Here is a 57,671-nt window from a genome sequence, read left to right on the forward strand (position 1 = left end):
TGTTAGCGTTGTCGAGCCAGCCATGCAGCGCGATCACCGGCACACCGTCCTCGGGCCCGAACAAATGCGCGGCCAGTTCGATATGCGGCAGGCTCAGGCGCACTTCTTCGAAGGTCGGGCTCATGCGCAATCCTTGTCCTGGCGGTTTTCCCAGCGGTTGAACAGGTTTTTCAACAGGCGCGCGGTGTCCTGCGGACGCTCAAGCGGGAACATGTGTCCGCCGGGCATGCTCAGTGCCTCGCCTTGGGCCAGACGTGAAACGAAACGGGTGTGATGGCGCATGACCACGCGACTCTTGTGCCCGCGCACCACCGCCAACGGCACCTGCAATTGACGCGTACGGCCAGGGCTGGTGTGCGGCACGCCGCGATAGATGCTGATCTCGGTCGCCGGGTCGAAGCGCAGGCGCAGCTTGTCGCCAACCTGATGCAAACCGTGCTGCAGGTAGGCATCGAAGCATTCCGGATCGAAACCACGGAACAGTGTCTTGCCAGCAAAATAGCTGCGCGCACTGTCGAGGTCGGCGAACTCTTCCCGTCGACCAAGGGTGCGGCCTGCCGGAGTCAATTTGTCGATGAAACCAAAGCGCTTGGCGGCACGGATCACCCATTGATCGGTGCGGGTCAGCACCGGCGAGTCAAGCATCACCACGCCGCGATACAACTCAGGACAACGCAGCGCTGCGTGCAAATGCAACACACCGCCAAAGGAATGGCCGACGCCCCACACCGGTTGATCCTGCTGCTGCAAATGGTGGATCAGCTCATCAACGAGGTTGTACCAGTTGTCGTCCGCCGGAAAACGCGGGTCATGGGCATGCTGTTCCAGATGTGCAACCCGATACTCGGGCGCCAGCGCCGCGAACAACTTGCCATAGGTACCCGAGGGAAACCCGTTGGCGTGGGCGAAAAAGATCGGTTGCGACATGCTGGTAAATCCATGAGCAGGAAACGTGGCGTTGATTGTCCGTAAGACCGCGCCCGACAGCAATGACCGTAACTGCCAGTAATGATGACAGTCCGGTCAGGGCTATGGTGAGTCAGTCGGATCGCTACCCCCTCACCCCAGCCCTCTCCCCCAAGGGGGCGAGGGGGAAGGGAGCAGATTTGCATGAGTTTCAAAACCTGAGTTCGGCTCGATAACTCAGGTCGGCGCAACTCGAACATCCAGCCCGGTCAGTCCCCTCTCCCTCTGGGAGAGGGTTAGGGTGAGGGTGGCTGCTCACCCAGCGGTACCACTGCCATGGTCAGCCGCGACACACAACTGGCCTTGCCTTCATCGCTGGTCAGACGGATATCCCACACATGGGTGGTGCGACCGATGTGAATCGGCTTGGCCACCGCCGTCACCCGGCCACTGCGCAAGCCGCGCAAATGATTGGCGTTGATCTCAAGCCCCACGCAATAAAACTTGCTGGCATCGATGCACAGGTAACTGGCCATCGAACCGACGGACTCCGCCAGTACCACCGACGCGCCGCCGTGTAGCAAGCCATACGGCTGATGAGTGCGATGGTCGATGACCATGCTCGCGGTCAGCGATTCTTCGTCGAACGCTTCGAAGCGGATGTCGAGTACTTCGCCGATGGTGTTTTTCTGGATTGCGTTCAACTGCTCGATGTTCGGGGTGGTGCGCCACAAGCTCATCGCAGACTTCCTTTGTTGTTTTAGTCGTCGCTCAATCCTGCCACAGCACCGCCTCGCTGCGCTCGCTCCATTCTTCGAAACGCGCGCCATAGGTGTCTTCGATGACGTTGCGCTTGATCTTCAGGGTCGGCGTAAGGAAGCCGTTTTCCACCGCCCAACTGTCCTTGACCACCACCAACCGGCGCAGGCGCTCATGCTTGTCGAGCGCGGCGTTGACCTCCTCCAGGAGTTTTTCCAGACTCGAGTGCAGACTCGCCCGGCCCTCCTCCTGATTGACCGTCGACAGCACGCACAATCCGAGAGGTGCGCTCAAGCCGTCACCGACCACGCAGACCTGTTCGATCCGTGAATGCACCGCCAGGCGATTTTCAATCGGCGCCGGGGCGACGTATTTGCCCTTGCTGGTCTTGAAGATTTCCTTGAGCCGACCGGTCAGGCGCAGGTGCCCTTCTGCATCCTCTTCGCCCTTGTCGCCGGTGCGCAGAAAGCCATCCGCGGTAATCGTTTCTGCGGTTTTCAGCGGCTCCTTGAAATAGCCGAGCATGTTCGCCTGACTGCGTACCTGCACTTCGCCCGATTCATCGATGCGCACTTCGACATCCGGACACGGCTTGCCAATCCAGCCCTGTTTGTATTGCCCGGGCAGACAGATGTGCGAGTAACCGCAGCCCTCGGTCATGCCATAGACCTCCAGCACATCAAGGCCGAGTTTTTGATACCAGGCAAGCAAGGTCTGCGGCACTGGCGCGGCACCGGATAATGCTACCCGCAAGGCGTCCAGCCCCAGCCCCGCCAGTACTTTGTGCCCGACCCGTTTGCCAATGAATGGCAGGCCAAGGAGGAAGTCGAGGCGCTTGGCCGGGATCTTGCTGTACACGCCCATCTGGAATTTGGTCCAGATGCGCGGCACGCCGAACATCGCGGTCGGCCGCGCGCGCTGCAAGTCAGTGATAAATGTCTCAAGGCTCTCGGCGAAGAACACTGTCTGCCCGGTGTAGATCGACGCCAGTTCAACGAACATGCGCTCGGCAACGTGGCACAGCGGCAAGTACGACAGCAGTCGGTCGTTCTCGTTGAGGCCGAACAGTTGCGTGCCACGGGTCGTGGCAAAACCGAGATTGGCAAAACTGTGCATCACGCCTTTGGGCAGCCCGGTGGTGCCGGAGGTGTAGATGATCGTCGCCAGTTGCTCGGCCGCCGGGCGCGGATCGTCCTGAATCGGTGAGCTGCGCTGCAGGTCGGCCCAGCTGAAATCGAAATCCCCGGGCGGATGCAGCGGCAGGCTGATGGTCGGCAGATCCGCCGGCACGCCTTTGGACATGCCCGGCCAATCGTCGAGTTTGCCAATGAAGGCCAGGACGCTTTCCGAGTGATTGAGTACTTGCGCGACGGAGTCGGCGGTGAGGTTGGGATACAACGGAACGGAGACGTGCCCGGCCATCCAGATCGCCAGGTCGGCGATGATCCAGTGTGCACAGTTTTTCGAGATCAGGGCGATGTGACTGCCTTGCGGCAACTCGCGGGCGCGCAACCAGTGCGCGGCGCAGCGAGCCTGATGGCCGACATCCGCCCAGCTCAGCGTTTCGACCTGGCCGCCACCGACGGGCTGCACCAGAAAGCGCTGGCGCGGGTGCCGGGCTTCACGCTCGTAGAACACGTCCAGCGGCAAACGGAAGGCAGCAGACATGCGACTCGCTCCTGTTTTTGGGTCTGGAGCAAGCGTAGTCAACCAAGCAAGTGCTTGGTTGGAAAATTCAAACAAATAATTTCAGGATGTACGCAGAAACCAATGTGGGAGCGAGCCTGCTCGCGAATGCAGTGTGTCAGACCCATAAAGGGTGAATGACACGCCGCTTTCGCGAGCAGGCTCGCTCCCACAAGGGATCAGCGTTACGGGTGTTTGAGGCTGTTGAGGGTCATCGAGCCAATCAGCAACTCAGGGCTTTCCAGCTCGGCCAAGCCAGCAGTACTGACCTTCTCCGGCGGATACCCGGCGCCATGCTGCAGGTAGCTCAGCAGATTGCCCACCAACGGGTTATGGCTGACCAACAGCACATTGCTCACCGACACCAGTTGATCGGTGACCTTGTCCGGATCAACCTCCGGCGTCAGCCACTCGACCGTGCGAATCTCCGGCTCGAAACCCAGCGCCTCACGAACAATCTGCGCGGTTTGCTGCGCGCGCAGATAGGGGCTGGCGTAAATCGCCGTCAGCGGCTGGCCAATCAAACGCGCAGCGCTGCTCAAAGCTTCTTTACGACCGTGCTCGGTCAGTTCCCGTTCGGAATCGGGGCACGAGCCGTAAGGCACGGCCTCACCGTGACGCAACACCCAGAGTTTCATAGCTTGGGTTCCTCATCTCGAACCGGATGCGGCGCCGGCGCGACGGCGTGTGGCGCCTCACCTTCCGGAGTACGCGGCGTTGGCCAGTCGGCGAACGGCCACGGTTTCTGGTCGCTGTGGAAGCTGCCGAAGCGGCCGATCTGCGCCAGAAACTGGCTCAGGCTGTCGCCGAAGTTCATCAGGCTGGCGCTCGGCGCGCCATAGATCAAACGATAGATCAGTTGCACCAGCACCACTGCGCCGAGGATGAACTGCGCCACTTGCCAGACCAGCACGTAGACGATCATCCACAACACGCGCAGGAGGATGGATTCGTACTTGGCTTCGGTTTTCGGATCGTTCATGGCTTGCTACTCCCGGCTCACTCAGTTGAAACCACTGGTGGAAATAAAGTCGACGTCGGTTTTCGGCTCGGCCCGCATCAATAGACCGATCACCTGCTCCAGCGTGCGTCCTTCAAAGAGGATCGCATGCAGCCCGGCGACCAGCGGCATGTACACGCCGACTTCCTGGGACTTGGCCTTGAGCACTTTGAGCGTGTTGACGCCTTCGGCGACTTCGCCAAGACGCGACACCGCTTCGTCGAGGCTCAGGCCCTGGCCAAGGGCGAAACCGACTTGATAGTTACGGCTCTTCGGCGAGGAACAGGTGACGATCAGATCGCCGACACCGGCCAGACCGAGAAAGGTCATCGGGTTGGCGCCCTGATTCACCGCAAAGCGGGTCATCTCGGCGAGAGCGCGAGTGATCAGCATGCTCTTGGTGTTCTCGCCCATTTCCAGCGCCACCGCCATGCCGGCGATGATCGCGTAGACGTTTTTCAACGCCCCGCCCAACTCGACACCGAAACGGTCAGCGCTGGCGTAAACGCGGAACGTACGACCGTGCAGCGCGGCTTGCACGGCTTTGCACAGCTCTTCGTCTTCGCTGGCGACCACCGTGGCGGTCAGCGCATGTTCGGCGATTTCCCGCGCCAGGTTCGGTCCGGACAGCACGCCAATGCGCGCTTGCGGGGCGATCTCTTCAAGAATCTGGCTCATCAGTTTGAAGGTCTGGGCTTCGATGCCTTTGGTCAGGCTGACCAGCATCTTGCCGCTCAACCGCTCGACGTGGGCGGCGAGTACCGTGCGCAATGCGCTGGACGGCAGCGCGACGAAGCACAAATCACAGGCGTCGAGGGTTTCCTGCAGGTCGGTGACGGCGGTCACCCCCGGCAGAATCTTGATGCCTTTGAGGTAACGCGGGTTTTCGCGATTGACCCGGATGGCCTCGGCCTGCTCGGGGTCACGCATCCACTGCCGGACTTGATGGCCATTCTCGGCCAAAAGATTGGCCACGGCGGTACCAAAACTTCCGCCTCCCAGGACCGCAATCGGGCGCTGTTCAGTCATATGCAATCCGTTAATCCATACCAGTGGCGATGGCGGCATTATACGGGGCAGCCCGGTCGCGGCCAGCCCCAGCAACAATTACCGACATTTGTAGGAAGAAGACCAATAAAACCTAGGAAAATGCTACTAACGTGAATGGAAAAGTCACGGTGCTCGGTTAACATGCGCGCCAAATCTTTACGATCAAGGCTGCGTCGTGTTTTTCGCTCCTCCCCCTCCCCGTTCGTCCCTTTTGCTGGCGCTGCTGTTCAGCCCGCTAGTGCTGGCGGACGACCTGTTCATGGACAACGAAGCACTGCCGCAGGTGCTGACGGCCACGCGCCTGAAACAGACACCGGCGGAAGTGCCGGGGAGCATGACCGTACTCGACAGCGAATTGATCAACGCCAGCGGCGCCCGCGACATCAGTGAGCTGCTGCGCCTGGTGCCAGGGATGATGGTCGGCAACATCAGCGGCAATCAGGCGGCCGTCAATTATCACGGCACCAACGCCAGCGAAGCACGGCGCATGCAAGTGTTGATCGACGGCCGCTCGGTGTACCGCGCCGGTTTGTCCACGGTGGACTGGAGCGATATTCCGGTGGCCATGGAGGACATCGAGCGCATCGAAGTGTTTCGCGGCCCGAACACCGTCAGTTATGGCGCCAACGCGCTGATGGCGGTGGTCAACATCATTACCCGTCACCCGGCAGACAGCCACGGCACTCGCCTGAAGTACACCCGTGGCCAGCATGGCATCAATGATTTTTACGCCAGCCAGGGCACCGGCTGGAATGGTGGTGATCTGCGTTTGTCGCTGTCCGGTCAGGAAGATGACGGCTTCGACAGCGATCGCAGCGGTGCCGACTACCGTGACAGCCGCCGCTTGAATCGCTTCAGTCTCGCGGTCAGTCACACCCTCAGCGATAACCAGAGCCTCGACTGGCAGGTCAACGCCAAGGACGGCACCAACCAGCGGCCCTACACCTACCGCCCGGTGTTCTCCGGGATTACCGCCGCCGGGAACAATTCCGACGTAGTCGCCAAGGATTACGCCGGCTCGGTGCGCTGGAATCTCGATATCAACCCGGAGCACAGCCTTTATATACAAGGCTCGGCGCAACACTGGGATCGTCAGCAAACCTGGCGCGCCTGCGATGCCGAGGTATCGTTCAGCCCCGAACTGACGCAACTGTGGCAGCTCAACCCGAATTACACCGAACGTCTGGCGCGCAACATCACCCGGTTCACCGGCCCCGGAGCGGCGCCCGGCACGCCACAGGAAATGGCCCTGGCCAATCAGGTGCTTGATCAATGGCGCAACGGCGCCAGCCGAACCCTGTGCGGCGACATCGATCAGAGCGCCCGCGAATCGCGCTACGACCTCGAATTGCAGGACACCCTCAGCCTGTCCGACAGCCTGCGTCTGGTCAGCGGCATGAACTATCGTTACGACCGCGCCGACTCCGAGACTTACTTCAATGGCACGCTGGACGACACCACTTGGCGCGCGTTCGGCCAACTGGAATGGCGCGCCACGGAACACTGGCTGTTGCAGGGCGGTGCGATGTTCGAAAACACGCAACTGATCGGCAGTTCGCTGACCCCGCGCTTCGCCGTCAATTACCTGATCAACCCGCGCCACGGCCTGCGTGCGGTGTATTCGGAGGCGATCCGCTCGCCGGACATGTTCGAGAACAATGTGAACTGGAGCTATCAGGTCAGCAACCTGCGCCCCTCGGCCTATGGCCAGTCTTCGGCGCGCTACTTCGTCAAGACTCGCGGCCCCGGCGATCTCGATCAGGAACACATGCGCTCGCGCGAGCTGGGCTACAACGGCTATTTCGCCGAACTGGGCCTGGCCCTGGATGTGAAGCTGTTCTACGACGAGATCACCGGGATGATCAGTGAGCCGCTACGCAACAACCAGTACATCGCCAGCAATGCCAACAGCTCACGTTTTCGGGGCACGGAAACCCAGCTCGACTGGCGCGTGAGCCTGGCCGACCGTTTGCGCTTCACCTACGCCTTTGTCGATGCCGAGGCGAGTAACCCACTGGATCAGCAGTTCACTTCACGCAACAGCGGTTCGGCCGGCTGGCTGCGCGACTGGGGCGATGGCTGGAACAGCGCCCTCTTCTATTACGGCGACAACGCACTCAACGGCTACCGTTTCGAGCGCGTCGACACGCGCATCGCCAAACGCATCGCGCTGGGCAAAGCACAATTGCAACTGGCTGGCGTACTGCAACAGCGTCTCGACCACGAGCCGACCACTTTCGTCGACAACAATTACGACGAACGCCGGGTGATGTACTTCAGCGCCGAGCTGGAGTTCTAGGATGCGCTACCGGCAGTCACGGAAGATGCCAACCCTGGGCCACTGGCTGGCCGGGGTTTGTCTGTTTATGACCGCATGGCTGCATGGTGTGGCGGTGCAGGCCGCCGATATCCTGTTGACCGGCGCCGAAGAAAGTCCAGGCGTACAAGCGTTCGTCCAGGCGCTCAGTGAACTGCGACCGACCGACAACGTGCGTTTCCAGCCACTGGCCAGCCTGCCGGCGCCGGGCAAACTGCCCGCCGGCCTGCGCCTGATTCTGCTCGACCTGCCGAGCCTCGACTGGCGTCTGCAAGAACCCCAAGGCCCGGCGACGCTGGTGCTGCGCATCAGTCGCCTGCAAGCCCGGCAGCGCCTCGGCAGCGCGCAACCGGCGCATCTGAGTTTGCTGTGGAGTGATCCGCCGCTGAGCCGACAGTTGCAGTTGATCCGACGCATTTTGCCCCAGGCCCGGCGGATCGGCGTGCTGTTCGATGAGCACAGCGAATTCCTCCTCAAGGAGCTGAATCTCGCCGCCGCGCCGCTGAACCTGCAAGTCGTCAGCCAGCGCTGGGACAACACCCACGACAGCCGCCCGCTGCAAACCGTGCTGAAAAACAGCGACGTGCTGCTCGGGCTCGACGACCCCGATCTGTACAACCCGAAAACCGCGAAAAACCTGCTGCTCAGCAGTTACTCACGGCAAGTCGCACTGGTCGGCCCCAACGTCGCGTTCGTCCGCGCCGGCAGCCTGGCCAGCAGTTACAGCGACCAGAACGACTGGCTGGCAATCCTCGATCAATTGCTCGACCAACCGCCGGCCACTTGGCCGCGGACGCTCTACCCCGCACGTTTTAAAGTCTCAAGTAATGCGCAGGTCGCTCGTTCACTGGGTATCGAACCGCTCAATGACGCATCTGTTGCCAGCGCACTGGCTGAAGGAGAACGCCGCCCATGAGTTTCCGTCGCCGTTGGGACATCAACACCCGCACCCAGCTGATCAGCCTGGGCCCGGCGTTGTTGCTGACCTTGCTGTTGATCAGCTTCTTCACCTTCGTGCGCATTCAGGATTTGCGTCAGGAACTGAACCACACCGGTCAACTGATCGCCAACCAACTGGCGCCCGCCACCGAATACGGGGTGATTTCCGGCAACAACGAAGTGCTGGAAAGCCTGCTCAAAGCCACACTGGCCACGCCCAACGTGCGTTTTCTCGAAGTACAGGACAGCGCCAACCGGATTCTGGTGTACGTCGAACAACCCGCGGCGGCGCACGGTCGGCCGCATCAGGTCGAAGTGTTTCAGGCACCAGTACGGTTGCAGCGCATCGCCCTGCACAATGATTTCTTCCAGGACGGCAAGGTCAGCAATAGCGGGGCCGGCGAAGATTATCTGGGCCGGGTGATCGTCGGCTTGTCCAACGACGCGTTCAGCCAGCGCCAGCAGGAGATTCTGCTCAAGGCCGGGATTCTCGCGCTGTTCGCCCTGCTCTTCACCTTTGTATTGGCACGGCGCCTGGCCGGCAGCCTGTCGCAGCCGATCCGCGATATCGGTGACGCGGTGAAGGCGATTCAGGACGGCGATTACAAAACCCCGTTGCCGATCGTCGATGACACCGAACTGGGCGCGCTGTCGCAACACATCAACAACCTTGCCCAGGCGCTGGAACAGGCCAGCCGCGAGCAGCATCAAGCCATGGCCCAACTGATCCAGACCCGTGAAGAAGCGGAAAAGGCCAACAACGCCAAGTCCGACTTTCTGGCGATGATGAGCCATGAACTGCGCACGCCCATGAACGGCGTGCTGGGCATGCTGCAATTGCTGGAAACCACCGAGATGACCGAGGAGCAGGTTGAATATGCCGCCCTCGCCTCGGAGTCCACCGAGCACTTGCTGAAAGTCATCAACGATATTCTCGACTTCTCACGCATCGAACGCTCGGAGCTGGAACTGGAGCACATCCCGTTCAACCTGGCCGAACTGATTGGCGCCTGCGCCCAGTCGTTCCAGCACAGCGCGGTACAGCGAGGGCTGGCGCTGAACCTGCGCATCCCGGACGACATGCGCGGTTTGCAGGTGCAAGGCGATCCAACGCGGATCCGGCAGATTCTGGTCAATCTGGTTGGCAACGCACTGAAATTCACCGAACAGGGTCGCGTCAGCATCGAGGCGCAGTGGCAGTCGCTGGATCATGAATTGCTGTGGTTCACCTGCTCGGTGCGTGACAGCGGCATCGGTATTTCTTCCGAAAGTCTGGAATTGATGTTCAACGCTTTCCAGCAGGCCGACAGTTCAATCTCGCGGCGTTACGGTGGCACCGGTCTCGGCTTGCCGATCGCCCGTACGCTGGCCGAACGCATGGGCGGCACCTTGCGCGCGCAGAGCGAGGAAGGCCGTGGTTCGGTGTTCACCCTGGAAATTCCGCTGGCACTCTATAAGCAGGCGCTGCCGACTCTGGCTGCGCCGCGTGCACTGAACGGCAAAGAGCATGGTGAAGGGCGCAATGTCTTGCTGGTCGAAGACAATCCGGTAAACCAGACGGTTATTGAAGCGATGCTGCGCAGTCTGGGCTTTACTGTCAGTGTCGCCACTGATGGCGCACAAGCCGTGCGCAACGCCGAGGGCAGCGACTTCGAAGTGATTCTGATGGATTGCCGTTTGCCGATCATCGATGGCTATGAGGCCACGCGGCAGATCCGGCTGCTGCCCGGACGCAGTGAGGTGCCGATCATCGCGCTGACCGCCAACGCCTTGCAGGGCGACCGCGAAACCTGTCTGGCGGCGGGCATGAACGATTATCTGGCAAAGCCGTTCAAACGTAATGACCTGCAGCAGATTCTGCAGCGCTGGGTGTCGTAGTGTGGGCCTTTCGACCATCTGCGACTGGCGTGAAAAGCGAAAGTGCGGCAGTCTTAGGCACCCGAACGAGCCTCAAAAGGGGCTTGAATAAAAATTTCAGTGCACAAGTGTACATTCATGTCCTTGGTGCTGTGACTTTCACCACAACGCAATAGTCTATGAGTAGGCTGCCGGTTCGAGGCATGAACGCTTCGAACGGTCGGGAAGATTTGCCCCACCTGCCGCATGGGATTATTGAGGAGCTCGCATGACCAAACAAAACGCCTTTACTCGGGAAGATCTGCTGCGCTGCAGTCGCGGTGAGCTGTTCGGCCCAGGTAACGCGCAACTGCCCGCCCCGAACATGCTGATGGTCGATCGCATCACCCTGATCAGCGAAGAAGGCGGCAAGTACGGCAAAGGTGAATTGGTCGCCGAGCTGGATATCAACCCTGATCTGTGGTTCTTCGCGTGCCACTTCGAAGGCGATCCGGTGATGCCGGGCTGCCTGGGTCTGGACGCCATGTGGCAACTGGTCGGTTTCTTCCTGGGCTGGCAAGGCCTGCCGGGCCGTGGCCGTGCGCTGGGTTCGGGCGAAGTGAAATTCTTCGGTCAAGTGCTGCCGACCGCCAAAAAAGTCACCTACAACATTCATATCAAACGCGTCCTCAAGGGCAAACTGAACCTGGCCATTGCCGATGGTTCGGTGACTGTCGACGGTCGCGAAATCTACACCGCCGAAGGCCTTCGCGTCGGCGTGTTCACCTCCACTGACAACTTCTAAGGGTTATTCGCATGCGCCGCGTCGTTATCACTGGTCTGGGCATTGTTTCGTGCCTGGGCAATGACAAAGAGACCGTCTCCGCTAACCTGCGTGCAAGCCGCCCTGGCATCCGGTTCAACCCGGAATATGCCGAAATGGGTCTGCGTAGCCAGGTTTCCGGCTCCATCGACCTCAACCTTGAAGAGCTGATCGATCGCAAGATCTATCGCTTCGTTGGCCACGCAGCGGCTTACGCCTACCTGGCCATGAAAGACGCTATTGCTGACTCCGGCCTGACCGAAGAGCAAGTGTCCAACCCGCGTACCGGCCTGATCGCTGGTTCCGGCGGTGCTTCCACACTGAACCAGATGGAAGCGCTGGACATCCTGCGCGAGAAAGGCGTGAAGCGCGTTGGCCCGTACCGCGTAACGCGGACCATGAGCAGCACCGTTTCCGCTTGCCTGGCCACACCGTTCAAGATCAAGGGCCTGAACTACTCCATCGCTTCTGCCTGCGCCACCAGTGCTCACTGCATCGGTACCGCCATGGAACAGATCCAGATGGGCAAGCAGGACATCGTTTTCGCCGGTGGCGGTGAAGAAGAGCACTGGAGCCAGTCGTTCCTGTTCGACGCCATGGGCGCTCTGTCCAGCAAGCGTAACGACACCCCGGAACAAGCTTCCCGTGCCTACGACGCCGACCGTGACGGTTTCGTCATCGCTGGCGGTGGCGGCATGGTCGTGGTTGAAGAGCTGGAACACGCTCTGGCCCGTGGCGCGAAAATCTACGCGGAAATCGTTGGCTACGGCGCGACCTCCGACGGTTACGACATGGTTGCCCCGAGTGGCGAAGGCGCGATCCGCTGCATGCAGATGGCTATGTCCACCGTTGATACGCCGATCGACTACCTGAACACCCACGGCACCTCGACTCCGGTCGGCGACGTCGCGGAAATGAAAGGTGTGCGTGAAGTGTTCGGCGACAAGGCACCCGCGATCAGCTCGACCAAGAGCCTGTCCGGTCACTCCCTGGGCGCCGCCGGCGTTCACGAAGCGATCTACTGCATGCTGATGATGGAAGGCAACTTCATTGCCGGTTCCGCCAACATCGACGAGCTGGACCCAGAAGTGGCCGACCTGCCGGTGCTGACCAAGACCCGCGAAAACGCCACGATCAACACCGTGATGAGCAACAGCTTCGGCTTCGGCGGCACCAACGCCACGCTGGTACTGAAGCGCTGGGAAGGCAAGTAATTCCCCAGGCTTGAGCCACACATGAAAACGCCCCGACTGGTTCGGGGCGTTTTTTTTGCCTGAAGAAATTAGCCGGGACACTACCGGTCCGTGTTGTTGATCGTTCCCACGCTCTGCGTGGGAATGCAGCCCGTGACGCTCCGCGTCACTGGACGCGGAGCGTCCCCAGAGGCATTCCCACGCGGAGCGTGGGAACGATCAAACAATGGGTTTCGGCGCTTCTGAAAATGAAACTTCTGTCATGAAACTTACCGCCCTGCGACCGAATGTCGCGGATTACGCGGGCTGCAGCACTGTTGCAAAATACGCAATAACACCTTGCACAAATCAGCCGTTTACTTAGCAAGCTAACAAATCATATAACAGAGTCCTGCACACGCCTTGCTGCAGATAACTTGAGATTTGGAGCTAGCAGATGACTGTAAAAGTAACTGAACGCGACGATTCACACATGTCCCACGAAGGCGTAGCCGCCGGTATCCGCATCTGGGATGTGCATCAACAAGACTTGCTGGTGGGCATGTTCCACAACGAGATCGATGCCCACAACTACAAGGCCGAACTGGAAGTACAAGAACAGCAGCGGGATCTGAAATCCGCCTGATTCAACCACAGCATTGAAAACGACAAACCCCGCCATGAGCGGGGTTTGTCGTTGTTACAGCTTTATCGATTTACCACATCAGATCATCAGGAATCTGATACGCCGCGTACGGATCGTCCTCAGTGCTGACCTCTTCGGTCTGCACGTTGAGCTGGACGATACGCTGTGGATCGCGCTCCTGGATCTTCAGGGCCGCTTCACGCGGGATCACTTCGTAGCCGCCGGCATGGTGGACGATCGCCAGCGAACCGCTGCTGAGCTTGTTGCGCATCAGCGTGTTGACCGAGATGCGCTTGACCTTCTTGTCGTCGACGAAGTTGTAGTAGTCCTCGGTTGTCAGCTTCGGCAGACGCGAGACTTCAATCAGTTGCTTGACCTGAGCTGCACGCGCCTTGGCCTCGGCTTTCTCTTTCTGCTGACGGTTCAGCTCCTGGTCACGCTTGACCTTCTCGGCCATGGCTTCCTGGGCGGCGCGCTGCTGCGAGTCATCCAGCTCGATCTGGCCTTTGTGGGCCAGACGCTGCTGCTTCTGCTTGTCCTTGCTGACCTGCTTGGCCTGCTTTTGGTTGACCAGGCCTGCTTTGAGCAACTGGTCGCGAAGGGAAATACTCATGGGACTTACTCACTTGGGCAGTTGCTCAGCCGCAGCTGGGCGCATTCTTTTCCTGACGTTTGGCTTCACCCCACAGGGCGTCCAACTCTTCGAGGGTGCAATCTTCTATGGGACGGTGGGTGTCGCGCAATGCCTGTTCGATAAATCGGAAACGTCTTTCAAACTTGCCGTTGGCGCCACGCAGTGCAGTTTCCGGATCGACCTTCAGATGCCGGGCCAGATTGACCACGGAAAACAGCAGATCGCCGATCTCGTCAGCCACGGCCACCGGATCGTTTTCGGACATGGCTTCGAGGACTTCATCGAGTTCTTCACGCACCTTGTCGAGCACCGGCAAGGCGTCTGGCCAGTCGAAACCGACCTGGCCTGCGCGCTTCTGCAGCTTGGCCGAACGCGACAAGGCCGGCAACGTCGCCGGCACGTCATCAAGCAGTGACAGTTGCTCGGGCGCGGCGGATTTCTCGGCGCGCTCTTCGGCCTTGATCTCTTCCCAGCGCTGCTTGACCTGTTCTTCGCTCAAGCGCGGCACATCCAGCGGTGCGTAGAGATCACCGGTGGGGAACACGTGGGGATGACGGCGGATCAGTTTGCGGGTGATGCTGTCGATCACCCCGGCTAATTCGAAGCGCCCTTCTTCCTTGGCCAACTGGCTGTAATACACCACCTGGAACAACAAATCGCCGAGCTCACCCTGCAAATGATCGAAGTCGCCGCGTTCGATGGCGTCGGCCACTTCGTAGGCTTCTTCGAGCGTGTGCGGGACGATGGTCGCGTAGGTTTGCTTGATGTCCCACGGGCAACCGTACTGCGGATCGCGCAGACGGCTCATCAGGTGGAGCAGGTCTTCAAGGCTGTACATCATTTCTCTGTCTCACCACAAAACCACTGTGGGAGCGAGCCTGCTCGCGAAAGCGGTGTGTCTGCAACTATGTTGTCGACTGACACGCCCTCTTCGCGAGCAGGCTCGCTCCCACAGAGAAGCCACATCACGGGGTGCGGTTACGCCGCGTTTCGATGATGTTCGGCAACTGCGAAATCCGCCCGAGCAACCGCCCCAGTGCATCCAGCCCCGGGATCTCGATGGTCAGGGACATCAGCGCGGTGTTGTCCTCTTTGTTCGAGCGGGTGTTGACCGCGAGCACGTTGATACGCTCGTTGAGCAATACCTGCGAGACGTCACGCAGCAGCCCGGAACGGTCGTAGGCACGAATGACAATGTCCACCGGATAGGTGAGCACCGGCACCGGGCCCCAACTGACCTGAATGATCCGCTCTGGCTCGCGCCCGCCCAGTTGCAACACCGAGGCACAGTCCTGACGGTGAATGCTCACGCCACGACCCTGAGTGATATAGCCGACGATCGCATCGCCCGGCAGCGGCTGGCAGCAGCCGGCCATCTGCGTCATCAGGTTGCCGACACCCTGGATCTGAATGTCGCCGCGCTTGCCCGGTTTGTAGCCGGTGGCTTTGCGCGGAATCAGCTCCAACTGTTCGTTGCCGCGTTCCGGCTCGACCAGTTGCTGCGCGAGGTTGACCAGTTGCGCCAAACGCAGATCGCCGGCACCGAGGGCGGCGAACATGTCTTCGGCGGTTTTCATGTTGGCCTTGTCGGCCAGCTTGTCGAAGTCCACCGCGGGCAGACCGAGGCGCGTCAGCTCGCGCTCGATCAGGGTTTTACCGGCGGCCACGTTCTGGTCGCGCGCCTGCAATTTGAACCAGTGGACGATCTTCGCCCGCGCCCGCGAGGTGGTGACGTAACCGAGGTTGGAGTTCAACCAGTCGCGGCTCGGTGTGCCGTGTTTGCTGGTGATGATCTCGACCTGCTCACCGGTCTGCAGGCTGTAGTTGAGCGGCACGATGCGCCCGTTGATCTTCGCGCCACGGCAGTTGTGGCCGATTTCGGTGTGCACGCGATAGGCGAAGTCCAGCGGCGTCGCGCCTTTCGGCAAGTCGATGGCGTGACCGTCGGGAGTGAAGATGTAGACCCGATCCGGCTCGATATCGACACGCAACTGTTCCGCCAGACCACCGATATCGCCCAGTTCTTCGTGCCACTCGAGCACCTGACGCAGCCAGGAGATTTTCTCTTCGTAGTGATTCGAACCGGATTTGACGTCGGTGCCCTTGTAGCGCCAGTGCGCGCAGACGCCGAGTTCGGCTTCTTCGTGCATCGAATGCGTACGGATCTGCACTTCAAGGACTTTGCCTTCCGGGCCAATTACCGCCGTATGCAACGAGCGGTAGCCGTTCTCTTTCGGGTTGGCGATGTAGTCGTCGAACTCTTTCGGGATGTGCCGCCACAAGGTGTGGACGATACCCAGCGCGGTGTAGCAGTCGCGCATTTCCGGCACCAGCACACGCACCGCGCGCACGTCGTAGATCTGGCTGAATTCCAGACCCTTGCGCTGCATTTTGCGCCAGATCGAATAGATGTGTTTGGCGCGGCCGCTGATGTCGGCATCGACGCCGGTGGCCTGCAGTTCATCCTTGAGCTGGGTCATCACGTCGGCGATGAAGCGCTCACGGTCCAGCCGTCGCTCGTGGAGCAACTTGGCGATCTGCTTGTATTGATCAGGCTCGAGATAACGGAAGGACAGATCCTCCAGTTCCCATTTGATATGACCGATGCCGAGCCGGTGCGCGAGCGGCGCATAGATGTCGAAGACTTCCCGGGCGACACGGTTACGCTTTTCGTCGTCGGCGGTTTTCACCGCACGAATGGCGCAGGTACGTTCGGCCAGTTTGATCAGCGCGACACGCACATCGTCGACCATCGCCACGAGCATCTTGCGCAGGTTTTCCACCTGCCCTTGCGTGCCCATGACCATCGACTGGCGCGGACTGAGGCTGGCACTGATGGCCGCCATGCGCTGCACGCCGTCGATCAGCTTGGCGACCACCGGACCGAAGCGCTGGCCGACGGCCGCGAGTTCGATCTGGCCTTCGCGTACGCCGCGATACAGGACCGCCGCGACCAGCGAATCCTGATCGAGCTTGAGGTCGGCGAGAATCTCGGCGATTTCCAGGCCAGTACTGAAACTGCCGGAGCCTTCGGCCCACAGATTCTTCTTGGCATTGGACTGTTGTTCGGCCTCGCGAGCGAACTCGCAGGCTTCTTTCAAGGCTTCGCGATCCAGTGCCAGATCGACACTGACCGCGTGATCGAGCCAAGCCTCGAGATTGATACTGCCGTCAGTGTTGATCGGCTGGTGTGCTCTCACCTGTACCATCTTGCTTTACCTTCCCTACGACGCAGATTCAATGCGTCAAATCGCTGATCCTTATTGCCCGTTTGCGCTCGCGGGGCTAAAGCGAGCGCTGCGCGGACAGATCAGACGGATTCAGACGAGCCATCCTGGCTCGCTTCAAATAACGCCATGGCCTCGACATGTGCCGTCTGAGGAAACATATCGAGAATCCCGGCACGTTTTAACCGGTAGCCCTGCTTGATCAATTCGACCGTATCGCGCGCCAGAGTTGCAGGGTTGCACGATACGTACACCAACCGTTTGGCACCCAGGGTCGCCAGCTTGCGAACCACCTCGAAAGCACCGTCACGCGGTGGGTCCAAGAGTACCGCAGAAAAGCCGTTTCCGATCCACTGGGCATCGGTCAAAGGCTGGGATAAATCGGCTTGAAAAAACTTTGTGTTATGCAAATTGTTACTGGCGGCGTTCGCTTCAGCGCGATCGACCATGGTTTGCACACCCTCGACCGCGACGACTTCGCGCACGGCTTTGGCCAACGGCAAGGCGAAGTTGCCCAAGCCGCAGAACAGATCGAGCACGCGCTCGTCGCGACCCGGCTTCAGCCAGTCCAGCGCCTGTGCAACCATCGCTTCGTTGACACCGGCATTGACCTGAATGAAGTCACCCGGTCGGTACGCCAGATCCAGATCCCACTGCTCCAGGCGATAGCCCAGCGACTGGGTGGCATCGACCGGTTGCGGCTCACCTTCGCCATGCAACCACAATTGCGCTTCATGGAACTGGCAGAAGTCCTTGAGGATGGTCAGATCCGCTTCGGACAACGGCGCCATGTGCCGCAGCAGCACCGCCAGTGACGAGCCGCTGAACAACTCGACATGCCCCAGCGCCTGCGGTTTGCTCAAACGACGAAGCATCTCCGGCAAACGGGTCATGATCGGTTGCAAGGGCTGTACCAGCACCGGGCATTCGCTGATGGCGACGATGTCCTGACTGCCGGCGGCGCGGAAACCCACTTCGAGCTTCTTCGCTTTCATGTCCCAGCGCACCGCGATACGGGCACGACGTCGATAGCCGAACTCGGGACCGGTCAGCGGCGCTGCCCACTCTTGAGGTTCGACACCGGCGACGCGCGACAATTGCTCGGCGAGCATGCGCTGTTTCAGGGCAAGCTGTTCGCTGTGGGGCAAATGCTGCACGCTGCAACCGCCGCAACGACCGGCGTGTTGACACGGTGCCGGGCGGCGCAATTCGCTGGCCTTGAACACGCGCTCGGTGCGCGCTTCGACCACTTTGCCGTGGGCGCCGAGCACCCGCGCTTCGACCTCTTCACCGGCGAGGGCGCCGAGGACGAACCAGGTTTTGCCTTCGAAAAACGCGATACCGCGACCGTCATTGGCCAGGCGCTCGATGCTCAAGCGCTGCTTTTTACCGGTCGGAATTTGCGCAGCCTTGCTGCCGCCGGTGGGCTGGAAGCGCAGGCCTCTCTCGTGCTTGGCCATCAGTTGGGCGCGTCGAAAATGCCGGTCGACAGGTAACGGTCGCCACGGTCGCAGATGATCGCGACGATCACCGCGTTTTCAACTTCTTTGGACAGGCGCAGCATCGCTGCCACCGCCCCCCCCGAGGACACGCCGCAGAAGATGCCTTCTTCGCGGGCCAGACGCCGGGTGACGTCTTCGGCTTCGCTTTGCGCCATGTCGACGATACGGTCAACACGATCAGCCTGATAAATCTTCGGCAGGTATTCCTGCGGCCAGCGGCGAATACCGGGAATGGCCGAGCCTTCCATCGGTTGCAGGCCGACGATCTGCACGCTGTCGCTCTGCTCTTTCAAGTAGCGCGACACGCCCATGATGGTGCCGGTGGTGCCCATCGAACTGACGAAATGAGTGATGGTGCCCTGGGTCTGACGCCAGATTTCCGGACCTGTGGTGGTGTAGTGCGCTTCAGGATTGTCGCCGTTGGCGAACTGATCGAGCACTTTGCCACGGCCTTCGGCTTCCATACGCTGCGCAAGATCGCGCGCGCCTTCCATGCCCTCTTCCTGGCTGACCAGAATCAGCTCGGCGCCATAGGCGGTCATCGCCGCTTTACGTTCAGCGCTGGAGTTGTCCGGCATGATCAGGATCATTTTGTAACCCTTGATCGCTGCCGCCATGGCCAGCGCGATCCCGGTGTTACCAGAGGTCGCTTCGATCAGCGTATCGCCGGCGTGGATCTGCCCGCGCAACTCGGCGCGAGTGATCATCGACAGCGCCGGACGGTCCTTGACCGAACCCGCCGGGTTATTCCCTTCGAGCTTGAGCAATAGGGTGTTGCTGGTGGCACCGGGCAGGCGCTGCAAACGCACCAGCGGAGTGTTGCCGACGCAATCGGCGATGGTTGGGTACTGCAGGGTCATGGCGTATTCGCAATCCAGACGTGCGGGGGCGCCTATCATACCGGCAAACCCGCGCAGGCCATATCACGCAAAGTGCGGTGCTTATGGTTTATGGGAATAAGCAGCAATAGTCTCACCACTGGTGAGACTTTTACGCTGGGTCATCTTTGTTTGCGGTGATGCAAATGGCCTCATCGCTGGCAAGCCAGCTCCCACAGTGACCCGTGTTGCTCTATTAATAATGTCAGCAGTGCTGACACTGTCTTGTATTGCTCAAACAATCTGCGAGTAAAACACACTCCCTATGGGATGGGAGTAAGCGATAAAAGTCGCACCAGTGGCGCGACTTTTGTGTTGAGCCATTTTCATTGGTGGTGATGCTCAGAGACTCTTCGCGAGCAGGCTCGCTCCCACAGGGAGTAGTGTCATTCGCAGAATAGTGTCAGCAGTGATGACACTATTAACTGTTGATCACACAATCTGCGGCGAACCGAGATCCAATGTGGGAGCGAGCCTGCTCGCGAATGCGTCAGGCGGCGCGAAATCACCCTCAGCGACCAAGCGCAAATTCAACCGCAACCCCACCCCGCTGTTCTCCGCCCAAATACTTCCGCCCTGACGCTGCACGGCATTGCGCGCGATGCTCAGCCCCAAGCCAAAACCGCCATCACCGGGCCGCGAGCCGTCGAGCCGGGTGAACGGTGAGAAGATCCGATCCAGATCCCCTTCCGCTACGCCGCCGCCCTGATCTTCCAGCCACAGATGCCAGAAGTCGCCATCGCGCCGTCCATCCAGTCGCACGATCCCGCCCGGTGGCGAATGCCGAATGGCGTTGCGCAAAATGTTCTCCAGTGCCTGGGCCAGCGTATTCAGGTTGCCGCGCACCCAGCATGAGGACTCGACCGCGCACTGCAATTGCAGACTCGGCCAGCCGCTTTCATAACAGGCATTGTCGGTGAGCATTTCCCACAGCGCCTGAATCTGGATCGCCTCGTCGGGCAGCGGCGTACGGTCGGTATCGAGCCAGGCCAATTGCAGAGTGTCTTCGACCAGTCTTTGCATACCGTCGACTTCGCGACCGATGCGCTCGCGCAACTGCAGCAGACTTTGTTCGCTTTCACTGGCGACCCGCAAGCGGCTCAGCGGTGTGCGCAATTCGTGGGACAGGTCGCGCAGCAATTGCTGTTGCAGGGCGACGGTCGATTGCAAGCGTTCGGACATCGAGTCGAATGCCCGCGCAAGCTCACCGAGTTCATCCGGCCGTTGGGTGATGCCGCTCGACAGCCGCACATTCAATTGATCGGCGCGCCAGGCGTTGGCCTGTTCGCGCAGGTTGTTCAGGGGCACGACCAGCAAGCGGTACAGACCGACGCACAGCAACAAGGTGAACAGGCCCGGAATCACGCCGTTAGTGATAACGCGCCAGAACACACGATACTTGCCCGGCAGGAAACGTTCGGGTAGCTCGATCACCAGGCTGCCGGCAGACGGCTCTTTGGGAAACGGCACACGCAACCACGGCCGGTTCTTTTTGTGAATCGGCCAGTCGAGGCCACGCAAGAACGTCAGGTGCTGGATTTCCTGTTCATTCAGCGGATCGCTGCTCAGCGACTGCAAGTTGCCGCCGATGACGCCGACCCAACTGGCTTCACGCAACTCCATACTCTGCAACCAGTCATCGACCCCGCTGCGGCCGCCGTGCTGCCACGCTTGCTCGGCTTGCATCGCATAACGTGAAAGGGTGCCGCGTGCTTCGTCGGAGAGGAACTGGTTGCGCTCCTCCATATAACGTCCCCACGACCAGCTCAGCCAGATCATCAGCAGACAGAATGCGACCAGCAGACAGGCCAGTTTCCAGAACAGCGAATGCCGGCCCGGCAGTTCAGAGATTTTCATCGGCGGCGCTCAAGACGTAACCCTTGCCCCAGACGGTGCGCACTTCACGCTCGGTGTAACCGATGGCTTTGAGCTTGCGGCGGATCTGGCTGATATGCATGTCGAGACTGCGGTCATGGGCCGCGTATCCACGCTGCAGAACGTGCTGATAAAGGAAGGCTTTGCTCAGCACTTCTTCGTCATTGCGATTGAGGGTTTCCAGCAGACGGTATTCGCTGCGGGTCAGCCCGGCGGCGTGTTCGCGAAAAAAAACATCGCATTGCTCATCGTCAAAACGCAGCGTACCGGCCGCCACTGGCGCCGCCAGCGATGCCGGGCGCCGATCCAGCGCAACCCGACGCAGGATCGCTTCAATGCGCACATGCAACTCGGCCATGCTGAACGGCTTGGGCAAATAATCGTCGGCGCCCAGACGGAAACCGCTGATGCGATCCGCCTCGGCGCCGAGGGCCGACATCAGCAGCACCGGGGTCGAATGGCTTTGACGCAACTGCGTCAATACATTCAAACCATCCATTCCGGGCAACAGAATATCCATCAGCACCACGTCGAATGGCTGACGCCTGGCGATGCTCAGGCCTTCCTGACCATTCTGGCACCAGGTCACCTGAAAGCCGCTGCGGCCCAGATGTTCGTGAACATAGGCGCCGAGAACCGGATCGTCCTCGATGGAAAGAATGCGTGGCTGGCCGACGGAAACAGGAGTCATGAGTATCTGCAAGTAATTCTCAGTTGAGCGCGATTATTCAAGATTGCCCGGCAGCGGGCAACACAAGGCTGCCCTTTCTGACAAACGAGCACCGGTGCCCTGACCCACCCTGAGCGCATTTTTCCGGAGATTGCCTGCGAGCAAATCGCTACACTGCGCCCATGTCGCGTGCCGGATGCACGCATGAGTCAACAGATCAGCGGGATGCAGGAGATAGGCGTGCTCAAGAAACTGGGAATCAAAGGTCGCGTGTTGTTGCTGACCTTGTTGCCGACCAGCCTGATGGCGCTGGTACTGGGTGGTTACTTCACCTGGACGCAGCAGTCCGACTTGCAGAGCCAATTGATGCAGCGCGGCGAGATGATCGCCGAGCAACTGGCGCCGCTGGTGGCACCCGCCATGGGTCACGGCAACAGCGATCTGCTCGAACGCATTGCCACTCAGTCCCTTGAGCAACCGGATGTGCGCGCGGTGACCTTCCTCGCCCCGGATCGCTCACCGCTGGCCCATGCCGGCCCGACCATGCTCAATCAGGCGCCGAGCGGCGACAGCGCGCATTTGCAACGGCGCAGCGGCAATGACGCGACGCGTTACCTGATGCCGGTATTCGGCAAGCATCGCAACCTCGCCGGCGAACTGATCCCGGAAGAGTCTGACCGCTTGCTCGGCTGGGTCGAGCTGGAACTGTCGCACAACGGCATGCTGCTGCGCGGTTATCGCAGCCTGTTTGCCAGCCTGCTGCTGATTGCCGCCGGTCTGGCGGGCGCGGCATTGCTGGCGTTGCGCATGGGCCGCACCATCAATCGTCCGCTGAGCCAGATCAAACAAGCCGTCGCGCAACTCAAGGACGGCCATCTGGAAACGCGTCTGCCGCCGCTCGGCAGTCAGGAGCTGGATGAACTGGCGTCGGGCATCAACCGCATGGCCGGCACCCTGCAAAACGCCCGCGAAGAACTCCAGCACAGCGTCGATCAGGCCACCGAAGACGTCCGGCAGAATCTGGAAACCATCGAGATCCAGAACATCGAACTGGACCTGGCGCGCAAAGAAGCGCTGGAAGCCAGCCGGATCAAATCCGAATTCCTCGCCAACATGAGTCACGAGATCCGCACGCCGCTCAACGGCATTCTCGGCTTCACCCATCTGTTGCAGAAAAGCGAACTGACCCCACGCCAGCTCGACTATCTGGGCACCATCGAAAAATCCGCCGACAGCTTGTTGGGGATCATCAACGAGATCCTCGACTTCTCGAAAATCGAGGCTGGCAAACTGGTGCTAGACCATATTCCGTTCAACCTGCGCGACCTGTTGCAGGACACCCTGACCATCCTCGCCCCCGCTGCGCACGCCAAGCAGCTTGAGCTGGTCAGCCTGGTCTATCGCGACACACCGCTGTCGCTGGTCGGTGACCCGCTGCGTCTGAAGCAGATTCTCACCAACCTTGTGAGCAACGCGATCAAGTTCACCCGCGAAGGCACCATCGTTGCCCGGGCGATGCTTGAAGATGAACACGAAGACAGCGTGCAACTGCGCATCAGCATTCAGGACACCGGAATCGGCCTGTCGAATCAGGACGTGCGCGCGTTGTTCCAGGCGTTCAGTCAGGCCGACAACTCGCTGTCGCGCCAGCCGGGCGGCACCGGTCTGGGGCTGGTGATTTCCAAACGCCTGATCGAACAGATGGGCGGCGAAATCGGCGTCGACAGCACACCGGGCGAAGGCTCGGAATTCTGGATCAGCCTGAGCTTGCCGAAAACCCGTGACGACGCCGAAGACCTGCCGGCCGCGCCGTTGCTCGGCCGCCGCGTGGCGGTGCTGGAGAATCACGAACTGGCGCGCCAGGCCTTGCAGCATCAACTGGAAGACTGTGGCCTCGATGTCACCCCGTTCAACACCCTCGAGACCTTGACCAACGGCGTCACCGGCGCCCACCAGACCGATCAGGCGATTGATCTGGCGGTCATCGGCATCACCAGCAACGACATGCTGCCAGAGCGATTGAACCAGCACATCTGGGACCTCGAACACCTTGGCTGCAAAGTGCTGGTGCTGTGCCCGACCACCGAACAGACACTGTTCCATTTGTCGGTGCCGAACCCGCACAGCCAGTTGCAAGCGAAACCGGCCTGCACACGCAAACTGCGCCGAGCCTTGGCCGATCTGGTCAACCCGCGCCAGCCGCGCAATGAGCCGGGCGAACCGCTGTCGAGCCGGGCGCCGAAAGTGCTGTGCGTCGACGACAATCCGGCCAACCTGCTGCTGGTGCAAACCCTGCTCGAAGACATGGGCGCCAAGGTGCTTGCCGTGGAAAGCGGTTACGCCGCGGTCAAAGCCGTGCAGAACGAATCTTTCGATCTGGTGCTGATGGACGTGCAGATGCCGGGCATGGACGGCCGTCAGAGCACCGAAACCATTCGCCAGTGGGAAAGCGAGCGGCACTGCACGCCGCTGCCGATCGTCGCCCTCACCGCCCACGCCATGGCCAACGAAAAACGCGCGCTGCTGCAAAGCGGCATGGATGATTACCTGACTAAACCCATCAGTGAGCGGCAACTGGCGCAGGTGGTGCTGAAATGGACCGGCCTGGCTTTGCGTAATCAAGCGCCGGAGCGGATCAGCGACAGTGCGGCGGGCAACAATGAACTGCCAGTGCTTGATCACGAGGAAGGCTTGCGCCTGGCTGCCGGCAAGGCTGACTTGGCGGCGGACATGCTGGCCATGTTGCTCGCTTCACTGGAAGCCGACCGCGAAGCCATTCGCGCGGCGTGCGAGAACCGCGACCAGAACGCATTGATCGAGCGCGTCCATCGCCTGCACGGTGCCACCCGTTATTGCGGCGTACCGCAATTGCGCGCGGCCTGTCAGCGCAGCGAAACCCTGCTCAAGCAAGATGACCCCAAGGCCGTGGCAGCACTGGAGGAACTGGAGCGCGCGATCAACCGCCTCGCGGCGCAAGCGAAGATCAGTGCCTGATCCACGGCAATGCCGATCAACGCCAGCACCGCTAAAGTGAGCTTGGGTGATTCAATCCGCGTCGATGTTCCAGGAGGTTTTCATGCGCACGCTCGTTTTCAGTAGCCAGACCTACGATCGCGACAGCTTCCTCGCCGCCGATTGCCCGGCAGGTGTCGAGCTGCAGTTTCAACCGGCGCGGCTCAGCCTCGATACGGCGGCGCTGGCTGAAGCGCATGAAGTGGTCTGTGCGTTTATCAACGACGACCTTAGCGCACCGGTACTCGAGCGACTGGCCGCTGGCGGCACACGCCTGATTGCCCTGCGCTCGGCGGGTTACAACCATGTCGATCTGGCCGCGGCGAAACGTCTCGGACTGGCCGTAGTGCGCGTGCCGGCCTACTCACCGCATGCGGTGGCCGAACACGCCGTGGCGCTGATCCTCGCCCTCAACCGCCGTCTGCACCGCGCCTATAACCGCACCCGTGAGGGCGATTTCAGCCTGCATGGCCTGACCGGTTTCGACCTGGTCGGCAAAACCGTCGGGATTGTCGGCACCGGTCAGATCGGTGCGACCTTCGCGAAAATCATGCACGGTTTCGGCTGTGAGTTGCTGGCCTACGATCCGTTCCCGAACCCGGATGTACTGGCGTTGGGCGCGCGCTATCTGAGCCTGCCGGAACTGCTCGCGCAGTCGCGGATCATCAGCCTGCACTGCCCGCTCAACGAGCAGAGCAAACACCTGATCAACCGCGATTCACTGGCGCACATGCAGGCCGGCGCCATGCTCATCAATACCGGTCGCGGCGGCCTGGTCGACACCCCGGCCCTGATTGACGCCTTGAAGGACGGCCAGCTCGGCTATCTGGGTCTGGATGTCTATGAAGAAGAGGCGCAACTGTTTTTCGAGGATCGCTCCGACCTGCCCTTGCAGGATGATGTGCTGGCGCGATTGCTGACTTTTCCCAACGTGATCATCACCGCGCATCAGGCCTTTTTGACGCGTGAAGCACTGGGGGCGATTGCCGCAACCACACTGCACAACATCGCGACCTGGGCGGCGGGCATGCCACAGAACCAGGTCGAAGGCTGAGCGCTTTTCAGCTTATTTCGGTGAAAGCGAGGACGCCAGAATCAACAGCGCCAGCCAGCCGAAGCCGAAGAAGCGCTGTTTCATCGAGTGGCCGTAGCGCAGCAGGAACCAGACGAAAAACATCGGCAGCAGGAAGATCATGATCTTCAGCCAGCCTTCCACCGGCCGACTGCCGTCGGCATTGGCCTGCTCGGTAACCGGTTGCTCGGTGGGCTGCTGGCGCCGGCGCCGCGCGGCGGCCGGCATGACTTTCGGCAAAGGTTGCGGTGCGGGTGCCGGGGCGATGGCCTCGGGCACAGACTTGTTGCGCGGCAAGCTGCCGAACGAGATTGTCGCGGCCTGAGCGGGCGCAACTGCGCCGTGCGCTTGTGTCACATGCTCCGCCATCGGAGCCCCACAATGAATGCACGCGTTGGCTTCGGAGCTGATGCTCTTCTTGCATTCATAACATTCGATCAGCGCCATGTTCCGTTCCTTCAGAGTCGAGGCCGGCAGTTTGCCATGAGCGTCGCCTCAATTGAACCTGATCGAAGGTCACACGCGCACATCATTCTGCAATCAAGCCCGTGCTAGCATGTCGCGCATATTTGGAGGACCCATGGTCGAACACGATTTCCGCTACAACCTGATGAACCCGCAACACACCCTCACCGAATGCCGCGCCCTTGTTCCGGGCCGCTATCAGGTCACCGGCAATGGTGGCTCGATTCGCATTGGTGACGCCTTGTTGGTCACCCTCAAAGGCAGCAAGGACTTGTCCATGCGCCTGACCGTTGAAACCGTCCGCCACCTGATCAATCCGCCGGGCCAATGGACCGCGATGACCACAGGTCCGGTATTTGGTGAACTGGCGATCCACACCTGGCAGGTCAACTGCGACAGCTGCGCCAAAGAGCTGAGCTTCGAATTCGCCGTGGACGCCAAACTCGGCAAAGCCGCCGAGAAACCGGCGGCCACCGCGCGCATCGCCGAGCTGGGCTGGAAAGCCGTTGGCGACAAGCACCTGTGCCCGAAATGCCAGGAGCCGGCATGATGAAACGCTTTGCCCTGACCGCGCTGGTCGGTGCCGGCCTGGTGGGATGCGCTGCGGAGCCGGTGCAACTGCAACAGAACCGCAGCTACATTCTGGAATGGATCGGTGAGCGACCACTGATGGATTACAGCCATCTGACGGTGACCCTGGGCGATGATGGCCGCGCCTATGGCAACGGTGGCTGCAACCATTGGTTCGCGCCGTACACGCTGGACGGTGACAAGCTGACTTTCGGCAAGATCGGCAAGACCCGCAAACTGTGCGCCCCGGCGCTGATGGAGCAGGAGCAGCGCTTCCTGCAGGCGCTGGAGCATGTCCAGCGCTGGGACATCTCGCCGATCGAACAGATGCGCTTCTGGCCGGCAGAAGGCAAGCCGTTGCGCTGGTGGCTGGAAGAGGGTTAAGCCTCAGGATCGCCAAAGCCCTCACCCTAGCCCTCTCCCAGGGGAGAGGGGACTGATTGGGGGATATTGGGGAGCTACGCCGACCTGAAAGGTCTTCACCGAATCCATCATCGACTGGACCTTGCTTTGGCGAATCCATAATCGACTCGATCCTGCTTTGGCGAATCTACAATCAACTCGACTCTGTTTTGGCGAATCTACAATCGACTCGATCTCTCAGGTCGCTGTAACTCGCCAGACACCTCGGTCGGCCCCCTCTCCCCCCGGGAGAGGGCTGGGGTGAGGGGCTTTTGACGTTACTTGGTCGCTTGCAACGCCTCAAGCTTCGCCATCACCCCCGCCGCCGTCTGTTCGCCCATCAACTGCTCACGCACCTTGCCTTTGTTGTCGATGATGTACGTCACCGGCAATGCCTCACTGCGCGGCAACTCGAACAGCTCCGCCGGATCCTGCGCCAGCACGGTGAACTTGATGCCCAGTTTTTCGCTGGCGTCTTTCAGTTCCACACCCTGCACGTTGTCGAAGTTGACCCCGAACACGCCTACGTTCTTGCTCTTGAGCTCAACAGCCAAATGGTTGAGCTCCGGGATCTCGGTCCGGCACGGACCACACCATTCGGCCCAGTAGTTCAGCACCACCCATTGCTTGTCCAAACGCTCGGACGCCACTTTCTGGCCGTTCTGGTCGATACCGTAATCATTGCCGCAGCCCCCCAGCATCAACGCCCCGATTATCGTCAATGCCGCTGCCAATCGCCGTGTCATGTCGTGTTCCTTGTGAAAATTTGAAGGCGCCTGCGACCCATTGCCTCCGAAGGTTCTGGATTGCGCGCTGCACAGTTAGAATAGCCGCCACTTTACGCCAGAAGCGACCCGACATGACCGATCTGACGCTTTATCACAATCCGCGCTGCTCGAAATCCCGCGGCGCGCTGGAACTTCTTGAAGCCCGCGGCCTGACCCCGAACGTCGTGCGTTACCTCGAAACCCCGCTGACTGCAGCGCAAATCAAGGCCCTGCTCGGCAAGCTCGGGATCAGCGCACGCCAGTTGCTGCGCACTGGGGAAGATGAATACAAAATGCTTCAACTGGCTGACGAAAGCCTCAGCGAAGCGCAATTGATCGACGCCATCGCTCAGCACCCGAAACTGATGGAGCGACCGATTTTCGAAGTCGGCGACAAAGCCGTGATCGGTCGCCCACCGGAAAATATCCTGGAGTTGTTGCCGTGAGCGCGCCGTACATTCTGGTGCTGTATTACAGCCGCAACGGCTCGACCAACGAGATGGCCCGGCAGATTGCCCGTGGTGTCGAGCAGGCCGGTCTCGAAGCGCGTTTGCGCACCGTGCCGGCAATCTCCACCGAGTGCGAAGCCGTGGCCCCGGTCATACCGGACGAAGGCGCGCTCTACGCCACCCTCGATGACTTGAAGAACTGCGCCGGTCTGGCCCTCGGCAGCCCGACGCGCTTTGGCAACATGGCTGCGCCGCTGAAATACTTCCTCGATGGCACCAGCAACCTGTGGCTGACCGGCGCCCTCGTCGGCAAACCGGCGGGTGTATTCACCTCCACCGCCAGCCTGCACGGCGGTCAGGAAACCACGCTGCTGTCGATGATGTTGCCTTTGCTGCACCACGGCATGCTCATCACCGGTTTGCCGTACAGCGAATCGGCGCTGCTGGAAACCCAGGGCGGCGGTACGCCTTACGGTGCCAGCCATCACGCTGGGGCTGACGGCAAAAGTGGTCTCGATCAGCATGAAGTGGCGCTGTGTCGCGCGCTGGGTCTGCGGCTGGCGAAAACCGCTCAAAAACTGGTGGGCTGAGATGGCGAAGAAGCCGAAGATTCTGCCGAGTGTCGAGTGGCTTGAGCCACGTGTGAAGGCGATGCGGGTGATCAGCCTGCTGAGCTTTTTCGCCCTCGCCGGCTTGCTGGCGGCCTACTACCTGCTGTTCGCCGATCTGCATGGCGCGCGGCCGTGGGTAATTCTGCTGGTCGAGCTGATCCCGTGGATTGTTCTCGCCCCGGCGATGATCATGGGCAGCGCCCGTGGGCATTCGTGGATGTGTTTTGTGGTGAATCTGTATTTCATCAAAGGCGCACTGGCGGCGTATGACCCGAACCGGCAGTTGTTTGGTGTGCTGGAGATGGTCGCCAGCCTGGCGGTGTTCTGCTCGGCGCTTTTGTATGTGCGGTGGCGGTATCAGTTGAATCGCAAGTTGGCTGGCGAAGGCGAGATCTCCGTCGCCTAAACGGACGCCTTCGCAGCAGGCTCGCTCCCACATTTGGAATGTGTTCCCCTGTGGGAGCGAGCCTGCTCGCGAATGGGGCGACGCGGTCTTAATGGTTGACGGTGTAAGCGAGCATCATCGAAATCTGGCTCATCGCCCGCCCGCCGCTCTGTTCATGCCACTGGTTGAACGCATCCTGCACAATCGCCAGATCACGCAGACTGGTCGGCACCTTGTCGACGATCTTCTGTGCGTTCAGCGCCGCCACCACGTCGTAGCTCGGCACAAACGTATCCTTGCCAACCATGCGCAAAAACCGTGGTGCGGACAGCCCGCCCAGTTGATGGCCGTGCTTTTTCAGGTACGTCCACAAACCGACGATATCAGTCACCGGCCAGTCGGCGATCAACGCACCGAAACTGCCCTTGTCTTTCTCGACATCGAGAATGAACTGCGCGTTGCGCGGCACGCTCTTGAGCTTGCCCAAGTGACGGATGATCCGCGCGTCCTGCATCAGCCGCTCGAGATGTTCGGCGCTCATCAGCACGACTTTTTCCGGATCGAACTTGAAGAACACTTCCTCGAAGGCCGGCCACTTGGCGTCGACCAGACTGTGTTTGAGGCCGGCACGAAATACGCGCAGGGCCATGGTCGAGAGGTAGCGGTCGTCGCTGATCTTGCGCAGTTGCGCCGGGGTTTTGGGAACGGGCAGATGGGCTTCCAGTTCAGCCGCCGAACCGAAGCGGTTCAGACAGTATTCGTGCAGCCACTTGTAATCGCGCATGCCCTCTCCTATTGAATGAAGCGAAGAAACCAATGTGGGAGCGAGCCTGCTCGCGAAAGCGGTGTGTCATTCAACTGATTTGTTGACTGATACTCCCTCTTCGCGAGCAGGCTCGCTCCCACATTTGAAGGTATTTACAGGTTGACGACGTTAACGAAGCGCGAAGCCGCGGTCTCGTCGATCTTCAGGCTGGTGAAGTCGAACAGGTTGCGATCGGCCAGTTGCGACGGGATCACGTTCTGCAGACTGCGGAAGATGCTTTCAGTCCGACCCGGGGTCTTGCGCTCCCAGTCCAGAAGCATTTCCTTGACCACCTGCCGCTGCAGGTTTTCCTGCGAGCCGCAGAGGTTGCACGGGATGATCGGAAATGCCTTGAAGTCCGAGTACGCCTGAATGTCTTTCTCGTTGCAGTACGCCAGCGGACGGATTACCACGTTGCGGCCGTCATCGGCACGCAGCTTCGGCGGCATGGCTTTAAGCGAACCGTTGAAGAACATGTTGAGGAAGAATGTCTCGACAATGTCGTCACGGTGGTGACCGAGGGCCATTTTGGTCGCGCCGATTTCATCGGCGAAGGTGTACAGCGTGCCACGACGCAGGCGCGAGCACAGCGAGCAAGTGGTCTTGCCTTCCGGGATCAGTTCCTTGACCACCGAATAGGTGTCTTTCTCGACGATGTGATACTCGACGCCCAGCTCTTTCAGATAGGCCGGCAGCACATGCTCGGGGAACCCCGGCTGCTTCTGGTCCATGTTCACCGCGACGATGTCGAACTTGATCGGTGCAACCTTCTGCAGGTGCAGGAGCACGTCGAGCATGGTGTAGCTGTCCTTGCCCCCGGACAGGCAGACCATGACCTTGTCGCCGTCTTCAATCATGTTGAAGTCAGCAACCGCTTCGCCGGCCAGGCGGCGCAGGCGCTTTTGCAGTTTGTTCTGGTTGACCGTAAGAGTGCCCATGACGCGAAATCCGTGAGGTGTGCCGAAAGGCCGGCATTTTACGCAAAAACCCCGGCGTTGTGGGCACAGGATATCGTGGCTCAAGGGTGCAATCTTTACAGACCCCAAGGCGATTAAGCCCCGTGTTTACAGCGCGATTTGCTCTAAGCCCCTGATACCTGTGCGGGTAAGACCTTTCTATACTGCGACATAAGGTCGCACACAATCTGAAGACCTGTATTTGCTCGGCCACCTTGGCCCGTAGGCGCTCCGCTGGGGGGCGATGGCAATAACAAGAGGAGTGACTGGCATGATCCATCACGTAGTGGGACTTTTCACCCACCCCGATCAGGAATGGAAGGAAATCCGTGGCGACCAAGAGGAAAGCATCAGCCACATGTACCTCACCCACACGCTGATTCTGGCGGCGATCCCCGCTGTCTCGGCGTTTATCGGCACTACTCAGGTTGGCTGGGTGATCGGCAACCGCGCACCGGTGATGCTCACCTTTGAAAGCGCACTGTGGATGACGATCATGTCGTACCTGGCGATGCTCGGCGGGGTCGCGGTCATGGGTGCCTTTGTGCACTGGATGGCACGCACCTATGACGCCAATCCGAGCCTGGCCCGTTGCGTGGCATTTGCCACCTACACCGCGACACCGTTGTTTGTCGGTGGGCTGGCGGCGCTGTATCCACATATGTGGCTGGGGATGATCGTCGGTACGGCGGCCATCTGCTACACGGTTTATCTGTTGTATGTGGGGCTACCGACGTTCATGAATATTCCGTCGGACGAGGGCTTCCTGTTTTCCAGTTCGGTGCTGGCGGTGGGTCTGGTGGTGCTGGTCGCCATCATGGCGTTCACCGTGATTGTCTGGGGGCTGGGCGTAGGGCCCGTTTATACCAACTGACTCGACAGGCTGATAACAGGCCGCCGCAAGGCGGCCTTGTCGTTTCAAGGATGACCATTCGGCAGCTCGGCGATTCGCAAGTCCACAGGGTTGCGGCATACTCGACGCCTCTGGAGATCCATCAAGCATGCCCGAGCAACTCAATACCCGCGTCGAAGACTGTTACCAACTCGCTGAATCCTTTTTCAAACGTTCTTTCCCACGCCCTGTCGTCAGCCTCAAGCTGCGCGGGCAAAAAGCCGGTGTCGCGCATCTGCACGAGAATCTGCTGCGCTTCAATCCGCAGCTGTACCGGGAAAACGCTGAACACTTCCTCAAGCAGACCGTGGCCCACGAAGTCGCGCACCTGATCGCCCATCAGCTGTTCGGCGACCGTATCCAGCCGCATGGCGAGGAATGGCAATTGATCATGCGCGGGGTTTACGAACTGCCGCCGGATCGCTGCCATACCTATGCAATCAAACGCCGCAGCGTGACCCGCTATATCTACAAATGCCCGTGCGCGGACAGCGATTTTCCGTTTTCGGCGCAGCGTCATAGTCTGGTGCGGCAGGGGCGGCGGTATTTGTGTCGGCGCTGCCGGAGTACCTTGGTGTTCAGTGGTGAGATGCGGGTGGAATGACTCCCTGATCGTTCCCATGCTCCGCGTGGGAACGCCGCCATGGACGCTCCGCGTCCACTGTGACGCAGAGCGTCACGGGATACATTCCCACGCAGAGCGTGGGAACGAGCTACGCAACTACCTTTAAGGCTCGCAATTCAGCAATCCGCTCAGCACTGAACCCCAACTCCGCCAACACCTGATCCGTATGCTGCCCCAACACCGCGCCAACATGCCGCGGCGCCGGCAACGCTTCGGAAAACTTCAACGGACAGGCCATCTGCGCCTGTGTCGTGCCATCCGCGCGCGGCACCTGCGTCACCAGTTCCCGCGCCTGCAACTGCGGATGGCGCACCGCCTCACCCAGACTCAACACCGGCTCGACACACGCATCGATCCCGGCAAACATTTCACATAGTTCAGCAAAGTCATGTTTTTCAAACTCGACCGTCAGTGCGTATTTCAACGCCCGCTGCTGCTCAGGCTTTGGGGACAGCCCTTGCGCGGCCAACTCCGGCCGCCCCAACGCCGTACACAGTTGCTGCATAAAGCCCGGTTCCAGACTGCCCACCGACATCCAGCGGCCATCGCGAGAGCGGTAATGATCGTAGAAGCTGCCGCCGTTGAGCATCTGATCTTCCCACTCAGGCTCTTCGCCGCAAGCGAGATACCCGGCCCCGGCCATGGCATTCAGGCTGAACGCACAGTCAGTCATGCTCACGTCCAGATGTGTACCCTGCCCCGTTTGCTGTCGGGCAATCACCGCCGCCAACAAGCCGATCACCCCGTGCAACGAACCACCGGCGACATCCGCCACTTGCATGCCCAACGGCAACGGGCCGCTGTCGGCGCGGCCGGTGTAACTGGAAAGCCCCGCCAGCGCCAGATAGTTGATGTCATGCCCGGCGCGATCCTTGTACGGCCCGGTCTGGCCGTAACCGGTAATCGACACATAAATCAGCTTCGGGTTGATCGCCTTCAGCGCTTCATAGCCCAGGCCCAGACGCTCCATCACGCCGGGGCGAAACTGCTCCAGAACGATGTCGTAATCGCCCAGCAGTTGCTTGACCACCTCCAGCGCCTCGGGCTGTTTGAGGTCCAGCGCCAGACTGCGTTTGTTGCGGTTCAGGTAGGCATGGCTGGCCGATACTCCGTGATCATGCGGCGGCAACACGCGCAGCAGATCCATGCGTGTCGGTGATTCAATGCGCAGCACTTCAGCGCCCATGTCCGCCAGCAACAGCGAGGCGAACGGCCCCGGCAGCAATGTCGAGAAATCGAGGATCTTCAGTGAGGCCAGCGGTGCAGACATGGGCGAACTCCTTAAGCGATGCACTCAGCCTAGGCAGCGATACCGCGCACGGCAATCACCGGAAATGTCAGCGGGTGTGACCGTTACGCTCAAATCGCAGGCAAGAAAAAACCCGCCGAAGCGGGTTTTTCCAGGCAAGCAGTGCTTACTTCACATTGCTTGGGGTTGGGCCTTCAGCCACACCCAGGTCGTCTTCTTCACGCTCGTCGGAGATACCGCGACCGCCCGAGGCCAGCTCGGTTTGCAGCTGATCGGTATCCAGTTCCTTGACCCACTTGGCAACCACGATGGTGGCTACTGCGTTACCGACCAGGTTGGTCAGTGCGCGGGCTTCGGACATGAAGCGGTCGATACCGAGGATCAGCGCCAGACCGGCCACTGGCAGGTGACCGACCGCCGACAGGGTCGCGGCCAGCACGATGAAGCCCGAACCGGTCACACCGGCTGCGCCTTTGGAGGACAGCAGCAATACCAGCAGCAGGGTGATCTGGTGGGTGATGTCCATGTGGGTGTCGGTCGCCTGAGCGATGAACACGGCCGCCATGGTCAGGTAGATCGAAGTACCGTCGAGGTTGAACGAGTAACCGGTCGGGATCACCAGACCTACTACGGATTTCTTCGCGCCCAGACGCTCCATCTTGATCAGCATGCGTGGCAGTGCCGATTCCGACGAGGACGTGCCCAGTACGATCAACAGTTCTTCACGGATGTAACGCACCAGTTTAAACACGCTGAAACCGTGAGCACGGCAGATCGCACCCAGCACCACCACCACGAACAGGATGCAGGTGATGTAGAAGCAGATCATCAACTGGCCCAGTTGCACCAGCGAGCCGACGCCATAGGCACCGATGGTGAAGGCCATCGCGCCGAAAGCACCCAGCGGCGCCAGTTTCATGATCATGTTGATGATGTTGAACATCACGTGGGCGAAGCGATCGATCATGTCCAGCAGCGGACGACCGTACGACCCCAGGCGATGCAGGGCGTAGCCGAAGATCACCGAGAACATCAGCACTTGCAGGATGTCACCGGTGGCGAACGCGCCGACGATGGTATTCGGGATTACATTGAGGAGGAAACCGACAATGCTCTGGTCTTTACTGGCCGTCACATAAGTGGCGATTTTCGAGGCGTCCAGGGTGGTGACGTCGATGTGCATGCCGGCGCCCGGTTGCACAACGTTGACCACGATCAGACCGATCAGCAGGGCAATGGTGGAAACGATTTCGAAGTACAGCAGCGCGTAGCCGCCGGTCTTGCCCACGGATTTCATGTTCTGCATGCCGGCGATGCCGCTGACAACGGTACAGAAGATGATCGGGGCGATGACCATTTTGATCAGTTTGATGAACCCGTCACCCAGCGGCTTGAGGGCCACACCGGTCTGAGGGTAGAAGTGACCAAGCAGGATGCCGATGGCGATGGCAACGATCACCTGGAAATACAGGGATTTGTACAGTGGCTGACGAGTCGTCATTGCAGGTTTCCTCAAGCGTCCCGCGTGACAACATCCATCTGTTGGCCGCGAAACCTTAATTGCGAACCCTCCTGCACTGGAGGGATTTGTTGTTGGAGCAGCGTATTCCATGAGGAGCAACGCACGCTTCTGTGGCTTGTATCGCAAACCTCGTGCCACTTTGGTGCGATTAGCTGCAAGCCTTTTGATATCAGGGTTAACAGGTCCGCGGATGTCACCATCCGGTGACTCAAGTGTGGCGGATTTCCGCCAACTCACCGCTTCTCGTCCTACAATTTGGCGGAAATCCGCCTTGTAGGCATGTCCAGCCCCCGGCTACCATCCGGCGCCTGAGGAAGGATCTGCCGCTTATGCGCGAACGCACCATCGCCAGTCATTTTGCCCGTGCCGCCCTCGGCGGCGCACGCCGCGTGGGTTTCGATTACTCGGGCCTGCTGCTGCAACTGGGCATCAGCCCTGAATTGCTTGATGAACCGCGTGCGCGCATTGCCCCGGAACAATTCACCCGGTTGATTCAGGGCCTGTGGCTGGCGCTGGACGACGAATACCTGGGTTTCGGCAACGCGCCGAGCAAGCCCGGCAGTTTCGCCATGATGTGCCACGCCTCGATTCACTGCCGCAATCTGGAGAAAGCCCTGCAACGGGGTTTATTGTTTTATAGCCTATTCCCCGAAGCCCCGCGCCTGAGCCTGACGCGCGAAGACGAATGGGTGCGCCTGAGCCTCGATGATTCGCGGATGTGGGACCCGGATCACTTTCTCACCGAGAGTCTGCTGGTGATCTGGCATCGCCTCGGCAGTTGGCTGATCGGTCAGCGGATTCGCCTCGAACAGGCGAGCTTCAGCTATCCGCGCCCCGAGCATGGTGCCGAATACGACCTGCTGTTTCCCTGCCCGCTGACGTTTGGCAGCGATCAAAGCAGCCTGCTGTTTCATAGCCGCTACCTGCCCATGCCGCTGTTGCAGGACGAACGCACCCTCAAACACTTCCTCGAACGCTCCCCCGCCGACCTGCTCTCACGCCCGGACGACGGCGACAGCCTGAGCAGCCGCCTGCGTCGTTTGCTCAGCCGTGACACTGCACGTTGGCCGGATCTTGAGGCGGTCGCCGAGCATTTGCACATCAGCCCGCAGACGTTGCGCCGGCACTTGCGCGAGGAAGGCACGAGCTTTCAGGAACTGAAGGATCAGTTGCGGCGGGATATCGCCATTTATCATTTGAGCCGGGCTGATCTGTCGTTGCAGCAGATTGCCGAACAGCTGGGGTTTTCCGAACCGTCGGCGTTTCACCGGGCGTTCAAGAAGTGGACGGGGCTGACGCCGGGGGCTTATCGGGCGCAGGAGCAGTGAGGCTATAAATCAAAAGCCCCTCACCCTAACCCTCTCCCGGAGGGAGAGGGGACTGATTGGGGGATGTTCAATAAATCCGCCGACCTGACAGCTCTCGCTGAATCCATATTCGACGCAAATCGCTCAGGTCGATCATTTTCGCAAGACACTTCGGTCAGTCCCCTCTACCTCTGGGAGAGGGTTAGGGTGAGGGCAACTTCCAATCACACCGCCGGAAAATGAATCCTGAACGCCGCCCCACCCATCGGCGAATCGCCCAGTGCGAGTTTGGCGTTGTAGCTTTCAATAATATCCTTGACCACCGCCAACCCGATCCCCTGCCCCGGATGCTGGGCATCCAGTCGTTCGCCACGTTCCAGAATCCGCGCGCGCTGATCCGGCGGCACGCCCGGGCCGTCGTCTTCGACGCACAATTCAATCCCGGCCAGGGTCTCGCGCACGCTGATACGCACTTCGCCCAGACACAGGCGATAAGCGTTCTCCAGCAAGTTGCCCATCATTTCCAGCAGCGCGCCCTGCTCGATCGGCACATAACAGTGCTCTGGCAGATCGAATGCCACGCGCACATGCTTGTCGCGGTAAACCTTGTCCAGTGTGTCGCAAAGGCTTTTGAGCACCGGTTGCAGGCGCACCTGATGGCGCACCAGTCCGCTTTTGCGCAAACTGGCCCGTTGCAGTTGGTAGCTGATCTGCTGGCTCATGCGTTCGATCTGGCTTTGCAGTACCCAGGCCTGATCGCGCTCTTCGGGACGCTGGGCCATGTCCTCGCTGACGCCTTGCAACACCGCCAACGGCGTTTTCAGGCTGTGCGCGAGGTCATCGAGAGAATCGCGATAACGACTGCGCTGCTGGCGCTCGCTGTGCAGCAAACGGTTGAGCGAGCCGGTCAGGCGCAGCAACTCGCGCGGATGTTGCTCGGTGAGGCTTTCGCGGGTGCCACCTTCGATTTCGTCGAGTTCCTGACTGAGCCGGCGCAAGGCTTTGAGGCCCCAGGTCAGGCCGATCCACAACAGCGCCAGCAATACCAGTAATGCCGCGCCGAAGCCCAGATAGAGATTTTCGCGCAGGCCTTCGAGGGTGGTTTCGTACTCGCGCACCGGTTGCAGGGCGACGATGCTGAACGCCGCGCTTTTGCCGCCGAGCAGTTTGACCTCAACGTCATAGACGAAGAATTCCTGACCATTGCTTTCGCGGATCCGCGCGAACTCGTTACCGAGTCCGTCGTAGCGCGGTTTGTAGTTGATCTGCTCTTCCTGGGTGGCTTTCGAGCGCCAGACCAGATGCCCTTCGCGATCATAGATGTAGCCGAGCAGGCGGAAATCGGTGAGATTGAAGCGCTCATCCGGCAACTGACTGGGCATCACCAGCCGACCGTTTTCGATGCGCGCGGCAGAAATGAGCGTGGTGACGTCGGAGGCCAGACGTTGTTCGATCGAGTCCTGCAACGCGAGGCTGAACGCGCCTTGCATCGCCGGGAGCAAGGCGAGCATGAACAACACCGCCAACGTGGTGGCGGCGAGCATCAAGCGAACACGAAGCGAACGAATCAAGTGCAGCGCTCGTTGAACAGGTAGCCGAGGCCACGCACAGTGTCGATCGGTTTGAATCCGGCCGGGCCTTCGAGTTTGCGGCGCAGACGACCGACCAACACTTCGATGACATTCGGATCACGCTCGTCGTCGTCCGGGTAGAGCTGCTCCATCAAGCGATCCTTGGGCACCACTTGTTGATGGTGGCGCATGAGGTATTCGAGGATGCGGTACTCGTACGCGGTCAGCGCCAGCGGTTGCTCATCGAGGGTTGCCTGTTTGCGATTGAGGTCGAGCAGCAGCGGCCCGGCGACGATGGTCGACTGGGTGAAACCGCTGGAACGGCGCAGCAAAGCATTCAGACGCGCGTCGAGTTCTTCGAACTGGAACGGCTTGACCACGTAATCGTCGGCGCCGGCGGCGAGGCCTTCGACCTTGTCCTGCCAGTTGCCGCGCGCGGTGAGGATCAGGATCGGGAAGGTCTTGCCGCCCGCGCGCAACTGGCGAATCAGGTCGAGACCGCCCATGCCCGGCAGGCCAAGATCGATCACCGCCAGGTCAAAGTTGAACTGTCCGGTCTGGTACAGCGCCTCTTCGGCATTGGCCACGGACTCGACCACGTGGCCACTTTCCGTCAGGCGGGTTTGCAGGTGATGGCGCAACAGCGCTTCATCTTCGACGACCAACAGTTTCATAACACTCTCCCGGGCAAATCAGAATCTCCAGTCACACACCTGTGGGAGCGAGCCTGCTCGCGAAGGCGATGGTTCAGTCGACATCTCATCGACTGAACCGGCGCTTTCGCGAGCAGGCTCGCTCCCACACTGAATCTGTCAGCAACTCCTTAGAAATTGTAGTTGGCCGACAGGTAAGTCTGGGCGCTGCTGGTCAAATCCAGCGAGCCTTGCTTGCTGCCGCCGCGCTCGCTCATCTCGGTGCTGGCGTTGCTGCGCAGGTAACGGTAACCGAGTTCGACCGAAGTGTTTTGCGATACTTGTTGCAACACACCCAACTGACCACCGACGGCATAACCGATATCACTGTCGCGGCTAAAGCCTGGCGATTCCTGGGTCAGCTTGGTCAGACCCGCCGTCGCACCGCCGAACAACTTGGTGCTGCCGCCGACCGGGTAGAACAGATCGTAGCTGCCCAGCAGATTTTCCTGACGCAGTTTAATGCCATTGTGCGAGCCCGACACGTTGTCGTAGGTGGCGTAGTAGCGACCCTGGCTGTTTTGTTGACCGAGGCGCACGCCGTAGGTGTTGTTGCCGTCAATCGCGCCGGTGGCGTTCGGGTGATCGAGGTTGTTGTTCAGCGAATTGGATTTGTTGATCTTGTCGCTGGTCTGGCCGAAGGACAGGCCGGCGAAGTTCGAAGTGGTATCGGCCTGGGCCGCGATACTGGCGCTCATTACGGTCAATGCCAGCAACAGTTTGTTAAAAGTCATGGGTATTTCCTCTTTCACAGTGCTGTTTGGGTATGGCGCAAGGTTACTGACCCTCCCCTGTACCGCCCCTGAACCGTCTCTGAACCTGACCTGAACCAAATGAACTAGGCTGATCTGACCTTTTATTGTCAGGAGACCCGACCATGCGCCTGTTCCTTGCCCTCACCTTGCTGGCCGTCAGCAGCCTCACTCAAGCTGCGATCAAGACTGAAGAAATTCCCTACCAAAGTGCCGATGGCACAAAGTTGATCGGCTACTACGCCTATGACGACGCCATCAAAGGCAAGCGTCCGGGTGTCGTCGTGGTGCACGAATGGTGGGGCCTGAACGACTACGCCAAGCGCCGCGCCCGGGATCTCGCCGGGCTCGGCTACAGCGCCCTGGCCATTGATATGTACGGCGAAGGCAAGAACACCGAGCACCCGAAAGACGCGATGGCGTTCATGCAGGCGGCGACCCAGGATGCGGCGGCTTCCAGCAAGCGCTTCGAGGCCGGGCTGGATTTGTTGAAGAAGCAGCCGCAGACCGACGTGAATAAAATTGCCGCCATCGGTTACTGCTTCGGCGGTGCGGTGGTGCTGAACGCCGCGCGTCAGGGTGTGCCGCTGGCGGGTGTGGTGAGTTTCCACGGTGCGCTGGCGACGAAAACACCAGCAACGCCCGGCAGCGTGAAGGCGAAGATTCTGGTCGAGCATGGCGCGCTGGACAGCATGGTCACTCAGGACAATGTCACCGCGTTCAAGGCAGAAATGGACAAGGCCGGGGCTGACTACAAGTTCGTCAGTCTGGATGGCGCCAAGCACGGCTTTACCAATCCGGATGCCGATCGCCTGAGACATGGCGAGCATGGTGGCCCGGACATCGGGTACAACAAGGCAGCGGATGAAAAATCCTGGGCGGACATGAAAGCATTCTTGCAGAACATCTTTAGCTGATCAGAGAGACCGCGGCGCGGCCTTCGCGAGCAGGCTCGCTCCCACACTGGATCTATGCCGCCCAGTAGATCCCCTGTGGGAGCGAGCCTGCTCGCGAAAGCCGCACCGCCGATCTCGACCTTGGCCCGACTAACCGGCAAAATGCCCGCCATGAATCTCACCCCCGCCCTCCCCGCCTGCTGCACCGCGCTCGACAGCCACTGGCCGTTGCCGACGGTATTGGCCGACACCGTGCTGCTCAGCACCCACTTCGATCCTGCTCAACTGCTTGGCGATGATTTTCAACGCAGCGCCGTGGTTGCGCCGCCGAGCATTCAGCGTTCGGTGGCCAAGCGTCAGGCGGAATTTCTGGCCGGACGGATCTGCGCCCGGGCGGCGTTGCAGCAACTGGAAGGCAGCGACGTGGTTCCGGCGATTGGTGCAGATCGCGCGCCGATATGGCCCGCACACATTTGCGGCTCGATCACTCACAGCAGCGGACGCGCGGCAGCGATTGTCGCCAACAAGCAACACTGGCGCGGTTTGGGCATGGATCTGGAAAACCTGCTCAACACCGAACGCGCCGAGCGCCTGGCTGGGGAGATTCTGACGCCACCTGAAATGCAGCGCATGACGGCCGCCTCGCGAGATCAGTTGGCGTTGTGGGTGACGCTGACGTTTTCGGTGAAAGAGAGCTTGTTCAAGGCGCTGTATCCGATCGTGCAGCAGCGCTTTTATTTCGAGCATGCCGAAGTGCTGGAGTGGAGTGAAGCAGGCCATGTGCGCTTGCGGCTATTGACGGACTTGTCTGCCGAGTGGCGCAACGGCACTGAACTGGACGCGCAGTTCGGGGTGCAGGATGGGCAGTTGTTGAGTCTGGTCAGCATTCAGGCCTGAAATCTTTCAGCGTCTGTTCAGGCCTCTTCGCGAGCAAGCTCGCTCCCACATTTTGAAATGCATTCCCCTGTGGGAGCGAGCTTGCTCGCGAAGGCGGCATCGCGGCCACCACAAGAATTACCGGCGTTCCTGATTCCTCGGCCAACTCAGGCTGAAACAAGCCCCACCCAGACTCTTGCTCTTGCCAATAATCGCCCGGCCGTCATGCCAGTGGATGATCCGCCGCACAATCGACAAGCCCAGACCATGCCCGCCCGACGCCCGTGTGCGGCTGTCGTCCAGGCGCAGAAACGGCGTAAAAATCCGCTCCCACGCTACTTCCGGCACGCCCGGGCCGTCATCCTCGACATCCACGCGACAGCGCAATTGCCCGACCTGATAACTCACCGTCACCTTCGAGCGTGCGTGGCGCATGGCGTTGCTCACCAGATTCTGCAACGCCCGGTGCAGATAACGCGGCTCGGCCTCGACCCAGGCATCATCGTTATCGGCGGCGGAGAGGCACAAACCTCGCTGCACCGTGACCTCGGCGCGCAACGGCGCCAACTCTTCAATCACCTGATTGACCAATGCGTCCAGATCGATGCGCTGGAACGTCAGCGCCGGCGAGCCCTGCTCCAGGCGCGCGTAGGTGAGCATTTCATCGACCAGCTTATCGAGGTCTTCGATGTCGTGATCCATGCCTTCGCGGTATTTCTCCAGCGCTTGCGGGGTGGTCGCCGAGCCGATCATTTCCAGACCGAAACGCAGGCGCGCCACCGGTGTGCGCAATTCATGGGACACCGCGCGCACCAGTTCGCGCTGGATCGCCAGCAACTGTTGCAAGTGCTCGGCCATACCGTTGAACGCCGCCGCCAGACGTCCGACCGAGTCGGCACCGCGCGCCGGCACACGGGTTTCCAGGCTGCCCTTGGCAATGCGCGTGGCCGCTGCTTCGAGGCCGCGTAAACGGCGCTCGAGCTGACGCACCAACAGATAAACAATGAGGCCGATCAAGGTCAGGCCGAGCGCCGCAATCAGCACCAGCCATTCCGGCGGATACGGGTTCATCTGATACAACGGCCCGATCTCCAGCACCCACGGCGTGCCGACCATGCCGGCAAATACGCGGATCGAGTCGCCACCCTTGCCCAATGCCATCACCGTGTCGCCTTCGGCCACGCGGCGACTCTGGTCTTCGTCCATGTCAGCGTCGTTCACCGTGACCAGGCGCAGATCGAAACCGAAGCCCTTCTCTTCCTTTATCTGTGCAAGGCGCTTGGGTTGTTCGCCGACCGGTACGCGCACCAGCTCATCGGCCAGCAGGTAAATGGTCGCGCGCGCCAGTTGCTCGCTGATCTGCTGCACTTCGCCGGTGAGAACCAACTGCTCTTTGTCGCTGACCATTCGATAGACTTTCGCCGCGTGCGGCCCGGTCTGCTCGACCAACGCCTGGCCACGCTGCACGCGAGTGCGCTGGGACAGATCAAGATCGGTTTCGGCAAACTTCTTCAGTGCCAGCGGAATCCCCAGCAAACGCTCCCACACCAGCAGCGCACGATGGCGCTCGGTTTCGTTCATCGGTTGCAGATTGCCGGCCATCAGCGAAAACGTGCCGTGGGCCAGGCGCTCGCGATATTGCTCGCTGCGCACCTGATTGAGCAGGTTGAGCGCCAGCACGCCGAGCACCGCCACCAGAATCAAAGCGGCGCACATGCCGCCGTAGATGCGCAGGAAGATCGAGTTCACAGCGGCAGGTCTATGCAGGCTTCAGGAACGAACAGATAACCTTTGCTGCGGATGGTCTTGATCAGGCGGGGATGGTCGGGGTCGTCGCCGATTTTCGGGCGGATCCGCGAGATGCGCACATCGATCGAGCGGTCCTGGCCGTCGTAACCGATGCCGCGCAGTGCGGTGAAGATTTCTTCGCGGGACAGAATGCGCCCGGCGTTGGACACCAGCAGCCAGAGCAGGTCGAATTCGGCGCTGGTCAGCTCGATGCCGTTGTCGCTCAGCCACGCCTCGCGCAAGGAGTCGTCAACCACCAGCGGGCCGAATTGCAGACGACGGGATTTCTCTGCCACCGGCTCGGGGCTGTCGCTACGGCGCAGTAACGCCTGGATTCGCGCCAGCAACAGGCGTGGGCGCACCGGTTTGCACACGTAATCGTCGGCACCGAGGTCGAGGCCCTGGATCTGATCGGCATCGTCGGTGCGTGCGGTGAGCATCAGGATCGGCCCGTCGTACTGATTGCGCACCTTGCGGCAAATGCTCAGGCCATCTTCACCGGGCAGCATCAGGTCGAGGATCACCAGGTCCGGCTGCTCCTTGATGATCCGCGCTGCGGCCAGCGCACCGTTGCCTTCGATGTCCACGCGCAATCCATTGGCTTGCAGGTAGTCACGCGTCAGCTCGGCCAGTCGCTGGTCATCCTCGACGATCAATACCTGAAAGGCTTGTTGCTCCACCGGTGACCTCTGCTTTCTATTGTTATTAATAAAGGAAGAACATCTGACTCGACACAATTCCCTGTGGGAGCGAGCCTGCTCGCGAAAGCGTCGTATCACTCAACATCGATGCTGAACCTACCGACGCATTCGCGAGCAGGCTCGCTCCCACAGTTTTGGATCCTCCCGTCCTTTTGTCATGTTTCTGGAGGATAAGAATGCCTGTGCATGGGCCGATTGTATAAACGGCGTACAGCCAGAACACAAGTCGGTAAATGCGTTCGGACAAGGCGGTTTTTTGTGATAGGGTTCGCGCCCTTAAAAATCCGCTGAAGCGTTTTTCCCGGTGAAAAAACAGTGACGGACGGTCTAGCTCAGCAGGTTCGCGGCCTACACGCATTTTCGAAGTTTCTTACACAATTTACGCACAGGCTTATCCACAGGTAGTACGTTGCAATCCCCCCCTGAAACGCATTATCTTGTAGCCCGAGCGCAAAAAAACCCTACATGTAGGGTTTGACGCTAAAAAACCAAACACAAACCCGGCAGTGAATTCAAGGCTTTTTATTGCCATTGTCGGGTTGAACCAAACGTATTTTCGAAAGCCCAAACCGCGCCTGCGGATGGCTACCGTTTTTGCGCCGATCACGGCGTTTACGGTACGGGTGTTGCAGTGGCGAAACTGCTCCCCGAAAGGAATGCGGTGATACGCGTATCGCGTGAACCGAAGACTTCGGCATGGAAGCGGCGCTCACAAGGCCCTCTTCCTGAACTGTCCCGAAGTCGTTATGCCCGGCGCGTGCCGGTTGTAGTGCTTCAGGACGGAACGGTGGGCACCGTGATGGTGCCCAAACAAACATAGAGAACGTGGAGACACCCATGCAAACCGACACAACTCGCGAGAACCCGCAGGGCACCTTGCCGCAGGCCGCCGATTCGAATTCGGATCTGGCTGCTACCGCGCCTGGTCAACTGCGCGTGATCAAGCGCAATGGCACTGTCGTTCCTTACACCGATGACAAGATCACCGTCGCTATCACCAAAGCGTTCCTCGCAGTTGAAGGCGGCACCGCTGCCGCTTCGTCGCGAATCCATGACACCGTGGCCCGTCTGACCGAACAGGTCACCGCGACCTTCAAGCGTCGCATGCCGTCGGGTGGCACCATCCACATCGAAGAAATCCAGGACCAGGTCGAACTGGCCCTGATGCGTGCCGGTGAGCAGAAAGTTGCGCGCGACTACGTGATCTACCGTGACGGTCGTTCGAAAGAACGCGCTGCCCACGCGCCGGCCGAAGAAGCGGTCAACGCTCACCCGTCGATCCGCATCACCCGCGCTGACGGCAGCCTGGCGCCGCTGGACATGGGTCGTCTGAACACCATCGTCACCGAAGCCTGCGAAGGTCTGGAAGAAGTCGATGGCGACCTGATCCAGCGCGAAACCCTGAAAAACCTGTACGACGGCGTGGCCCTGACCGACGTCAACACCGCGCTGGTGATGACCGCCCGTACCCTGGTCGAGCGCGAGCCGAACTACTCGTTCGTGACCGCCCGCCTGCTGATGGACACCCTGCGTGCCGAAGGTCTGGGGTTCCTCGGTGTGGCCGAAAGCGCCACTCACCACGAAATGGTCGACCTGTACGCCAAGGCTCTGCCGGCCTACATCGCCAAAGGTATCGAGTTCGAACTGCTGAACCCTGTGCTGGCCACCTTCGACCTGGAAAAACTGGGCAAGGCGATCAACCACGAGCGTGATCAGCAATTCACCTACCTGGGCCTGCAAACCCTGTACGACCGTTATTTCATCCACAAGGATGGCGTGCGTTTCGAACTGCCGCAGATCTTCTTCATGCGCGTGGCCATGGGCCTGGCGATCGAAGAGAAGCAGAAAGAAGACCGTGCGATCGAGTTCTACAACCTGCTGTCGTCCTTCGACTACATGTCGTCGACCCCGACCCTGTTCAACGCCGGTACCCTGCGTCCACAGCTGTCGAGCTGCTACCTGACCACCGTGCCGGATGACCTGTCGGGCATCTACCACGCGATCCACGACAACGCCATGTTGTCGAAATTCGCTGGCGGTCTGGGCAACGACTGGACGCCAGTGCGTGCTCTGGGCTCGTACATCAAGGGCACCAACGGCAAGTCGCAAGGCGTTGTTCCGTTCCTCAAAGTAGTGAACGACACCGCCGTTGCCGTTAACCAGGGTGGCAAGCGCAAAGGCGCTGTGTGTGCCTACCTGGAAACCTGGCACATGGACATCGAAGAGTTCATCGAACTGCGCAAGAACACCGGTGATGATCGTCGTCGTACCCACGACATGAACACAGCCAACTGGATCCCTGACCTGTTCATGAAGCGTGTCTTCGATGACGGCAAGTGGACCCTGTTCTCGCCATCCGAAGTGCCGGACCTGCACGACCTGACCGGTAAAGCCTTCGAAGAGCGCTACGAGTACTACGAAGCGCTGACCGAATACCCAGGCAAGGTCAAACTGTTCAAGACCATCCAGGCCAAAGACCTGTGGCGCAAAATGCTCTCCATGCTGTTTGAAACCGGCCACCCTTGGCTGACCTTCAAAGACCCGTGCAACCTGCGCAGCCCGCAGCAGCACGTCGGCGTGGTTCACAGCTCGAACCTGTGCACCGAGATCACCTTGAACACCAACAAGGACGAGATCGCCGTTTGCAACCTGGGCTCGATCAACCTGCCGAACCACATCGTCAACGGCAAGCTGGACACCGCCAAGCTGGAACGCACCGTGAACACCGCCGTGCGCATGCTCGATAACGTTATCGACATCAACTACTACTCGGTGCCACAAGCGAAGAACTCCAACTTCAAGCACCGTCCGGTCGGTCTGGGCATCATGGGCTTCCAGGACGCTTTGTACCTGCAGCACATCCCTTACGGTTCCGACGCTGCCGTCGAGTTCGCCGACAAGTCGATGGAAGCGGTCAGCTACTACGCGATCCAGGCTTCCTGCGACCTGGCTGACGAGCGCGGCGCGTACGAGACGTTCCAGGGTTCGCTGTGGTCCAAAGGCATCCTGCCGCTGGATTCGCAACAGATCCTGATCGAGGCTCGTGGCCAGAAGTACATCGATGTCGACCTGAACGAATCCCTCGACTGGGCACCGGTTCGCGCCCGTGTACAGAAAGGCATTCGTAACTCGAACATCATGGCCATCGCACCGACCGCGACCATCGCCAACATCACTGGCGTATCGCAGTCGATCGAACCGACCTACCAGAACCTGTATGTGAAATCGAACCTGTCGGGCGAATTCACCGTGATCAACCCGTACCTGGTTCGCGACCTCAAGGCTCGCGGTCTGTGGGACTCGGTCATGATCAACGACCTGAAGTACTACGACGGTTCGGTTCAGCAGATCGAGCGCATCCCGCAAGAACTCAAAGAGCTCTACGCGACCGCGTTCGAAGTGGACACCAAGTGGATCGTTGACGCCGCCAGCCGTCGTCAGAAGTGGATCGACCAGGCCCAGTCGCTGAACCTGTACATCGCCGGCGCATCGGGCAAGAAGCTCGACGTGACCTACCGCATGGCCTGGTACCGTGGTCTGAAAACCACTTACTACCTCCGTGCCCTGGCCGCGACCAGCACCGAGAAGTCGACCATCAACACCGGCAAGCTGAACGCTGTTTCCAGCGGCGGCAACCACGGCGACGATTCGGTTCTGGCAGCACCTGCCGGTCCTGCTCCAGTGCCAAAGGCTTGCGCGATCGACGAGCCGGATTGCGAAGCTTGCCAATAAGCTGAGCTGAATCAGGCGTTGCGAGACGCCTGATACTCTCCGGGCAAAAGAACCCCCGACAGACTTCTGGTGTGTCGGGGGTTTTCTTTTGTCTGGAGTAAAAATCGAAGTAAAAAAAAACGGCGAAACCTGAATGCAGGCTTCGCCGTTTTTATTCGTACAACGGCTTTTGTCAGACCGCGAATGACTCGGTCATTGCCTGCCCTACGACAGGAATGGTGAAGGATTGACCGTTGTTGGTGTAGAACGTTTCGATGGTATTCCCGCCCTTGTACCAGTCCTTCAGGAACACACCGGAATCCAGGTTGCCGCTTTGCAGATCGGCGGCATTGAAGATGTAGGCGCCAAGGTCGTTCTGGACAATCCGCACATCACTGACACTCTGAATGTTCTTGAGGGTGACAGTGTCGATCCCGGATGTGCCTGTGTCCTGGATGCCTACCATGGTTTTCGAGAACACAATATAGGCGTCACCGCTCTCTCCGCCCAAGGCATCACCCGATCCGCGCAAGTTCAACGTATCAACACCTGCACCACCCTGGAGTTCATAGCCGTAACCGGTACCCGTCAAGGTATCGTTACCGTCACCACCATAGGCAATTCCTGCCGACACGGTGATGTTGTCGTTGCCAGATTCACCATAAAGAATGCTGCCGGCATCGTCATCGGCACTGCGCATGGTGTCATTGCCGTTACCACCGTAAAGCGTATCGGCCTGGACGCCGCTAATAGTCAGTGGTCCGAATGCACCGGTATCAGTGGCGGTGCCGCCATAGATAAAGTCATCCCCCTCACCACCATAGATGAGGTCGTTACCCGCCCCGCCCTCAAGCTTGTTCGAGTAGGCGTTGCCAGTCAGCATGTCACTGAATGCCGATCCCATCAGGTTATCGATGTTGATCAGCACGTCACCTTGAGCGTCGCCGCCTGCGGCAGTGCCCTCCAGCAAATTGATCTGAACGCTGCCAGTGCTGGTCAAGTACCAGGCGCCATCACCTCGACCAACACCCGTCAGCAGATCGGCGCCAGCGCCACCGACAAAATTCTCCGCCGCAGCGCCACTGCCCGTAAAGCTGTCGGCCTGTGTCGTACCTTGGAATACTTCGATCGACGTATAGATATCGCCGGCGGCCGCGCCAGTCAAAACAGGTGCGCCCAGATCCAGGGTGACACCGCCAGCTTCGTCGGCAAAGCTCACCATATCCATACCGAAACCACCGTCGAATCGGTTGATGCCCGCATCCCCGACAAACGCATCACTGAAGTCAGAACCCAAGATCGCTTCGATACTGCTGTAAACATCGCCGGCGGCAATTCCGGTGTGTATCCCGGTTTTGGTATTGAGGGTCACGCCCTTGTCGGCATCGCCATAACTGACCGTATCAAAACCCTCTCCACCGATGAGTTGGTCTGCTCCTGCGCCACCGAACAACGTGTCATTGCCAGCCCCACCCGTGATGATGTTGTCCGAGGCATTGCCACGAGCAATGAAGTTGCCGGTACCGGTGAAAGTCAGACGCTCGACTTCACTGGCCAAGGTGATGGTGTTCAGTGTGGTGCGCACTTCGTCATCACCGCCGCCGGCCATTTCCACCACATTCTGGCTGGCCGAACCGTTGATAATGTACACGTCGTTGCCGGCACCGCCGTAGAAGGTCGTGGTGCCCAGCGAGGCGGTGAATACGTCGTTGTAGTTCGAGCCAATAATGGTTTCGAAATCCGAGAACGTGTCACCTTGCGCGTCGCCGCCCAGACCGGTGCCCACACGCGCGGCGGTCATGGTGATGTTGACGCCTTGCTCCGACTGCGCGTAGCTCAGTCGGTCGTTACCGTTGTAACCATCAAGGTTGTCGGCAGCAGCGCTGGCATAGAACGTATCGTCATAATTTGAACCACGGAAACTCTCAATCCCGACAAAGGTATCGCCCGCTGCATACCCGGTATGCACACCGGTTTTCAGGTTCAGGGACACCGCCACGCTGTTGGGTACGTCTTCATAGCTGACGATATCGAAACCTGCGCCGCCAATCAGTTGGTCGGCACCTGCGCCTCCCATCAGGATGTCATTGCCGGCACCGCCGGTAATAACGTTGTCAGAGGCATTGCCACGAGCATTGAAGTTGCCGGTACCGGTGAAAGTCAGACGCTCGACTTCACTGGCCAAGGTGATGGTGTTCAGTGTGGTGCGCACTTCGTCATCACCGCCGCCGGCCATTTCCACCACATTCTGGCTGGCCGAGCCGTTGATGATGTACACGTCGTTGCCGGCACCGCCGTAGAAGGTCGTGGTACCCAGCGAGGCGGTGAATACGTCGTTGTAGTTCGAGCCAATAATGGTTTCGAAATCCGAGAACGTGTCACCTTGCGCGTCGCCACCCAGACCGGTGCCCACACGCGCGGCGGTCATGGTGATGTTGACGCCTTCCTCCGACTGCGCGTAGCTCAGTCGGTCGTTACCGTTGTAACCATCAAGGTTGTCGGCAGCAGCGCTGGCATAGAACGTATCGTCATAATTTGAACCACGGAAACTCTCAATCCCGACAAAGGTATCGCCCGCTGCATACCCGGTATGCACACCGGTTTTCAGGTTCAGGGACACCGCCACGCTGTTGGGTACGTCTTCATAGCTGACGATATCGAAACCTGCGCCGCCAATCAGTTGGTCGGCACCTGCGCCTCCCATCAGGATGTCATTGCCGGCACCGCCGGTAATAACGTTGTCAGAGGCATTGCCACGAGCATTGAAGTTGCCGGTACCGGTGAAAGTCAGACGCTCGACTTCACTGGCCAAGGTGATGGTGTTCAGTGTGGTGCGCACTTCGTCATCACCGCCGCCGGCCATTTCCAACACGTTCTGGCTGGCCGAACCGTTGATGATGTACACGTCGTTGCCGGCACCGCCGTAGAAGGTCGTGGTGCCCAGCGAGGCGGTGAATACGTCGTTGTAGTTCGAGCCAATAATGGTTTCGAAATCCGAGAACGTGTCACCTTGCGCGTCGCCGCCCAGACCGGTGCCCACACGCGCGGCGGTCATGGTGATGTTGACGCCTTGCTCCGACTGCGCGTAGCTCAGCCGGTCGTTACCGTTGTAACCATCAAGGTTGTCGGCAGCAGCGCTGGCATAGAACGTATCGTCATAATTTGAACCACGGAAACTCTCGATCCCGACAAAGGTATCGCCCGCTGCATACCCGGTATGCACACCGGTTTTCAGGTTCAGGGACACCGCCACGCTGTTGGGTACATCTTCATAGCTGACGGTGTCGAAGCCGGCACCGCCAATCAGTTGATCGGCGCCATCGCCGCCGATCAACAGATCATTACCTGCCCCACCATTCAAGACATCATTGCCCGCCAAACCGCGTATCTGATCATCGCCCGCAGTACCGAGCAGATTATCGGCACCAGCGGTCCCGTTGATTATCGCCATTACATCGTCCTTGTGTTTTTGTGTTGGAAACTACGGTTGAAAAACCAGGTAGAAGCTTCCTGACTTCCATATCGCCATCCAGTGTCATGGCCCAATGAAGCAGGTCGTGCGAAGTTTTGACGCCAAGGTCCTTTGCCAGGCAGGACTGCAACTTCCACACCATAAATTCAGACAAACGGTTAATTGGTGAATGTAAATTTAGTGACACGCATAAAAAAACCGACGCTCAAGGCGTCGGTTTTCAATGCAGCTATCAGATCACATCAAGTCATCTGAATGATGGTCTGCATGATGGTGCTCTGAGTGGAGATGGTCTTGGCGTTCGCCTGATAGTTGCTCTGGCCCTTGATCAGGTCTACCAGCTCGTTGGTCAGGTTAACGTTCGACTCTTCCAGCGAGTTGGAAACAACCGAACCCAAGGTACCGGTTTCCGGTGCATCGTAGCCCGGGATACCCGAAGCAAACGTCTCTTTCCAGCTGGTGCCACCGATAGCCTGCAGGCCTTGTTCGTTGGTGAAGCTGGCCAGTGCAACCTGGCCGATGGCCTTGCTCTGGTTGTTGCTGAAGTTGGCAAACAGCGTACCGGTGCCGTCGATGGTCAGGTTGGTGATCTGGCCAGTGGCGTAACCGTCCTGAGTCGGAATCGAACGCGCGGTGTCAGCGTTGTACTGAGTGGTCTTGGCCATCGAAATAGTAATGCCGGCCGTGTTGGCCGATGCGCCGTTAGGCGTAAAGGTGCCGTTGACCACTTTGCCCGGTACCCAACCGGTCAGTTTCAAGTCGCTACTGATGATCGGGTTCGGCGCCGGAGCCGGTAACGTGCTAGGCGTGCTGACCTGCAGCAGGTTGCCGGAACTGTCAAACGTAAGCGTCGAAGCAACCGGATCGACCTTGGTTGGATCGCTACCGGCTGCATCCGGGTTACGGCCATCGACCAGGGTGTACACCTTCCAGGTGTTCTCGCCAGTTTTAACCACGTACTGGTCCATAACATGCGAGTTGCCCTGCGTGTCATAGATCGGAGTGCTAAAGCTCTTCGTGTACGTCTCAAGCTTGCTTGGGTCGAACTTGACGGCGTTGGTGCCGGTATCAACGATCACCGACGCAGTCGAGTTCAAGTTGATGCTCGACGTCACCAACGAAGTCGATTTCGGCGCCAGGTTCGACGTATCGATCTTCAGATCGGTCAATACACCGTTGATGATCTTGCCGTTGGCGTCCACACCGTAACCCTGCAGGCGCGAGGTGTAATCGGTGTTGGTGATGTAACCGGCGTTGTCGACCTTGAACGTACCGGCACGGGTGTAGGACACCGAGCCGTTGTTGCTCATGGTGAAGAAGCCCGAACCGTTGATGCCCATGTCCAGCACGTTACCGGTGTTGTTGATGTCACCCTGGGTGAACTGCTGGGAAACGTTGGCCAGGCGCACGCCGTTACCGATCACTTTGCTGCCGCTACCCAGGCGAGTGGCCGAGTAGACGTCTTCGAATTCTGCGCGGGACGATTTGAAACCGGCGGTCGCGACGTTGGCGATGTTGTTGCCGGTCACGTCCAGTTGTTTGTTGGCTGCATAGAGACCGCTAAGGCCGATATTGAAAGACATATTCCACTCCTTTGTGCCGGGTTAATCGGCTCTATATACCAATGGTTTGTACTTTGGACAGGGCAACGGTGCCCTTGCCGGACAGGTTGAGCATCAGTTCGCCGCCGGTCTGGCTGATCGTCACGCTGGTGACGGTGGCCGGCAGGTACGTCGCCATGTCGGTCGAGGTGCCATTGATCGATGCGTTGGCCTTGACGGTATAGGTACCGGTCTTGACCAGATTGCCGTCCTTGTCCTTGCCGTCCCAAGTGAAGCTCGCGGCGCCTGCCGCGCGACTGCCCAGATCGATGGTGCGAACCACCGCGCCGCTGCTGTCGGTAATGCTCACGGTGCCGCCGGCGATCGACGACGGAACGGTGACCGAACCGGTCATGCCTTTGCTCGGATCGTCGAGCTGAACCGAGTTGGTCTGCACGATCACATTGCGACCCACCAGCGACGAAGCCTGCAAGGCTTGCGAGGAGTTGTAGTTGCCGGCCAGCGAACTGACCGTGCTGTTCAGCGTGGTGATGCCTTCCAGGCTGCTGAACTGGGCCAACTGGGCAACGAATGCGCTGTTGTCCTGCGGATCGAGCGGGTTCTGGTTTTTCAGCTGGGTGACCAGCAATTGCAGGAACGCGTCCTTGCCCAGGGCCTGGCCGCCGGTGGCGCTGTTAGTGGCCGAAGCAATGCCACCGGCGGTCGAACTGGTCTTTTTCGACGAGTTCGACAGGATGTCATTCATGCTCAAGCTGCTGGTGGTATCGGAAACACTCATGGCCGTCGCCCCTTATTACTGACCGAGGGTCAGTACCTTCTGCATCATGGTTTTGGCGGTGTTCATCATTTCGGCGTTGGTCTGGAAGGACCGGCTCGCGGAAATCATGTCAGCCATTTCTTCCACCACGTTGACGTTCGGGTAGTAGACGTAGCCTTTGGCGTCGGCCGCCGGATGGTTCGGCTCGTAGCGCGCTTCAAGGTTGCTCTGGTCTTCGACCACGCCGAGCACCTGCACGCCTTGACCGGCCGCGTCCTGGCTCTGGAACAGCGAGTTGCTGCCACTGTTCTGGCCGCCCTGGAACATGGTGGCGAATACCGGGTGACGGGCGCGATAGGTCTGGTCGATGCTCGAGGAGACGGTCTCGGCGTTGGCGATGTTCGACGCCACGGTGTTCAGACGCGTGGTCTGTGCGCTCATGCCGCTGCCGGCAATGTTGAAAACGCTGGACAGGGACATGGATTACTCTCCGCGCAGGGCTGACACCAGCCCTTTGAATTTGCTGTTGAGCAGGGTGAAGCTGGCCTGGAAGCCGACGGCGTTTTCCGCGTAGTTCGACTGTTCCAGTTGGGCGTCCACGGTGTTCTGGTCGATCGAAGGTTGCATCGGCGTGCGATACATCAGCGATTCGTCGCCGTTGCCCAGGCCTTCAGCTTCGATGTGACGGCAGTTGGTCATGTTCAGGGCGATGGTGCCGTTAGCGTTTTTCTGGGTCTGTGCTTCAAGCACTTTGGAGAACTCCAGATCCCGCGCCTTGTAGTTCGGGGTATCGGCGTTGGCGATGTTGTTGGCCAGCACTTCGGCACGCTGGGCGCGGAAGCCCAATGCCTTTTCGTGAATGCCGAGCGCTTTATCGAAGCTGATGCTCATGTCGGGAACCTTCAGGTGACCGGTTTTTCGTAACTGAGCTTTAGCAAGCGCCGTGCCAACCTACAAAACCCCCATAAACCGCGGCTTTGCGGGGAGTCGGCAATGCGGCAATGCCAGAAAAGCGGCAACCGGTTTCCGCCGGATGCCGCTTTTCTGCCGCTTCTTCCTGTTAACACCTCCCCCTGTAGGAGCTGCCGAAGGCTCGGGCCGCGATCGGACGATCTTTTGATCTTGTTCTTAAAAAATAAAATCAAAAGATCGCAGCCTTCGGCAGCTCCTACGTGAAACATGCGGCAAAAAAAAGGAGCCCCTGTGGGCTCCCTTTTATTTCCGCATGCTTCACTTCGCCTGGTAAATGATCCCCGGGCTGCACTGCACCATCTGGTAATGGTCCGGCAAACCGTTCAACGCTTCGGAAGCGCCAAGGAACAGATAACCACCCGGCTTCAACGTGCTGTGAATGCGCAACAGGATGTCTTTCTTTACTTCGGCAGAGAAGTAGATCAACACGTTGCGGCAGAACACGATGTCGAACTTGCCTAGCGCGGCATAGCTGTCGAGCAGGTTGAACGAGCGAAACTCCACGCGGTTCTTGATCGGCGCCTTGATCACCCAGCGCCCCGGCCCTTTCGGGTCGAAGTAACGCTGCAGACGTTCCGGCGACAAACCGCGACCGATTGCAAGGCTGTCGTACTCGCCGGTCTTGCAGTTGGTCAGCATAAGACCGGACAGGTCGGTGGCGACAATCTGCACGCCCATCTTCAACTGGCCAAGATTCGTGCGCTCGAACTCATCGATCGACATCGACAGCGAGTACGGTTCCTGGCCCGACGAGCAGGCGGCCGACCAGATCCGCAGACGCTGGTTGGGACTGGCCTTGATCGCTTCAGGCAGCACCTTGTTCTTCAAGACTTCAAACGGATAGGTGTCACGAAACCACAGGGTTTCGTTAGTCGTCATGGCATCGACCACCTGCTCGCGCAAACCGCTGCGCGGCTGGGTCTGGATGCGCTGAACCAGCTCACCCAAGGACTTGATGCCTTGCTGCTCCATCAGTTTGTTGAGACGGCTCGAGACCAGGTACTGCTTGTTTTCACCGAGCAAAATGCCACAGGCTTTTTCCAGGAAGACCCGGAACTGTTCGAAATCCAAATTACCCGTAGACAATGATGCCGCCTCTTAAATCGTGTTGACCGCCAAAGGCAAAGCGCCCTCAGCTGATATCTGCTGCTTTGATCCGGTCGACTACCCGGGATGCCAGGTCATCAGGGCGGAATTTGGCCAGGAAGTCATCTGCACCGACTTTCTTGACCATCGCCTGATTGAATACCCCGGACAACGAAGTATGCAGGATGATATGAAGCTTTTGCATGCGTGCGTCGCCGCGGATTTCCGCCGTCAGGGTGTACCCGTCCATCTCCGGCATCTCGATGTCGGAAATCATCATCAGGAACTCTTCTTCCGGCTTCTTGCCCTCATCGACCAGCTTGCGTAGATAATCCAGCGCCTGCTTGCCGTCGTTCAGCGCCACCACTTCGACACCGATCGTCTGTAGACAACGCGTGACCTGCTTGCGCGCCACCGATGAGTCATCGACCGTCAAGACACGCAAAGACAGTGCCTTGGTCTGGGTCTCGACATCGACCACGCCCACCGAAATCGCTTCCGGTGTCGGCGCAACTTCCGCCAGCACTTTCTCGACGTCGATGATTTCGACTAACTGATTGTCCACCCGAGTCACAGCGGTCAGGTAATGATCGCGACCCGTGCCCTTGGGCGGCGGATGAATCTCTTCCCAGTTCATGTTGACGATGCGCTCCACCGAGCGGACCAGGAAACCCTGGGTCTTGGTGTTGTACTCCGTGATGATCACGAACGGGTTGTTCTTGTCCTTCAACGCTCCGGAACCGGTGGCCATTGCCAGATCAAGGATCGGAATGGTCGCCCCCCGGATATTTGCCACCCCGCACACGACAGGACTGGACTTGGGCATCAACGTCAGCGACGGGCACTGCAACACTTCCCGCACCTTGAACACGTTGATTCCGTAGAGCTGCTGACCGTCAAGACGGAACAACAACAGCTCCAGGCGATTCTGCCCCACCAGTTGCGTGCGCTGGTTCACCGAATCCATTACACCAGCCATGCCCAGACTCCTACACCAACGCCAAGTGTTGTTGCGACGCACATTCATTGCTAAACGGCACGGCGCTTGCTTTTTAACTCGTATGAACGCTCAAACGACATTTTTCCGACACCTGACCTCCCGCGCTCGCAAAAGCCTTTGCGCGATGTCAGCCGTCTGCTGCTTTTTCGCTGGCAGCCCTGCCATTGCTGATGCGGTTACCTTGCCTGACATGCTTATCGGCGTCACTCAGGGCTTTCTTGAGTTCACCGTAGAAGACTATCTGGCTACCAGTCAAACGGAAGGTCGCTACGAAATCGAAGTAAACCAGCTCGACCCCCGTATGCGCATGCCTATGTGCGACAAGGAATTGACAGCGACTTTGGAGAGCCCGGCACGTCCGTTGGGCCGGGTCACGGTGAAGGTCCGCTGTGAAGGCGCCTCGCCCTGGACCGTGTTCGTGCCCGCTCAAGTCCGCCTGTTTCGCGAGATTGTGACGACCACGCGGCCACTGAAACGCGCAGGGATTATCGAGCCACAGGACGTGACCTTGCGAGAGCGCGACGTAAGCACGATCAACCAAGGCTTTCTGACTTCGGTAGACGAAGCGATCGGGCAGAAATTAACCCGACCAACGGTCGCCGATCAGGTGATTACCCTGGTTCATCTGGAACAGGCCGAAGTGGTTCGCAAGGGCGATCAAGTGGTCATCACCGCACGCAGCGGTACGCTGGCCGTGCGCATGCCCGGTGAAGCACTGGCCAATGGCGGTTTGAAAGAACAGATACGCGTGAAAAACCTCAATTCGCAACGGGTCATCAAGGCGCAAGTCACCGCGCCCGGCCAAGTGGAAGTGGCGATGTAGAAA

At 59.6% G+C, this 57,671-nt stretch carries 52 protein-coding genes (1 of these 52 cut by a window edge); 20 read left to right on the plus strand and 32 right to left on the minus strand.

The window, feature by feature from the left end:
* The 7 genes from PspS49_RS21800 to PspS49_RS21830 all read right to left on the minus strand — a co-directional run.
* Nucleotides 1–124, minus strand: partial view of an alpha/beta hydrolase gene (locus PspS49_RS21800; RefSeq protein ID WP_160041438.1) — the 5' portion only. The gene continues 731 nt to the left of window position 1, outside the view; 124 of the gene's 855 nt are visible here — the first part of the coding sequence; it begins with the start codon at nt 122–124; its stop codon lies off the left edge, out of view.
* Nucleotides 121–927: an alpha/beta hydrolase gene (locus PspS49_RS21805; RefSeq protein WP_127929363.1), complete on the minus strand. Its 807-nt coding sequence runs from the start codon at nt 925–927 to the stop codon at nt 121–123. Before PspS49_RS21805 ends, PspS49_RS21800 begins: the two co-directional genes overlap by 4 nt.
* A gap of 275 nt (nt 928–1,202) precedes the next feature.
* Nucleotides 1,203–1,646, minus strand: a complete 444-nt coding sequence (locus PspS49_RS21810; protein ID WP_077574107.1) for a hotdog fold thioesterase — start codon at nt 1,644–1,646, stop codon at nt 1,203–1,205.
* A 31-nt stretch (nt 1,647–1,677) separates the two neighbouring features.
* Nucleotides 1,678–3,333, minus strand: a complete 1,656-nt coding sequence (locus tag PspS49_RS21815) for an AMP-binding protein (RefSeq protein WP_160041440.1) — start codon at nt 3,331–3,333, stop codon at nt 1,678–1,680.
* 203 nt (nt 3,334–3,536) lie between these two features.
* Nucleotides 3,537–3,989, minus strand: a complete 453-nt coding sequence (gene sixA, locus PspS49_RS21820) for a phosphohistidine phosphatase SixA (RefSeq protein ID WP_007917466.1) — start codon at nt 3,987–3,989, stop codon at nt 3,537–3,539.
* A complete protein-coding gene (locus tag PspS49_RS21825; protein ID WP_008087808.1) occupies nt 3,986–4,333 on the minus strand; it encodes a DUF4389 domain-containing protein in 348 nt (115 codons plus the stop codon). The genes sixA and PspS49_RS21825 overlap by 4 nt, the downstream gene beginning before the upstream one ends.
* 21 nt (nt 4,334–4,354) lie before the next feature.
* Entirely contained in the window at nt 4,355–5,380 is a 1,026-nt protein-coding gene (locus PspS49_RS21830) for an NAD(P)H-dependent glycerol-3-phosphate dehydrogenase (RefSeq protein ID WP_160041442.1), read from the minus strand.
* 196 nt (nt 5,381–5,576) lie between these two features.
* Between PspS49_RS21830 and PspS49_RS21835 the strand changes: the two genes are divergently transcribed.
* The 6 genes from PspS49_RS21835 (at nt 5,577) to PspS49_RS21860 (ending at nt 13,134) form a co-directional block, all read left to right on the plus strand.
* On the plus strand, nt 5,577–7,700 hold the full coding sequence (locus PspS49_RS21835; protein WP_160041444.1) for a TonB-dependent receptor: 2,124 nt from the start codon (nt 5,577–5,579) through the stop codon (nt 7,698–7,700).
* A gap of 1 nt (nt 7,701) precedes the next feature.
* Nucleotides 7,702–8,634 carry an ABC transporter substrate-binding protein gene (locus PspS49_RS21840; RefSeq protein WP_127929366.1) on the plus strand — a complete coding sequence of 311 codons (933 nt, stop codon included), beginning with the start codon at nt 7,702–7,704 and terminating at the stop codon, nt 8,632–8,634.
* The gene (locus PspS49_RS21845; protein ID WP_150775986.1) at nt 8,631–10,535 is read left to right on the plus strand and encodes an ATP-binding protein; all 1,905 of its coding nucleotides are present in this window, start codon (nt 8,631–8,633) and stop codon (nt 10,533–10,535) included. The genes PspS49_RS21840 and PspS49_RS21845 overlap by 4 nt, the downstream gene beginning before the upstream one ends.
* A gap of 247 nt (nt 10,536–10,782) precedes the next feature.
* On the plus strand, nt 10,783–11,298 hold the full coding sequence (gene fabA / locus PspS49_RS21850; RefSeq protein WP_003227150.1) for a 3-hydroxyacyl-[acyl-carrier-protein] dehydratase FabA: 516 nt from the start codon (nt 10,783–10,785) through the stop codon (nt 11,296–11,298).
* 11 nt (nt 11,299–11,309) lie between these two features.
* Nucleotides 11,310–12,530: a beta-ketoacyl-ACP synthase I gene (fabB, locus tag PspS49_RS21855; RefSeq protein WP_003227152.1), complete on the plus strand. Its 1,221-nt coding sequence runs from the start codon at nt 11,310–11,312 to the stop codon at nt 12,528–12,530.
* 415 nt (nt 12,531–12,945) lie between these two features.
* Nucleotides 12,946–13,134: a hypothetical protein gene (locus PspS49_RS21860; RefSeq protein ID WP_007917473.1), complete on the plus strand. Its 189-nt coding sequence runs from the start codon at nt 12,946–12,948 to the stop codon at nt 13,132–13,134.
* A gap of 70 nt (nt 13,135–13,204) precedes the next feature.
* Here the strand turns inward: PspS49_RS21860 and PspS49_RS21865 are convergent, their stop codons facing one another.
* From PspS49_RS21865 to PspS49_RS21895, 7 genes are all read right to left on the minus strand, one after another.
* Nucleotides 13,205–13,747, minus strand: coding sequence for a DUF2058 domain-containing protein (locus PspS49_RS21865; RefSeq protein WP_016987455.1), 543 nt, complete (start codon nt 13,745–13,747; stop codon nt 13,205–13,207).
* A 25-nt stretch (nt 13,748–13,772) separates the two neighbouring features.
* Nucleotides 13,773–14,606 carry a nucleoside triphosphate pyrophosphohydrolase gene (gene mazG, locus PspS49_RS21870; protein WP_150750761.1) on the minus strand — a complete coding sequence of 278 codons (834 nt, stop codon included), beginning with the start codon at nt 14,604–14,606 and terminating at the stop codon, nt 13,773–13,775.
* Between the two features lie 127 nt (nt 14,607–14,733).
* Entirely contained in the window at nt 14,734–16,977 is a 2,244-nt protein-coding gene (gene relA, locus PspS49_RS21875) for a GTP diphosphokinase (protein ID WP_007917476.1), read from the minus strand.
* Between the two features lie 101 nt (nt 16,978–17,078).
* The gene (rlmD, locus tag PspS49_RS21880; RefSeq protein ID WP_160041446.1) at nt 17,079–18,455 is read right to left on the minus strand and encodes a 23S rRNA (uracil(1939)-C(5))-methyltransferase RlmD; all 1,377 of its coding nucleotides are present in this window, start codon (nt 18,453–18,455) and stop codon (nt 17,079–17,081) included.
* Entirely contained in the window at nt 18,455–19,357 is a 903-nt protein-coding gene (gene cysM / locus PspS49_RS21885; protein ID WP_026000780.1) for a cysteine synthase CysM, read from the minus strand. The genes rlmD and cysM overlap by 1 nt, the downstream gene beginning before the upstream one ends.
* 450 nt (nt 19,358–19,807) lie before the next feature.
* Nucleotides 19,808–21,232 carry a sensor histidine kinase gene (locus PspS49_RS21890; protein WP_160041448.1) on the minus strand — a complete coding sequence of 475 codons (1,425 nt, stop codon included), beginning with the start codon at nt 21,230–21,232 and terminating at the stop codon, nt 19,808–19,810.
* Complete coding sequence (locus PspS49_RS21895; protein ID WP_127929370.1) at nt 21,219–21,941, minus strand: response regulator transcription factor; 723 nt, start codon at nt 21,939–21,941, stop codon at nt 21,219–21,221. The genes PspS49_RS21890 and PspS49_RS21895 overlap by 14 nt, the downstream gene beginning before the upstream one ends.
* 219 nt (nt 21,942–22,160) lie before the next feature.
* Between PspS49_RS21895 and PspS49_RS21900 the strand changes: the two genes are divergently transcribed.
* Nucleotides 22,161–24,914, plus strand: coding sequence for a response regulator (locus PspS49_RS21900; RefSeq protein WP_160042570.1), 2,754 nt, complete (start codon nt 22,161–22,163; stop codon nt 24,912–24,914).
* An 82-nt stretch (nt 24,915–24,996) separates the two neighbouring features.
* Nucleotides 24,997–25,986, plus strand: coding sequence for a 2-hydroxyacid dehydrogenase (locus PspS49_RS21905; RefSeq protein ID WP_150750535.1), 990 nt, complete (start codon nt 24,997–24,999; stop codon nt 25,984–25,986).
* 12 nt (nt 25,987–25,998) lie between these two features.
* Here the strand turns inward: PspS49_RS21905 and PspS49_RS21910 are convergent, their stop codons facing one another.
* Nucleotides 25,999–26,451 carry a hypothetical protein gene (locus PspS49_RS21910; protein WP_160041450.1) on the minus strand — a complete coding sequence of 151 codons (453 nt, stop codon included), beginning with the start codon at nt 26,449–26,451 and terminating at the stop codon, nt 25,999–26,001.
* Between the two features lie 133 nt (nt 26,452–26,584).
* Between PspS49_RS21910 and PspS49_RS21915 the strand changes: the two genes are divergently transcribed.
* Nucleotides 26,585–27,019, plus strand: a complete 435-nt coding sequence (locus PspS49_RS21915; RefSeq protein WP_150651073.1) for a hypothetical protein — start codon at nt 26,585–26,587, stop codon at nt 27,017–27,019.
* Nucleotides 27,019–27,423 (plus strand): META domain-containing protein, encoded by a 405-nt coding sequence (locus PspS49_RS21920; RefSeq protein WP_127930439.1) that lies wholly within the window; start codon nt 27,019–27,021, stop codon nt 27,421–27,423. The genes PspS49_RS21915 and PspS49_RS21920 overlap by 1 nt, the downstream gene beginning before the upstream one ends.
* 296 nt (nt 27,424–27,719) lie before the next feature.
* Here PspS49_RS21920 and PspS49_RS21925 read toward each other — a convergent pair whose 3' ends face one another.
* Nucleotides 27,720–28,187, minus strand: coding sequence for a TlpA disulfide reductase family protein (locus tag PspS49_RS21925; RefSeq protein ID WP_160041452.1), 468 nt, complete (start codon nt 28,185–28,187; stop codon nt 27,720–27,722).
* Nucleotides 28,188–28,300: 113 nt separating this feature from the next.
* Here PspS49_RS21925 and arsC point away from each other — a divergent pair, with 113 nt between their 5' ends.
* The 3 genes from arsC to PspS49_RS21940 are packed head-to-tail and all read left to right on the plus strand — an operon-like array spanning nt 28,301 to nt 29,674.
* On the plus strand, nt 28,301–28,654 hold the full coding sequence (gene arsC, locus PspS49_RS21930; protein WP_127929375.1) for an arsenate reductase (glutaredoxin): 354 nt from the start codon (nt 28,301–28,303) through the stop codon (nt 28,652–28,654).
* A complete protein-coding gene (gene wrbA, locus PspS49_RS21935; RefSeq protein WP_160041454.1) occupies nt 28,651–29,247 on the plus strand; it encodes an NAD(P)H:quinone oxidoreductase in 597 nt (198 codons plus the stop codon). Before arsC ends, wrbA begins: the two co-directional genes overlap by 4 nt.
* A 1-nt stretch (nt 29,248) precedes the next feature.
* Nucleotides 29,249–29,674, plus strand: a complete 426-nt coding sequence (locus PspS49_RS21940; RefSeq protein ID WP_007917509.1) for a DUF2069 domain-containing protein — start codon at nt 29,249–29,251, stop codon at nt 29,672–29,674.
* An 88-nt stretch (nt 29,675–29,762) separates the two neighbouring features.
* On the opposite strand, the gene PspS49_RS21945 is transcribed toward PspS49_RS21940, so the two are convergent.
* Both PspS49_RS21945 and ttcA read right to left on the minus strand, forming a co-directional pair.
* On the minus strand, nt 29,763–30,437 hold the full coding sequence (locus PspS49_RS21945; RefSeq protein WP_007917512.1) for a DNA-3-methyladenine glycosylase I: 675 nt from the start codon (nt 30,435–30,437) through the stop codon (nt 29,763–29,765).
* Between the two features lie 134 nt (nt 30,438–30,571).
* The gene (gene ttcA, locus PspS49_RS21950; RefSeq protein ID WP_160041456.1) at nt 30,572–31,396 is read right to left on the minus strand and encodes a tRNA 2-thiocytidine(32) synthetase TtcA; all 825 of its coding nucleotides are present in this window, start codon (nt 31,394–31,396) and stop codon (nt 30,572–30,574) included.
* Nucleotides 31,397–31,685: 289 nt separating this feature from the next.
* On the opposite strand from ttcA, the gene PspS49_RS21955 reads away from it, so the two are divergent.
* Nucleotides 31,686–32,288 (plus strand): Yip1 family protein, encoded by a 603-nt coding sequence (locus PspS49_RS21955; RefSeq protein WP_016773629.1) that lies wholly within the window; start codon nt 31,686–31,688, stop codon nt 32,286–32,288.
* Between the two features lie 127 nt (nt 32,289–32,415).
* The gene (locus tag PspS49_RS21960; RefSeq protein ID WP_064391623.1) at nt 32,416–32,910 is read left to right on the plus strand and encodes a SprT family zinc-dependent metalloprotease; all 495 of its coding nucleotides are present in this window, start codon (nt 32,416–32,418) and stop codon (nt 32,908–32,910) included.
* Between the two features lie 109 nt (nt 32,911–33,019).
* Here PspS49_RS21960 and PspS49_RS21965 read toward each other — a convergent pair whose 3' ends face one another.
* A complete protein-coding gene (locus tag PspS49_RS21965) occupies nt 33,020–34,201 on the minus strand; it encodes a CaiB/BaiF CoA-transferase family protein (protein ID WP_127929405.1) in 1,182 nt (393 codons plus the stop codon).
* Between the two features lie 145 nt (nt 34,202–34,346).
* Nucleotides 34,347–35,681 carry a dicarboxylate/amino acid:cation symporter gene (locus PspS49_RS21970; protein ID WP_007917521.1) on the minus strand — a complete coding sequence of 445 codons (1,335 nt, stop codon included), beginning with the start codon at nt 35,679–35,681 and terminating at the stop codon, nt 34,347–34,349.
* Nucleotides 35,682–36,031: 350 nt separating this feature from the next.
* On the opposite strand from PspS49_RS21970, the gene PspS49_RS21975 reads away from it, so the two are divergent.
* Nucleotides 36,032–37,030 carry an AraC family transcriptional regulator gene (locus tag PspS49_RS21975; RefSeq protein WP_127929406.1) on the plus strand — a complete coding sequence of 333 codons (999 nt, stop codon included), beginning with the start codon at nt 36,032–36,034 and terminating at the stop codon, nt 37,028–37,030.
* A gap of 203 nt (nt 37,031–37,233) precedes the next feature.
* Here PspS49_RS21975 and PspS49_RS21980 read toward each other — a convergent pair whose 3' ends face one another.
* The 3 genes from PspS49_RS21980 to PspS49_RS21990 all read right to left on the minus strand — a co-directional run bounded on the left by PspS49_RS21980 (nt 37,234) and on the right by PspS49_RS21990 (nt 40,006).
* On the minus strand, nt 37,234–38,580 hold the full coding sequence (locus PspS49_RS21980; RefSeq protein WP_127929407.1) for an ATP-binding protein: 1,347 nt from the start codon (nt 38,578–38,580) through the stop codon (nt 37,234–37,236).
* Nucleotides 38,577–39,254, minus strand: a complete 678-nt coding sequence (locus tag PspS49_RS21985; RefSeq protein ID WP_016987432.1) for a response regulator transcription factor — start codon at nt 39,252–39,254, stop codon at nt 38,577–38,579. Before PspS49_RS21985 ends, PspS49_RS21980 begins: the two co-directional genes overlap by 4 nt.
* Before the next feature lie 149 nt (nt 39,255–39,403).
* Nucleotides 39,404–40,006 (minus strand): outer membrane beta-barrel protein, encoded by a 603-nt coding sequence (locus PspS49_RS21990; protein ID WP_127929408.1) that lies wholly within the window; start codon nt 40,004–40,006, stop codon nt 39,404–39,406.
* 143 nt (nt 40,007–40,149) lie between these two features.
* Here PspS49_RS21990 and PspS49_RS21995 point away from each other — a divergent pair, with 143 nt between their 5' ends.
* Together PspS49_RS21995 and PspS49_RS22000 are read left to right on the plus strand one after the other, a co-directional pair.
* Entirely contained in the window at nt 40,150–40,941 is a 792-nt protein-coding gene (locus PspS49_RS21995) for a dienelactone hydrolase family protein (protein ID WP_160041458.1), read from the plus strand.
* A gap of 150 nt (nt 40,942–41,091) precedes the next feature.
* Nucleotides 41,092–41,817: a 4'-phosphopantetheinyl transferase superfamily protein gene (locus PspS49_RS22000; protein ID WP_160041460.1), complete on the plus strand. Its 726-nt coding sequence runs from the start codon at nt 41,092–41,094 to the stop codon at nt 41,815–41,817.
* Nucleotides 41,818–41,934: 117 nt separating this feature from the next.
* On the opposite strand, the gene PspS49_RS22005 is transcribed toward PspS49_RS22000, so the two are convergent.
* Together PspS49_RS22005 and PspS49_RS22010 are read right to left on the minus strand one after the other, a co-directional pair.
* Nucleotides 41,935–43,545, minus strand: coding sequence for an ATP-binding protein (locus tag PspS49_RS22005; RefSeq protein WP_160041462.1), 1,611 nt, complete (start codon nt 43,543–43,545; stop codon nt 41,935–41,937).
* A complete protein-coding gene (locus PspS49_RS22010) occupies nt 43,542–44,264 on the minus strand; it encodes a response regulator (RefSeq protein ID WP_160041464.1) in 723 nt (240 codons plus the stop codon). Before PspS49_RS22010 ends, PspS49_RS22005 begins: the two co-directional genes overlap by 4 nt.
* A gap of 858 nt (nt 44,265–45,122) precedes the next feature.
* On the opposite strand from PspS49_RS22010, the gene PspS49_RS22015 reads away from it, so the two are divergent.
* Nucleotides 45,123–48,017: a ribonucleoside-diphosphate reductase subunit alpha gene (locus PspS49_RS22015; protein ID WP_127929413.1), complete on the plus strand. Its 2,895-nt coding sequence runs from the start codon at nt 45,123–45,125 to the stop codon at nt 48,015–48,017.
* Nucleotides 48,018–48,189: 172 nt separating this feature from the next.
* On the opposite strand, the gene PspS49_RS30005 is transcribed toward PspS49_RS22015, so the two are convergent.
* The 7 genes from PspS49_RS30005 to PspS49_RS22050 form a co-directional block, all read right to left on the minus strand.
* The gene (locus tag PspS49_RS30005) at nt 48,190–51,447 is read right to left on the minus strand and encodes a calcium-binding protein (protein WP_160041466.1); all 3,258 of its coding nucleotides are present in this window, start codon (nt 51,445–51,447) and stop codon (nt 48,190–48,192) included.
* 263 nt (nt 51,448–51,710) lie between these two features.
* Nucleotides 51,711–53,051 carry a flagellar hook protein FlgE gene (gene flgE, locus PspS49_RS22025; RefSeq protein WP_160041468.1) on the minus strand — a complete coding sequence of 447 codons (1,341 nt, stop codon included), beginning with the start codon at nt 53,049–53,051 and terminating at the stop codon, nt 51,711–51,713.
* Between the two features lie 31 nt (nt 53,052–53,082).
* On the minus strand, nt 53,083–53,808 hold the full coding sequence (flgD, locus tag PspS49_RS22030; RefSeq protein ID WP_127929416.1) for a flagellar hook assembly protein FlgD: 726 nt from the start codon (nt 53,806–53,808) through the stop codon (nt 53,083–53,085).
* A 15-nt stretch (nt 53,809–53,823) separates the two neighbouring features.
* Complete coding sequence (gene flgC / locus PspS49_RS22035; RefSeq protein WP_003227217.1) at nt 53,824–54,267, minus strand: flagellar basal body rod protein FlgC; 444 nt, start codon at nt 54,265–54,267, stop codon at nt 53,824–53,826.
* Nucleotides 54,268–54,270: 3 nt separating this feature from the next.
* Nucleotides 54,271–54,678 carry a flagellar basal body rod protein FlgB gene (flgB, locus tag PspS49_RS22040; RefSeq protein ID WP_160041470.1) on the minus strand — a complete coding sequence of 136 codons (408 nt, stop codon included), beginning with the start codon at nt 54,676–54,678 and terminating at the stop codon, nt 54,271–54,273.
* A gap of 339 nt (nt 54,679–55,017) precedes the next feature.
* Nucleotides 55,018–55,845, minus strand: a complete 828-nt coding sequence (cheR, locus tag PspS49_RS22045) for a protein-glutamate O-methyltransferase CheR (protein WP_016983976.1) — start codon at nt 55,843–55,845, stop codon at nt 55,018–55,020.
* A 46-nt stretch (nt 55,846–55,891) separates the two neighbouring features.
* Nucleotides 55,892–56,824: a chemotaxis protein CheV gene (locus PspS49_RS22050; RefSeq protein WP_007917585.1), complete on the minus strand. Its 933-nt coding sequence runs from the start codon at nt 56,822–56,824 to the stop codon at nt 55,892–55,894.
* Between the two features lie 82 nt (nt 56,825–56,906).
* Here PspS49_RS22050 and flgA point away from each other — a divergent pair, with 82 nt between their 5' ends.
* Complete coding sequence (gene flgA / locus PspS49_RS22055) at nt 56,907–57,668, plus strand: flagellar basal body P-ring formation chaperone FlgA (protein ID WP_081265242.1); 762 nt, start codon at nt 56,907–56,909, stop codon at nt 57,666–57,668.
* The last annotated feature ends 3 nt before the right edge of the window (nt 57,669–57,671 follow it).

Origin of the sequence: Pseudomonas sp. S49, assembly GCF_009866785.1 — a bacterium.
Lineage (GTDB): Bacteria > Pseudomonadota > Gammaproteobacteria > Pseudomonadales > Pseudomonadaceae > Aquipseudomonas.

Bases quoted from the DNA above. Each gene is read 5' to 3' on its own strand.
- PspS49_RS21945 (WP_007917512.1), bottom strand. From the start codon at position 30,437: ATGCGCGATTACAAGTGGCTGCACGAATACTGTCTGAACCGCTTCGGT.
- PspS49_RS21975 (WP_127929406.1), top strand. From the start codon at position 36,032: ATGCGCGAACGCACCATCGCCAGTCATTTTGCCCGTGCCGCCCTCGGC.
- PspS49_RS21920 (WP_127930439.1), top strand. From the start codon at position 27,019: ATGAAACGCTTTGCCCTGACCGCGCTGGTCGGTGCCGGCCTGGTGGGA.
- PspS49_RS21830 (WP_160041442.1), bottom strand. From the start codon at position 5,380: ATGACTGAACAGCGCCCGATTGCGGTCCTGGGAGGCGGAAGTTTTGGT.
- PspS49_RS21845 (WP_150775986.1), top strand. From the start codon at position 8,631: ATGAGTTTCCGTCGCCGTTGGGACATCAACACCCGCACCCAGCTGATC.
- PspS49_RS21925 (WP_160041452.1), bottom strand. From the start codon at position 28,187: ATGACACGGCGATTGGCAGCGGCATTGACGATAATCGGGGCGTTGATG.
- cysM (WP_026000780.1), bottom strand. From the start codon at position 19,357: ATGACCCTGCAGTACCCAACCATCGCCGATTGCGTCGGCAACACTCCG.
- flgB (WP_160041470.1), bottom strand. From the start codon at position 54,678: ATGAGCATCAGCTTCGATAAAGCGCTCGGCATTCACGAAAAGGCATTG.
- PspS49_RS21910 (WP_160041450.1), bottom strand. From the start codon at position 26,451: ATGGCGCTGATCGAATGTTATGAATGCAAGAAGAGCATCAGCTCCGAA.
- PspS49_RS21965 (WP_127929405.1), bottom strand. From the start codon at position 34,201: ATGTCTGCACCGCTGGCCTCACTGAAGATCCTCGATTTCTCGACATTG.
- PspS49_RS21960 (WP_064391623.1), top strand. From the start codon at position 32,416: ATGCCCGAGCAACTCAATACCCGCGTCGAAGACTGTTACCAACTCGCT.
- PspS49_RS21860 (WP_007917473.1), top strand. From the start codon at position 12,946: ATGACTGTAAAAGTAACTGAACGCGACGATTCACACATGTCCCACGAA.
- PspS49_RS21810 (WP_077574107.1), bottom strand. From the start codon at position 1,646: ATGAGCTTGTGGCGCACCACCCCGAACATCGAGCAGTTGAACGCAATC.
- PspS49_RS22015 (WP_127929413.1), top strand. From the start codon at position 45,123: ATGCAAACCGACACAACTCGCGAGAACCCGCAGGGCACCTTGCCGCAG.
- PspS49_RS21890 (WP_160041448.1), bottom strand. From the start codon at position 21,232: ATGAAAATCTCTGAACTGCCGGGCCGGCATTCGCTGTTCTGGAAACTG.
- rlmD (WP_160041446.1), bottom strand. From the start codon at position 18,455: ATGGCCAAGCACGAGAGAGGCCTGCGCTTCCAGCCCACCGGCGGCAGC.
- PspS49_RS21940 (WP_007917509.1), top strand. From the start codon at position 29,249: ATGGCGAAGAAGCCGAAGATTCTGCCGAGTGTCGAGTGGCTTGAGCCA.
- PspS49_RS21805 (WP_127929363.1), bottom strand. From the start codon at position 927: ATGTCGCAACCGATCTTTTTCGCCCACGCCAACGGGTTTCCCTCGGGT.
- PspS49_RS21840 (WP_127929366.1), top strand. From the start codon at position 7,702: ATGCGCTACCGGCAGTCACGGAAGATGCCAACCCTGGGCCACTGGCTG.
- PspS49_RS21915 (WP_150651073.1), top strand. From the start codon at position 26,585: ATGGTCGAACACGATTTCCGCTACAACCTGATGAACCCGCAACACACC.
- sixA (WP_007917466.1), bottom strand. From the start codon at position 3,989: ATGAAACTCTGGGTGTTGCGTCACGGTGAGGCCGTGCCTTACGGCTCG.
- PspS49_RS22000 (WP_160041460.1), top strand. From the start codon at position 41,092: ATGAATCTCACCCCCGCCCTCCCCGCCTGCTGCACCGCGCTCGACAGC.
- PspS49_RS30005 (WP_160041466.1), bottom strand. From the start codon at position 51,447: ATGGCGATAATCAACGGGACCGCTGGTGCCGATAATCTGCTCGGTACT.
- flgC (WP_003227217.1), bottom strand. From the start codon at position 54,267: ATGTCCCTGTCCAGCGTTTTCAACATTGCCGGCAGCGGCATGAGCGCA.
- PspS49_RS21970 (WP_007917521.1), bottom strand. From the start codon at position 35,681: ATGACGACTCGTCAGCCACTGTACAAATCCCTGTATTTCCAGGTGATC.
- PspS49_RS21985 (WP_016987432.1), bottom strand. From the start codon at position 39,254: ATGAAACTGTTGGTCGTCGAAGATGAAGCGCTGTTGCGCCATCACCTG.
- PspS49_RS21990 (WP_127929408.1), bottom strand. From the start codon at position 40,006: ATGACTTTTAACAAACTGTTGCTGGCATTGACCGTAATGAGCGCCAGT.
- PspS49_RS21815 (WP_160041440.1), bottom strand. From the start codon at position 3,333: ATGTCTGCTGCCTTCCGTTTGCCGCTGGACGTGTTCTACGAGCGTGAA.
- PspS49_RS22050 (WP_007917585.1), bottom strand. From the start codon at position 56,824: ATGGCTGGTGTAATGGATTCGGTGAACCAGCGCACGCAACTGGTGGGG.
- arsC (WP_127929375.1), top strand. From the start codon at position 28,301: ATGACCGATCTGACGCTTTATCACAATCCGCGCTGCTCGAAATCCCGC.
- flgE (WP_160041468.1), bottom strand. From the start codon at position 53,051: ATGTCTTTCAATATCGGCCTTAGCGGTCTCTATGCAGCCAACAAACAA.
- relA (WP_007917476.1), bottom strand. From the start codon at position 16,977: ATGGTACAGGTGAGAGCACACCAGCCGATCAACACTGACGGCAGTATC.
- flgD (WP_127929416.1), bottom strand. From the start codon at position 53,808: ATGAGTGTTTCCGATACCACCAGCAGCTTGAGCATGAATGACATCCTG.
- mazG (WP_150750761.1), bottom strand. From the start codon at position 14,606: ATGTACAGCCTTGAAGACCTGCTCCACCTGATGAGCCGTCTGCGCGAT.
- fabA (WP_003227150.1), top strand. From the start codon at position 10,783: ATGACCAAACAAAACGCCTTTACTCGGGAAGATCTGCTGCGCTGCAGT.
- PspS49_RS21825 (WP_008087808.1), bottom strand. From the start codon at position 4,333: ATGAACGATCCGAAAACCGAAGCCAAGTACGAATCCATCCTCCTGCGC.
- flgA (WP_081265242.1), top strand. From the start codon at position 56,907: ATGAACGCTCAAACGACATTTTTCCGACACCTGACCTCCCGCGCTCGC.
- fabB (WP_003227152.1), top strand. From the start codon at position 11,310: ATGCGCCGCGTCGTTATCACTGGTCTGGGCATTGTTTCGTGCCTGGGC.
- PspS49_RS21895 (WP_127929370.1), bottom strand. From the start codon at position 21,941: ATGACTCCTGTTTCCGTCGGCCAGCCACGCATTCTTTCCATCGAGGAC.
- PspS49_RS21865 (WP_016987455.1), bottom strand. From the start codon at position 13,747: ATGAGTATTTCCCTTCGCGACCAGTTGCTCAAAGCAGGCCTGGTCAAC.
- ttcA (WP_160041456.1), bottom strand. From the start codon at position 31,396: ATGGGCACTCTTACGGTCAACCAGAACAAACTGCAAAAGCGCCTGCGC.
- PspS49_RS21995 (WP_160041458.1), top strand. From the start codon at position 40,150: ATGCGCCTGTTCCTTGCCCTCACCTTGCTGGCCGTCAGCAGCCTCACT.
- PspS49_RS21955 (WP_016773629.1), top strand. From the start codon at position 31,686: ATGATCCATCACGTAGTGGGACTTTTCACCCACCCCGATCAGGAATGG.
- PspS49_RS21905 (WP_150750535.1), top strand. From the start codon at position 24,997: ATGCGCACGCTCGTTTTCAGTAGCCAGACCTACGATCGCGACAGCTTC.